The 57,671-nt window shown below is 71.6% G+C and carries 6 protein-coding genes and 1 pseudogene (1 of these 7 running past the window's edge); all 7 read left to right on the top strand.

Annotation, left to right across the window (positions count from 1 at the left end):
* Positions 1–364, top strand: a pseudogene (locus HUX53_RS06945) (hypothetical protein); the annotation flags it as partial.
* 226 nt (positions 365–590) lie between these two features.
* Positions 591–800, top strand: a complete 210-nt coding sequence (locus HUX53_RS06950) for an MbtH family protein (protein WP_176402335.1) — start codon at positions 591–593, stop codon at positions 798–800.
* A 104-nt stretch (positions 801–904) separates the two neighbouring features.
* Positions 905–3,601: an amino acid adenylation domain-containing protein gene (locus HUX53_RS06955; RefSeq protein WP_176402336.1), complete on the top strand. Its 2,697-nt coding sequence runs from the start codon at positions 905–907 to the stop codon at positions 3,599–3,601.
* Positions 3,602–16,861: a non-ribosomal peptide synthetase gene (locus HUX53_RS06960; protein WP_176402337.1), complete on the top strand. Its 13,260-nt coding sequence runs from the start codon at positions 3,602–3,604 to the stop codon at positions 16,859–16,861. It abuts the gene before it with no gap.
* Positions 16,858–35,850, top strand: a complete 18,993-nt coding sequence (locus tag HUX53_RS06965; RefSeq protein ID WP_176402338.1) for a non-ribosomal peptide synthase/polyketide synthase — start codon at positions 16,858–16,860, stop codon at positions 35,848–35,850. Before HUX53_RS06960 ends, HUX53_RS06965 begins: the two co-directional genes overlap by 4 nt.
* On the top strand, positions 35,851–37,689 hold the full coding sequence (locus HUX53_RS06970) for a condensation domain-containing protein (RefSeq protein ID WP_176402339.1): 1,839 nt from the start codon (positions 35,851–35,853) through the stop codon (positions 37,687–37,689).
* On the top strand, positions 37,662–57,671 hold the 5' portion of the coding sequence (locus HUX53_RS06975) for a non-ribosomal peptide synthetase (protein WP_176402340.1). 1,098 nt of this gene lie beyond the right edge of the window; 20,010 of the gene's 21,108 nt are visible here — the first part of the coding sequence; it begins with the start codon at positions 37,662–37,664; its stop codon lies beyond the right edge, outside the window. The genes HUX53_RS06970 and HUX53_RS06975 overlap by 28 nt, the downstream gene beginning before the upstream one ends.

Here is a 57,671-nt window from a genome sequence, read left to right on the forward strand (position 1 = left end):
GTCCGGGAGCGCGGCGGCCGGGACCGCGGCCGCGGCCGGGACCGCCGGGGTGACCGCCATGCGGCCCGAGCCGCCGCGGCCGGTGCTCCCCGATCTCCCCGACCTCCCGGGCATCTTCGCGCGGCTGCGCAAGGACCCATCGCTCCGCTTCACCGAGGCGGGCCGGACGCTGCTGCGGATGTTCGACGCGTGCCAGGCGGTCGTCCGGGAGGAAGAGGCGATCAAGAGCGGGCTGCCGCCGCACTGCCTGCCCTCGCTGGCCGAATTGAGCCACGCCTACGCGTCGGTGCTGCAGTCGTTCGCGGCGGAACTCCGCGGCCTCCAGCCGGTGCGGCCGGCCGAGGGCCGCGAGAACGTGGGCTGAAACGGACGCGGAACACGTCCGGATAACACGTATTTCCAAGGGTGCTCAACTGCCGCCCTGCCGCGGTTGAACACCCCCTTGAGCATGCCTGTTCAACCGCCTCTGTATCGGCTCGGTTGACCCTGGGGTCTACCGATCGTTAATCATTGTCTGCATGGGGCCGGAGCCATGGAAAAGTGGACCGGCCCGGCTGTTCGGTCTCGTTCGCTCCTGAAGGGACGGCGTTGTGACGAATCCTTTCGAAGACCCCGATGCCAGCTACCTGGTCCTCGTCAACGACGAGGGGCAGCATTCGCTCTGGCCGGTGTTCGCCGAGGTGCCCGACGGGTGGAAGTCGGTGTTCGGTGAGGCCGGCCGGCAGGACTGCCTGGACTACATAGAGAAGTCCTGGACGGACATGCGGCCCAGAAGCCTGATCGAGGCGATGGACAAGTAGGGTCCGCGTTCCGGCTGCGCCGCACTGATTCCCAGGATGTTGTGATCCCGTCCTGGGAATCATTATTCTCGGCCGGGCCGATAACACTTCTCGATGGGGCTGGAATGGCTGAATTGGATGGCGGACTTCGTGACCTGATGGCCGGTCAGCTCGGCATCTGGCAGGCCCAGCAATTCGCTCCGGAGAATTCCCTGTTCAACATCGCCGAGTATCTGGAGATACGCGGCGAGTTCGACGTCGGGCTGTTCACGGCGGCGCTGCGGCGGGCCCTGGACGAGACCGAGACGTTCCGGCTGCGCTTCCGCGTGGTGGACGGCGTGCCCAAGCAGTACGTCGTCCCGCCCTACGACTACGAGATCTCCGTCCTCGACGTCAGCGCCGAACCCGACCCGCTGGGCGCCGCGGAGGCGTGGATGCGGGACGACCTGCGCGCACCGGTCGCCGCCGTCGACGCCCAGCTGTTCGCCCAGGCCGTCTTCAAGATCGGCCCGGACCGGCACCTCTGGTACGAGCGCGGCTCCCACCTGATCATGGACGGCCGCGCCACACTGGCGTTCGTCACGCGCGTCGCCGACATCTACGTGCGGCTCCTCGCCGGCACGCCCGCAGAGGAGGGGGCGCTGGAGCCCCTCGCGCCGCTGCTGGCGGCGGAACGGGCGTACCGGGACTCGGCCGACCGCGAGGACGACGGGGCGTACTGGCGCGCCGCCCTCGCCGGCCTCCCCCCGGCCGGTGCGACGGCGGGTGCGGCGGCGGGTGTGGCGGGTGGGGGGAGTGCGCCGCGGCTGCCGTCCGCGCTGCTCCGGCACACCGAGCAGCTCGGAACCGGCCCGGCCGGCGAGGTGAAGGCCGCCGCGCGCCGGCTGCGGACCCATCTGCCCGGCCTGATGATCGCGGCGGCGGCCGTCTACCGGCACCGCGCCACCGGCGAACGCGACGTCGTCATCGGACTGCCCGTCAGCGGGCTTCCGGACCGCCGTAAAGTCTTCGCCCCGGGCATGACCTCGAACGTCCTGCCGATCCGGCTCCGGATCGACCCGGACACGACCGTCGCGGACCTCGTCCGCACCACGAACCAGACTCTCCGCGAGGCCCTCCGGCACCAGCGCTACCGCTACGAGGACACGCTCCGGGACCTGCGGCTCGTGCACGGCTCGTACCTGTGCGGCATCCACGTCAACGTCATGGCGTTCGGCTACCCGGAGATGTTCGGCGGCTGCACCGTCACCGGCACGAACCTGTCCACGGGCCCGATCGACAACGCCCGCATCGACGTCTACGACCGGCCCGGCGAAGCCGGCATCCAGCTCGTCACCGACGTCAACGGCGACACCAACGGGCCGGACGCCGCGCGGGAGATCCCCCGGCGCGTCCTGACGATCGTGGACCGGCTGGCGGCGGCCGACCCCGCCGACCCGGTCAGCCGGCTGGACCTCCTCAGCGACGCCGAACGCCGCGCCGTCCTGGCCGAGTGGACGGGCGGCCGGACCCGGGTGGCGGAGCGTTCGACGATCCCGGCGCTGTTCGAGGCGCAGGCGGCGCGCACGCCGGACGCCCCGGCGGTGACGTTCGAGGGCCGCACGCTCACCTACGCGGAACTGAACGCGCGGGCGAACCGGCTCGCGCGGCATCTGGTCGAGCAGGGCGCGGGACCAGAGCAGCGGGTGGCGCTGATGCTGCCGCGGTCGGCGGAGCTGGTGGTCGCGGTGCTGGCGGTGCTGAAGTCGGGCGCGGCCTACGTTCCGATCGACCCGGACTATCCGGACGACCGCGTCGCCTACCTGCTGGAGGACGCCGACCCGGTCCTGGTCATCGGCCCCGAGGAGGTCGCCGACACCGACACCGACACCGACACCGACACCGACACTGCCACCGGTCATGGCGACGGCGACCTGGGCGTGCCGGTGGCACCCGACCACGCCGCCTACGTGATCTACACGTCGGGTTCGACGGGCCGTCCCAAGGGCGTCGTGGTGCCGCACCAGAACGTGGTGCGGCTGCTGCGCGGCACCGAGGCGTGGTTCGGCTTCGGCCCCGACGACGTGTGGACGCTGTTCCACTCGTACGCGTTCGACTTCACGGTGTGGGAGCTGTGGGGCGCGCTGCTGTACGGCGGCCGCCTCGTCGTCGTCCCCTACCTGACGTCCCGGTCGCCGCGCGAGTTCGCCGCGCTGCTGGCGGCCGAGCGGGTGACGGTGCTGAACCAGACCCCGTCGGCGTTCTACCAGCTGCTGCCCGAGCGGCGGGACGACTGGGCGCTGCGGCAGGTGATCTTCGGCGGGGAGGCGCTCGACGCGCGGCGGCTGGCCGGCCGGCCCGCCACCGGGGGCGGCCCCCGGCTCGTGAACATGTACGGGATCACCGAGACCACGGTGCACGTGACGTACCACCCGCTGGACGCGGGGGAGGCGGGCGATGGGGCGAGCGCGATCGGCGAGGGCCTGCCCGATCTCCGCGTGTACGTCCTGGACGAGTGGCTGCGGCCGGTGCCGGCGGGCGTGGCCGGCGAGCTCTACGTCGCCGGCCCGGGCCTGGCGCGCGGCTACCTCGACCGGCCGGGACTGACCGGCGCGCGGTTCGTCGCGGACCGGTTCGGTCCGCCCGGTGAGCGGATGTACCGGACGGGCGACGTCGCCCGGTGGCGCGCCGGTGGCGGGCTGGAGTACCTGGGGCGGGCCGACGAGCAGGTCCAGCTGCGGGGGTTCCGGGTCGAGCCGGGCGAGGTGCGGGCGGTCGTGGCCCGGCATGAGGCGGTCGCCGACGCGGCCGTCCTCGTCCGCGACGGACGCCTCGTCGCCTAGGTGGTGCCGTCCGACCAGGAAGTGCCGGCGCTGCCCGCCGCCGTCCGCGAGTTCGCGGCCGGCCGCCTGCCCGCCCACATGGTGCCGTCGGCGGTCGTTCCGCTGCCGGCGCTGCCGCTGACGCCCAACGGCAAACTCGACCGCGCCGCACTGCCCGTCCCCGAGTACGGGGGCGGTGCGGGGCGCGCTCCCGGCACGGTGCAGGAGGAGCTGCTCTGCACCGCGTTCGCCGAGGTCCTCGGCGTCGAGCAGGTCGGTGCCGACGACGACTTCTTCGAGCTGGGCGGGCATTCCCTCCAGGCGACACGCCTCGCCGGCCGGATCAGGGCCCTGCTGGGCACGGACGTGCGCGTCGCGGACGTGTTCGAGGCACCCACCCCCGCCGCCCTCGCCGCCCGGATCGGGAGCGCGGCGACCACCCGGCCCGTGCTGGCCGCGCGGGAACGCCCGGAACGCGTCCCGCTCTCCTTCGCCCAGCGCCGCCTGTGGCTCATCGGCCGGATCGAGGGCCCTGGCCCGACCTACAACGCGCCGATCGTCCTGGGCCTGTCCGGCAGGCTCGACCGTGCCGCGCTGAAGGCCGCGCTGCGGGACGTCCTGGAACGGCACGAGTCCCTGCGCACCGTCCTCCCGGCCGAGGACGGCGAGCCCTACCAGCGGGTCATGGGCCTGGACGAGCTTGGTTGGGATCTGCCCGTCGTCGATGTGGTGAAGGCGCCGGACTCCTACGACCGCCTCCAGAACCTCAAGGACCTGTCGGCACCCGCGGTGCCGGAGGGCGACGGCCCGCCCGAACTCGCCGCCGCCGTCCTCCAGGCGGCCGGGCACGCGTTCGACCTGGCGGCGGAGGCCCCCGTCCGAGCGTGCCTGCTCGCCGTGGGGACCGACGAGCATGTGCTGGTGCTCGTGGTGCACCACATCGCGGGTGACGGCTGGTCGATGGGACCCCTGGCCCGGGACGTGTCGGCGGCATACGCGGCGCGCTGTGAAGGCCGGGCGCCGGAGTGGTCTCCGCTGCCGGTGCAGTACGCGGACTATGCGCTCTGGCAGCGCGACCTGCTCGGCGACGGGGACGCCCCGGACAGCGTGCTGTCGCGCCAGGTGGCCTACTGGCGCGACGCGCTCGCCGGCGCCCCGGAGGAGCTGGCACTGCCGTTCGACCGCCCCCGCCCGGCGGTGGCGAGCCACCGAGGCTCCTCGACGGGGATCGCGGTACCGGCGGGCGTGCACGCCCGGCTGCGGGAGGTGGCCCGCGCGGAGGGCGTCACCCCGTTCATGGTGCTGCAGGCGGCACTCGCGGTGACGCTGTCGCGAATGGGCGCCGGCACCGACGTCCCGATCGGCTCGGCCGTGGCGGGACGGCTCGACGAGGTCCTGGACGACCTGGTCGGCTGCTTCGTCAACACGCTGGTGATCCGCGGCGACCTGTCGGGCGACCCGACGTTCGCCGAACTGCTGGCGCGGGTGCGGGAGACGAGCCTCTCCGCGTACGCGCACCAGGACGTGCCGTTCGAACGGCTGGTGGAGGAGCTGGCCCCGGCCCGCTCGCTGGCCCGCCACCCGCTGTTCCAGGTCGTGCTGACCAAACTGGACATCGACCCGTCAGCCACGGCCCAAGGCGATTCCCGGCCGAGCCTGGACCTCCCGGGGGTGAGCGCGGACCTGCTGTCGACGGCCCGCCCGGCGGCGAAGTTCGACCTGGACGTGATGGTCGAGGAGTCCTTCGACGCCGACGGCGCCCCCTCCGGTGTGGGCGGTTCCGTGACCGTGGCGGCCGACCTGTTCGACGAGCGGACCGCCGAGCGGCTGGCCGCCGCGTTCGTGCGGGTGCTGTCGGCGGTGGTGGACGATCCTTCGCTGCGGGTGAGCGCGGTGGACGTGCTGGGCGAGTCTGAGCGCCGCAGGGTGCTGGTGGAGTGGAACGACACGCGGGCGGATGTGCCGCTGGTGTCGGTGCCGGAGATGTTCGCTGCTCAGGCTGCTCGTACGCCCGATGCGGTGGCGGTGGTCGCCGGTGGTGAGCGGCTGTCGTTTGCGGAGTTGGACGCGCGTGCGAATCGGCTGGCGAACTGGCTGCGTAGTCAGGGCGTTGGTGCCGAGTCGGTGGTGGGGGTCTGCCTGCCGCGCGGCGCCGAGATGATCGCGGCGATCGTGGGTGTGTGGAAGGCGGGCGCGGCTTACGTTCCCATCGATCCGGCTCAGCCTGCCGACCGGGTGGCGTTCGTGGTCGCTGACAGTGGCGCGGTTCTCACCCTGACCAGTGAAGAAGTTCTGGAGGATCTGCCCGCTGGGCGTCACCGGCTGGTGGCATTGGACGACCAGCTGATGGCGATGCAGTTGGACATGCAGCCTGAGACTGCGCCCGAGGTGGAGATCGCCCCAGGTCAGGCGGCGTATGTCATGTACACGTCGGGTTCGACGGGCCGCCCGAAGGGCGTCGCGGTCACCCACGCAGGCCTGGCCAACTACGTCGCTACGGTTCCAGATCGGGTGGGCTTCGGCTCGGCTGGTGGCCGGTTTGCGGTGTTGCAGGCGCAGGTGACCGACCTGGGCAACACGGTGGTGTTCGCCAGCCTGACCTGCGGCGGTGAGCTGCACGTCCTGGACGAGGACACCGTCACCGACGCGGTCGCCGTCCGCGCTTATCTGGCCGAGCACCAGATCGATTACCTCAAGGCTGTGCCCTCGCACATCGCCGCCCTGGGCGGTTTGGTTCCGAATCGGTCACTCGTCATTGGTGGCGAGGCGGCTTCTCCCGAGCTGGTGACCGAGCTGCTGGCGGCGGGCGAGCAGGAGGTGTTCAACCACTATGGGCCGACCGAGGCCACGATCGGCGTCGCGACCACACGCCTGACTCCGGAGTTGGTGGAGTCGGGGACGGTGCCGATCGGTGCGCCTGTCGCCAGCACCAGCCTGTACGTGCTGGACGATCACCTGCAGCCGGTGCCCGTGGGTGTGGCTGGTGAGTTGTACATCGCGGGCGCACAGTTGGCGCGGGGCTATGTGGGTCGGCCGGGTCTGACGGCTGAGCGGTTCGTGGCCTGTCCATTCGGCGGTGCGAGCGAGCGGATGTACCGCACCGGAGACCTGGCCAAGTGGACCCCGGACGGAAACCTGGTGTTCGCGGGCCGGGCGGATGAGCAGGTCAAGATTCGCGGGTTCCGGGTCGAGCCGGGCGAGATCGAAGCCACGCTGACCGTGCATCCGCAGGTTGAGCAAGTGGCTGTGGTCGCGCGTGAGGGGACGCCCGGCGATGTGCGTCTGGTCGCTTACGTCGTCCCTGCGGACGAAGTCGACCCCACCACCATCCGGGAGTTCGCTGCCGGGCGGTTGCCGGAGTACATGGTGCCTTCGGCCGTCGTCGTTCTCGACGCGCTGCCGCTGTCGTCCAACGGCAAGCTCGACCGCAAGGCCCTGCCCGCACCCGACTACACCACCGCGTCCGCCGGCACTGGGCGTGCGCCGGCGACCGTCCAGGAAGAGATCCTCTGCCAGGCATTCGCCGAGGTGCTCGGTCTGGACGCCGTCGGGGTCGAGGACGACTTCTTCATGCTCGGCGGACATTCGCTGCTGGCGACGCGCCTGGTGAGCCGGATCCGGGCGCTGCTCGGCGTCGAGGTCGAGATCCGGGCGCTGTTCGAGGCGCCCACGGTGGCGGGGCTGGCCGCGCGGATCGCCGACGCGGACCAGGCCCGCGTGGCGCTCGTCCCGGCCGAGCGTCCGGAGCGGGTGCCACTGTCGTACGCGCAGCGGCGGCTGTGGTTCCTGGGCCAGCTTGAGGGGCCGAGCGCCACCTACAACAGCCCCGTCGTGCTGCGGCTGACGGGGGAGCTGGATCGCGGGGCACTGGCCATGGTCCTCCGGGACGTCCTGGACCGGCACGAGGTGCTGCGAACCGTCTTCCCGGTAGCCGACGGCGAGCCCTACCAGCGCGTCGTCGATCTCGACGAACTCTCCTGGAACCTGACCGTCGCCGACGTCACGCCGGAGGAACTTCCGGACGCGGTGTCGGAGGCGAGCGGCCATGCCTTCGACTTCTCGATCGAGGCGCCCATCAAGGCGTGGCTGTTCGGTGCCGGACCGGACGAGCACGTGCTCGTGATCGTCGTCCACCACATCTCCGGAGACGGCTGGTCGATGGGGCCGCTGGCGAATGACGTCTCGCTGGCGTACGCGGCGCGTCGCGACGGCCGTCCACCAGAGTGGACGCCGCTGCCCGTCCAGTACGCCGACTATGCGCTCTGGCAGCGCGACCTGCTGGGTGACGAGGACGACCCGGCGAGCCGGGCGGCCCGGCAGCTGGACCACTGGCGCGGCGCGCTGACCGGGGCGCCGGAGGAGCTACCGCTGCCGTTCGACCGCCCACGTCCGGCGGTCGCGAGCCACCGGGGATACTCGGCGCCCTTCTCGGTACCGGCCGAGGTGCACGCGCGGCTCCGGGACATGGCACGTGCCGAGGGCGTGACGGTGTTCATGGTGCTGCAGGCTGCGCTCTCCGTGACGTTGTCGCGGATGGGTGCGGGCACCGACATCCCCATCGGCTCGGCCATCGCCGGGCGGATGGACGAGGCGCTGGACGACCTGGTCGGCTGTTTCGTCAACACGCTGGTGATCCGTGGCGACGTGTCCGGCGACCCGACGTTCGCCGAACTGCTGGCGCGCGTCCGGGAGACGAGCCTCTCCGCGTACGCGAACCAGGACGTCCCGTTCGAACGGCTGGTGGAGGAACTCGCCCCGGCTCGTTCGCTGGCCCGTCATCCGCTGTTCCAGGTCGTCCTGACCAAGCTGAACGCCTCACCCGAGCTGGAGAGTGCTCCCACGAGCATGGCCCTGCCGGGAATCGAGTCCGAGCCGATGTTCTTCGGCAAACCCGTGGTGAAGTTCGATCTGGACGTGCTCGTCGGGGAACTGTTCGGCGACGACGGCGATCCGGAAGGCATCAGCGGCCTCGTGACCGGAGCGCTTGACCTGTTCGAGCCAGCATCGGTCGAGCGGATGGCCGGCGCCCTCATCCGAACGCTCTCCACGGTGGCCGCCGACCCCTCGCTGAGGGTGAGCGCGGTGGACGTGCTGGGCGAGGCCGAGCGCCGCAACGTGCTCGTGGAGTGGAACGACACGCGGACGGATGTGCCGCAGGTGCCGGTTCCGGAGATGTTCGCTGCGCAGGCTGCTCGTACGCCCGATGCGGTGGCAGTGGTCGCCGGTGGTGAGCGGCTGTCGTATGCGGAGCTGGACGCGCGGGCGAATCGGCTGGCGCATTTTCTGCGGGCTCAGGGTGTGGGCGCGGAGTCGGTGGTGGGTGTGTGCCTGCCGCGTGGCGCCGAGATGATCAGCGCGATCGTGGGTGTGTGGAAGGCCGGCGCTGCTTACGTGCCGATCGATCCTGCGCAGCCTGCCGATCGGGTGGCGTTCGTGATGTCCGACAGCGGTGCGGTCCTGACCCTCACGAGCGAGGAGGTTCTGGAGGACCTTCCTGCGGGCCGTCATCGGCTGGTCGCGCTGGACGACGAGCTGATGGCGATGCAGCTGGACATGCAGCCCGACGCCGCACCCGATGTGGAGATCGCCCCAGGCCAAGTGGTGTACGTGATGTACACCTCGGGTTCGACGGGCCGTCCGAAGGGTGTCGCGGTCACGCACGCCGGCTTGGCGAACTACGTCGCCACTGTTCCGGGTCGGGTGGGCTTCGGCCGGGATGGTGGCCGGTTCGCGGTGTTGCAGGCGCAGGTGACCGACCTGGGCAACACGGTGGTGTTCGCCAGCCTGACGTCCGGCGGCGAACTGCATGTCCTGGACGAGGACACCGTCACCGACGCGGTCGCCGTCCGCGCTTATCTGGCCGAGCACCACATCGACTACCTCAAGGCCGTCCCCTCGCACATCGCCGCGCTGGGCGGCGTGGTCTCGAACCGAGCACTGGTGCTCGGCGGCGAGGCGGCTTCACCCGAGCTGGTCACTGACCTGCTGGCAGCGGGGGAGCAGGAGGTGTTCAACCACTACGGTCCGACCGAAGCCACGATCGGCGTCGCCACCACACGCCTGACCTCAGAGTTGGTGGCGTCGGGCACGGTGCCGATCGGTGCGCCCGTGGCGAACACCCGCCTGTATGTGCTGGATGCCGACCTTCAGCCGGTCCCGGTCGGCGTTGCGGGTGAGCTGTACATCGCCGGTGACCAGTTGGCACGCGGCTATGTGGGTCGACCGGGTCTGACCGCTGAGCGGTTCGTGGCCTGTCCCTACGGCGGTCCGGGGGAGCGGATGTACCGCACCGGGGACCTCGCCAAGTGGACATCGGACGGAAACCTGGTGTTCGCCGGCCGCGCCGACGAGCAGGTCAAGATCCGCGGATTCCGGGTGGAGCCGGGCGAGGTTGAAGCCACGCTGACCGCACATCCGCAGGTTGAGCAGGTCGCTGTGGTCGCCCGTGAGGAAACCCTGGTGGCGTACATCGTCGCTGCGTCCGAGGTCGATCCGGCCGCCATGCGGGAGTTCGCCGCCGGGCGTCTGCCGGACTACATGGTGCCTTCGGCCGTCGTCGTTCTCGACGCGTTGCCGCTTGCGTCCAACGGCAAGCTCGACCGCAAGGCCCTGCCCGCACCCGACTACAACGCGGTCGCCGGCACGGGCCGCGAGCCGGTCACTCTCCAGGAAGAGATCCTTTGCCAGGTGTTCGCCGAGGTGCTCGGCCTGGACGCTGTCGGGGTCGAGGACGACTTCTTCATGCTCGGCGGGCACTCGCTGCTGGCGACGCGCCTGGTCAGCCGGGTCCGAGCGGTGTTCGGTACCGAGGTTGAGATCCGGACCCTCTTCGAGACGCCCACGCCGGCGGGTCTGGCCGAGCGTCTGGCGGAGGGCGGCACCGCACGGCCCGCGCTGGCGCCCGTGGAACGTCCGGAGCAGGTGCCGTTGTCCTACGCGCAGCGGCGCCTGTGGTTCATCGGCCAACTGGAAGGGCCCAGCACCACCTACAACAGCCCTGTCGCGCTGCGGCTCACCGGTGACCTGAACCGGCGGGCGCTGGAGGACGCCCTGCTGGACGTCATCGCGCGCCACGAGGCTCTGCGGACGGTGTTCCCCATGGCCGACGGCGAGCCGTATCAGCATGTCCTCGCGATCGAGGACATCGGCTTCGAACTGCCGGTGACGCGGGTGACCGCAGACGGACTCCCGGATGCGGTGGCAGAGGCGAGCCGCTACGCCTTCGACTTCTCCACCGAAGTACCGCTCAAAGCACGGCTGTTCGCTTCCGGGCCGGACGAACACGTCCTCGTCCTGGTGCTGAACCACATCGTCGGTGACGGCTGGTCGATGAGCCTTCTGGCGCGCGACGTGTCGGAGGCGTACGCGGCGCGATGCCAGGGCCGGGCACCCGATTGGACGCCGCTGCCGGTGCAGTACGCCGACTATGCGCTCTGGCAACGCGACCTGCTGGGTGACGCTGCTGACCCCGAAAGCATGCTGTCACGCCAGATCACGCACTGGCGTGAAGCGCTGCGGGGATCGCCGGAAGAACTGCCGTTGCCGTTCGACCGTCCGCGTCCGGCGGTCGCGTCCCGCAAGGGCCACCAGGTCCCGCTGGAACTGCCCGCCGACGTGCACGCCCGGCTCCGGGAACTGGCGCGAACCGAGGGTGTCACGGCGTTCATGGTCATGCAGGCTGCGACGGCCGTCCTGCTCAACCGGCTCGGCGCGGGCACCGACGTCCCGATCGGGTCCGCGATCGCGGGCCGCATGGACGCCTCGCTGAGCGACCTGGTCGGCTGCTTCGTCAACACGCTGGTGATTCGCAGCGACCTGTCCGGTGACCCGACGTTCGCCGAGTTGCTGGGACGTGTGCGGGAGACGAGCCTGAGCGCGTTCGCGCATCAGGACGTGCCGTTCGAGCGGCTGGTGGAGGAACTCGCTCCGGTGCGTTCGCTGGCCCGGCAGCCGCTCTTCCAGGTCGTCCTGACGATGCACGACACCGCGGACGTGCTGCCTCAGCTGCCCGGCCTCACGTGCGAGCGCATGCCGACCGCGCGTCCGGCGGCGAAGTTCGACCTGGACGTGATGGTCGAGGAGTCCTTCGACGGCGACGGTGCTCCGCTGGGCCTGCACGGTTCGGTGACGGTGGCGGCCGACCTGTTCGACCAGCGGACGGCCGAGCGACTGGCCGCCGGCCTGGCCCGGGTGTTGTCGGCAGTGGTGGACGATCTATCGCTGCGAGTGAGCGCGGTGGACGCCGTCGATCCGGCCGAGCGCCGCAAGGTGCTGGTCGAGTGGAACGACACCCGGACGGACGTACCGCAGGTGCCGGTTCCGGAGCTGTTCGCTGCTCAGGCGGCGCGGACTCCGGATGCGGTGGCGATCGTGGCCGACGGTCGACGGATGACGTTCGCCGACTTGGACGCGCGGGCGAATCGGCTCGCTAACTGGTTGTGCAGCCAGGGCGTTGGTGTCGAGTCGGTCGTGGGCGTCTGTCTGCCGCGCGGTGCCGAGATGATCGCGGCGATCGTGGGTGTGTGGAAGGCGGGTGCGGCGTATGTGCCGATCGATCCGGCGCAGCCTGCTGATCGGGTGGCGTTCGTGGTGTCTGACAGCGGCGCAGTTCTGACCCTGACCTGCGAGGAGGTTCTAGAGGACCTGCCCGCAGGACGGCACCGGCTGGTGGCGTTGGACGACCAGCTGATGGCGATGCAGTTGGGCATGCAGCCTGAGACTGCGCCCGAGGTGGAGATCGCGTCGGGCCAGGTGGCGTATGTGATGTTCACGTCGGGTTCGACGGGCCGTCCGAAGGGTGTCGCGGTCACGCACGCCGGCTTGGCGAACTACGTGGCGAGTGTTCCGGGTCGGGTGGGGTTCGGCTCGGCTGGTGGACGGTTCGCGGTGTTGCAGGCGCAGGTGACCGACCTGGGCAACACGGTGGTGTTCGCCAGCCTGACCTGCGGCGGTGAGCTGCACGTCCTGGACGAGGACACCGTGACCGATGCGGTGGCCGTCCGCGCCTACCTGGCCGAGCACCAGATCGATTACCTCAAGGCCGTGCCCTCCCACATCGCCGCGCTGGGCGGTGTGGTTCCGAATCGGTCACTCGTCCTTGGTGGCGAGGCGGCTTCGCCCGAACTGGTCACTGACCTGCTGGCTGCGGGGGAGCAGGCCGTCTTCAACCACTACGGCCCGACCGAGGCCACGATCGGCGTCGCGACCACACGTTTGACTAGGGAACTGCTGGCGTCCGGTGTGGTGCCGATCGGTGCGCCGGTCGCCAACACTCGCCTGTACGTGCTGGATGCCGATCTGCAGCCGGTGCCGGTTGGCGTTGCCGGTGAGCTGTACATCGCGGGCGCTCAGCTGGCGCGCGGCTATGTGGGTCGCGCAGCTCTAACGGGGGAGCGGTTCGTGGCGTGCCCGTTCGGCGGTCCGGGTGCGCGGATGTACCGCACCGGTGACCTGGCCCGCTGGACTGCGGATGGGAACCTGGTGTTCGCGGGTCGGGCCGACGAGCAGGTGAAGGTCCGTGGGTTCCGGGTGGAGCCGGGCGAGGTCGAAGCCACACTGATCGCTCATCCGCAGGTTGAGCAGGCCGCTGTGGTCGCCCGTGAGGAAACCCTGGTGGCGTACATCGTCCCCGCATCCGAGGTCGATCCGACCGCCATCCGGGAGTTCGTTGCCGGGCGTTTGCCGGAGTACATGGTGCCGTCGGCCGTCATGGTTCTGGAGGCGTTGCCGCTGGCGTCCAACGGAAAGCTCGACCGCAAGGCCCTGCCCGCACCCGACTACACCACCGCATCGGCCGGCACTGGGCGTGCTCCGGCGACCGTCCAGGAAGAGATCCTCTGCCAGTCCTTCGCCGAAGTCCTCAACCTGGAGACCGTCGGTGTCGAAGACGACTTCTTCATGCTCGGCGGCCACTCCCTCCTAGCAGTCCGACTAGTGGAACTGCTGCGCCAACGCAGCGTCTCGGTCTCAGTCCGAGCGCTGTTCCAGACCCCAACACCCGCCGGTCTTGCTGCGACCCCCGGGCTTGACGAGGTGGCCGTCCCGCCCAACCGCGTCCCGGAAGGCGCCGATCACCTCAAGCCGGAGATGCTGACCCTGGTCGACCTGTCGGAAGACGAGATCGAACGACTCGTCTCAGCCGTCGACGGCGGCGCCGCCAACATCGCGGACGTGTACCCGCTGGCCCCCCTCCAGGAAGGCATCTTCTTCCACCACCTGATGGCGGCGCAGGACAGCGGCGACGCCTACGTCCTGCCGATCGCGCTCGGGTTCGACTCACGGGAACGCCTGGACGGCTTCCTCGCCGCCCTACAACGGGTGATCGACCGCCACGACATCTACCGCACCGCGATCCTGTCGGACGGGCTGCCGGAGCCCGTCCAGGTCGTGACGCGCCACGCGACCCTGCTGGTCCACGAGGTCCTCCTCGACACGGGCGGCACCGATCCGGTGCGGCAGTTGATCTCGGTGAGCGGGTCGCGGATGGATCTGCGGTGCGCCCCGCTCATGGACATGCACGTCGCGCCGGAGCCGGAGACCGGCCGCTGGCTCGGCCTGCTCCGCATCCACCAGATGGTCCGGGACCACACCACGCAGGAGACGCTGCTCAGAGAGCTGGGCGCCATCCTGGACGGCCGGGAGGACACTCTTCCCGCCCCCCTCCCATTCCGCGACTTCGTGGCGCAGGCGCGCCTCGGTGTGACGCGTGAGGAGCACGAGCGCCACTTCGCCGACCTCCTCGGCGACGTGGACGAGACCACCGCCCCGTACGGCCTCCTCGACGTCCACGGTGACGGCGGCGACGTCGAAAGGGCGCAGCTGGCCGTCGACGCCGAGGTCGGCGCCCGCGTACGGGAGATCGCCCGCGCGCTGGGAGTGAGCGCCGCGACGGTGTTCCACCTGGCCTGGGCCCGCGTCCTCGCCACGGTGAGCGGCCGGAACGACGTCGTCTTCGGGACGGTCCTGTTCGGCCGCATGAACGCCGGGGCTGGCGCCGACCGTGTCCAGGGACCGTTCATCAACACGCTTCCGGTCCGTGTACGCGTCGGCGAGGCCGAGGCCGGTGCGGCGCTCGAAGACCTCCGGCACCAGCTGGCGGAACTGCTCGTCCACGAGCACGCGCCGCTGGCCATCGCCCAGCGCGCCGCGCGCGTCCCGGGCGGCGGCCCGCTGTTCACCTCGCTCTTCAACTACCGCCACAACCAGGTCGCGGCCGGCGACGGCGGCGCGGCCCTCGACGGGGTGCGCCTGCTGCTGACCCGTGAACGCACCAACTATCCCCTCGTCGTCGCCGTGGACGATCTCGGGACCGCGTTCCGGCTGACCGTCGACGCGGTGACGTCCGTCGACGCGGACGCCGTCTGCCACCTGCTCCGCACCTGCGTCACAAACCTGGCGGCGGCGCTGGAAGAGGAGCCCACGGCCCGGCTCTCGATGATCGACGTCCTCGACGACACCGAACACGATCACCTCCTCCGGGAACGGAACGACACCGCCGTCCCCGTCGAGCCCGCCACGGCGGCGGCCATGGTCGGGGCCCAGGCCGCGCGGACCCCGGATGCGGTCGCGCTCGAATGCGGCGACGTCCAGATCTCCTACGCCGAACTGGACGCCCGCGCCGACCGGCTGGCGGACCGGCTGCGCGCTGCGGGGATCGGGGCGGAGTCGCTGGTCGGCGTGTGCCTCCCGCGCGGGATCGAGTCGATCGCGGCTCTGCTCGGTGTGTGGAAGGCGGGCGCGGCGTATCTGCCGATCGACCCGGGGCAGCCCGCCGGGCGGCTGGAGTTCATGCTGGCCGACAGCGGCGCGCGGACCGTCATCGCGCCCGGCGGCACGGCCGCGAGCTTCCCCGGCGTCCAGGTCCTGCCCCCGGACGGCACGCAGCCGGCGGTCGCCGCGCCGCCCCCTCCGGCGCCGCTCCCCGGACAGACCGCGTATGTGATCTACACGTCGGGTTCGACGGGACGGCCGAAGGGCGTGGCGGTGTCGCATGCCGGGCTGGCGAGCCTGGTGGCCGCCCAGGCGGAACGGTTCGCGGTCGACGGTTCCGCGCGCGTGCTGCAGTTCGCCTCGGCTACCTTCGACGCGGCCATCTCCGAAATCCTGGTGACGCTGGAGTCAGGGGCGCGTCTGGTCCTGGCCGACTCCGCGGAGCTGCTGCCGAGCGCGGGGCTGGCCGAGGTCGTGGCGCGGCATCGGATCACGCACGTCACGCTGCCCCCTGCCGTCCTGGCGGCGCTGGCCCCGGAGGACCTGCCTTCGCTGGTGTCGCTGACCTCGGCGGGGGAGGCGTTGAGCGCCGAGCAGGTGGCGCGCTGGGCGCCCGGCCGCCGGCTCGTCAACGCCTACGGCCCGACCGAGACGACGGTATGCGCCGCGATGTCGGCACCACTCAAGCCAGGGGACGAGCCGGACATCGGCGCCCCGATCACGAACACGCGGGTGTTCGTCCTGGACGAGTGGCTTCGCCCGGTCCCCGACGGCGTGACCGGTGAGCTGTACGTGGCGGGCCCCGGCCTGGCGCGCGGCTACCTCGGCCGGCCGGGCCTGACCGCCGAACGGTTCGTGGCGTGCCCGTTCGCAGCCGGCGGCGCGGGTGAGCGCATGTATCGCACCGGAGACCTGGCCCGCTGGACGGCGGACGGCCGCCTCGTCTACTCCGGCCGTACCGACGATCAGGTGAAGATTCGCGGTTTCCGGATCGAGCCGGGCGAGGTGCAGACCGTCCTGGCCGCCCACCCGCAGGTCGCCCAAGCAGCGGTCATCGTCCGCGAGGACGTCCCAGGCGACCGCCGACTCGTCGCCTACATCGTCCCGGACGGCGAAACACCCCCGCCCGCCCTCCGCGAGTTCACCGCGCAGCGGCTCCCGCACTACATGATCCCCGCGAACATGATCACCCTCGACGCGCTCCCGCTCACCGCCAACGGCAAACTCGACCGCGCCGCGCTCCCCGCACCGGGCGACGCGGGACTCGGCGGCCGGGGCCGGGCACCCGAGACCGAGCAGGAGAAGGCCCTCTGCGGCGCCTTCGCGCAGCTGCTCGGGCTCCCGTCCGTCAACGTGGACGACGACTTCTTCGTCCTGGGCGGGCATTCGCTGCTGGCGACCCGCCTGGTGAGCCGGGTCCGGACCGTGCTCGGCGCCGAGCTGCCGATGCGGCGGCTCTTCGCGACCCCGACGCCCGCCGCGCTGGCGTCCTGGCTCGCCGACCACGCGGAGGCGCCACGCAGACCCAGGCCCGCACTGCGCCCGATGCGCCGACAGGAGGAGCCCCGATGATCCCGCTCTCGTACGCCCAGCGCCGGCTGTGGTTCCTGGCGCAGCTGGAGGGGCCGGGCGCGTCCTACCACCTCCCCATGGTGCTGCGGCTGACCGGCGACCTGGACCGGCCCGCGCTCGAAGCCGCGCTGCGGGACGTCATCACGCGCCACGAGGTGCTGCGGACCACGTTCCCGGCGGTCGACGGCGAGCCGCACCAGCGGATCCTCCCGCCGGAAGAGGCCGGGTTCGAGCCGACCATCGTGAAGACGTCCGAGGCGGAACTGCCGGAGGCGCTCTCAGCCGCCGCCCGGCGGCCCTTCGACCTCGGCACGGACATCCCGCTGCGCGCGTGGCTGTTCGCGATCGGACCCCGCGAGCACGTCGTCCTGCTGGTGGTGCACCACATCGCGGGTGACGGCTGGTCGCTGAAGCCGCTCGCCCGTGACGTGGCGACGGCGTACGCGGCGCGCCGCGAAGGCCGTGCACCGGGATGGGAGCCGCTGCCGGTCCAATACGCCGACTACGCGCTGTGGCAGCGCGAGCTGCTGGGCGACGGGGACGACCCGGACAGTGTCCTGGCGCGGCAGGTGGCGTACTGGCGAGCGGCGCTGGACGGCGTTCCGGAAGATACGGCGCTGCCGTTCGACCGGCCGCGCCCGGCGGTGATGTCGGAGCGGGGGCATCGTGTCCCCCTGAACGTCCCGGCCGAAACGCACGCCCGCCTCCGGGAGGTGGCCCGCGAACACCGGGTCACGGTGTTCATGGTGCTGCAGGCGGCACTCGCCGTCACCCTGTCGCGCGCCGGCGCGGGCACCGACGTCCCCATCGGCACCGTCGTCGCCGGACGCCTGGACGAGGGCCTGGACGACCTGGTCGGGTTCTTCGTGAACACCCTGGTCATGCGCACCGACCTGGCCGGGGACCCCGCGTTCGCGGAACTTCTCGACCGGGTGCGGGAGATGGGGCTGGCGGCGTTCGAGCATCAGGACGTCCCGTTCGAGCGTCTGGTGGAGGAACTGGCCCCGGCCCGCTCGATGGCGCGGCATCCGCTGTTCCAGGTGATGCTGACGGTGCAGAACGCCGGCCCGGCCCGCCCCGGCCTGCCCGGCCTGGAGACCGAGGCGCTTCCGGCGCGGACGCTGCCGGAGTCGTCCACGACCCGGTTCGACCTCGACGTCACGCTGGAGGAGACGTTCGACGCCGCCGGTGCCCCCGCCGGGCTGGCCGGACGGCTCATCGCCGCCGCCGACGTCTTCGAGGCCGGTACCGCCACCCGGCTGGCCGGCTGGCTGGACCGGGTGCTCGGCACCGTGGCGGCGGCCCCCGACACCCCGCTCAGCGCGGTCGAGATCCTCGACGAGGCCGAGCGCGACCGGCTCGTCCACGACTGGAACGACACCGCGATCGATGTGCCGGACACGTCGGTCGTCGCGCTGTTCGAAGCCCAGGCGGAACGGACGCCGGACGCGGTCGCGGTCATCGACGGCGACGTCGAAGTCTCCTACGCCGACCTCGATGCGCGGGCGAACCGCCTGGCGGCGCGGCTCGCCGCCCGGGGCGCCAGCCCGGATGCCGTGGTCGCCGTCGCGCTGGGGCGCGGCGCCGAGCTGATGGCCGCCGTGCTCGCGGTGCTGAAGGCCGGGGCCGCCTACCTGGTGCTCGACCCGGCGCAGCCCGCCGGACGGCTGGCGTCCATCCTGGACGACGCGGAACCGTCCCTGCTCGTCACGACCGACGCCGGGCGGGCGTCGGTTCAGGCGTTCACCGGCCCGATCGTGAACATCGACTCGCGTGCCGTCCCAGCGGAGACCGGGCCACGACCGGAACCGGCGCGGGGCGCGCATCCCGCATACGTGGTCTACACGTCGGGATCGACCGGCCGGCCCAAGGGCGTGGTGGTCACCCATGCCGGTTTCGTGAACACGGTGACTGCGGGCCGCGCCCGTTTCGGCACCGGACCGGACTCACGGGTCGCGCAGTTCGCGTCGGCGACCTTCGACAACTTCTGCCTGGAGTGGTCGATCGCCCTGTGCTCGGGGGCCGCGCTGGTGGTCGTCCCGGAAGAGGCGAGGCTGGGCGACGGGCTGGCCGAATTCATCACCGGCCGGCGGATCACGCACGCGTCACTCCCGCCCGCCGTGCTGGCGGCGCTGCGGCCGGACACGGTCCCGGCGCACGTGGTCGTGGAGGTCGGCGGCGAGGCGTGCCCGCCGGAGCTGGCGGCTCGCTGGTCGCGCAACCGGGTGCTGTTCAACACCTACGGCCCCACCGAGACGACCGTGGACGCCACGTCATGGCGGGCCCGGCCCGACGCGCCCGACACCCCGATCGGTGCCCCGATCGCCAACACCCGCGCCTACGTCCTGGACGACCGGCTGCGTCCGGTGCCCGCGGGCGTGACCGGCGAACTCTACGTCGCGGGTGCCGGGCTGGCGCGCGGATACCTCGGCCGCCCCGCCCTGACCGCCGAACGTTTCACGGCCTGCCCCTTCGGCGGTGTGCCGGGCGAGCGCATGTACCGGACCGGGGACCGGGTCCGGTGGACGGCCGACGGCCTGCTGGTGTTCGCGGGCCGCACGGACGAGCAGCTCGCGATCCGCGGGTTCCGGATCGAACCGGGCGAGATCGAGGCGGCCCTCGCCGCCCACCCGCAGGTCGCCCAGGTCGCGGTCATCGCCCGCGAGGACGTGCCGGGGGAGAAACGCCTGGTCGCCTACGTCGTCGGCGACGCTGGCGAGGCCGAGCTGCGGCGGTTCGCCGGCGGCCGGCTCCCCGGCTACATGGTGCCCTCGGCGGTCGTCACCCTGCCCGCGCTGCCGCTCACGGTGAACGGCAAACTGGACCGCGCCGCGCTACCCGTCCCCGAACGCGAGGCGGACGAGGGACGCGGACCCGCCACGGTGCAGGAGGAGATCCTGTGCCAGGTGTTCGCCGAAGTCCTCGGCCTGGACGGCGTCGGCGTCGACGACGACTTCTTCTCACTCGGCGGGCATTCGCTGCTGGCGACCCGGCTGATCAGCAGGGTCCGCACGGTGCTGGGCGTCGAGATCCCCGTCCGGGTGCTGTTCGAGGCACCCACCGTGGCGGCGCTGTCCGCACGCCTGCCCGATGCGGGCACGGCCCGGACACCGCTCGTGCCGGGGGAGCGTCCCGATCGGGTGCCGCTGTCGTTCGCGCAGCGGCGACTGTGGTTCCTGACACAGCTGGAGCGGTCGGGCACGTACAACATCCCGAGCGTGCTGCGGCTCACCGGGACCCTGGAGCGGCCCGCGCTCGAAGCCGCACTGCGGGACGTGATCGGGCGGCACGAAGTGCTCCGGACCGTGTTCCCGACGGCCGACGGCGAGCCTTACCAGCACGTGGTGGACGTCGCCGACCTGTCCTGGGAGCTGACGTCCGCCGAAACCACTTCGGAGCGGCTGCCCGACGCGGTGGCCGAGGCGACCCGGTACGTCTTCGACCTGAGCACGGAGATCCCCCTGCGGGCATGGTCGTTCGCTGTCGCGCCGGATGAGCACGTGCTGGTGCTGGTCGTGCATCACATCGCCGGTGACGGCTGGTCGATGGGCCCGCTGGCGCGTGACGTGTCGGTGGCGTATGCGGCGAGGTGTGAGGGACGGGTGCCGGAGTGGTCCCCGTTGCCGGTGCAGTACGCGGACTATGCGCTCTGGCAGCGCGACCTGCTCGGTGAGGATGTGCTGGCGGGTCAGGTGGCGTATTGGCGTGAGGTGTTGGCGGGGGCGCCGGAGGAGTTGGCGTTGCCGTTCGACCGTCCGCGTCCGGTGGTGGCTTCGTCTCGTGGGCATCGGGTGCCGGTGGAGCTTTCGGCTGAGGTGCACGCCCGGTTGCGTGAGGTGGCGCGGGCCGAGGGTGTGACGGTGTTCATGGTGTTGCAGGCGGCGCTTGCGGTGGGCTTGTCGCGGTTCGGTGCGGGGGAGGACGTGCCGATCGGTTCGGCGGTTGCGGGCCGCCTGGATGAGGCGCTGGACGGTCTGGTCGGGTTCTTCGTCAACACGCTGGTGATCAGGACCGACCTGTCCGGGGACCCGAGCTTCGCTGAGCTGCTGGGGCGTGTCCGGGAGAGGAGTCTGCACGCGTTCGAGCATCAGGATGTGCCGTTCGAGCGGCTGGTGGAGGAGTTGGCCCCGGCCCGTTCGCTGGCGCGGCATCCGCTGTTCCAGGTGATGTTGACGTTGCAGAATGCCGGTCCCGCTGAGCTGGTCCTGCCTGGCCTGGAGTCGTCGGGGCTTTCTGCGGGTGAGCCGGTGGCCAAGTTCGATCTGGATGTCACGGTCGCGGAGGTCTTCGACGCCGATGGTGCTCCGGCCGGGGTGCGCGGGTCGATGATCGCGGCAGCCGATGTGTTCGATGAGGGCACTGCCGAGCGGATTGCGCGTGGCTGGATGCGAGGACTATCGGCGCTGTCGGCCGCCCCTGACGCGCCGGTGAGCACAGCCGACCTGCTGGGTCCGGCAGAGCGCCACATGATGCTGGTCGACTGGAACGACACTGCCGTGCAGGTGCCGGAGCGGTCCGTGCCGGAAATGTTCGAGGCGCAGGTCGCGCGCACACCGGATGCGGTGGCGGTCGTGGACGGCGGCGTCGAGATGTTCTATGCCGACCTGAACGCGCGCGCCGCGCGGCTCGCACGGTATCTCCTCGCCCAGGGCGCAGGCCCGGAAACTGTGGTCGCGGTCGGTATGGAGCGGGGCGCCGAGCTGATGGTCGCGATGCTCGGAGTCCTGAAGGCGGGGAGCGCCTACGTCCTGCTCGATGCCGAGCACCCCGCCGAACGCCTCGCCTACATGCTGGAGAACGCGGGCGTGCGGTCCGTGGTCACCACGGCCGCGTGGGACGGGACGCTGCCGGACGACGTGGCCCGCATCGTGGTGGACGACCCGGCGACCGTCCAGGCGCTGGAGGGCTTGACCGAGAGTGGACCCATCGCCCCACCGGCGGTGGCGTCGCCCGCCTATGTGATCTACACGTCCGGCTCGACCGGGCGGCCGAAGGGCGTGCTGGTCTCGCACACGGGAGTGGCGAGCCTGGTGGCGGGCCAGGTGTCGCACCTGAGGGTAGGTCCGGGGGCGCGGGTCGGCCAGTTCGCGTCGGCGGGGTTCGACACCTTCGGCTGGGAATGGATGTCGGCCCTGCTGACCGGTGCCGCGCTGGTCGTCATCCCGCACGAGGAACGGCTCGGCGCCGCGCTTCCAGCACTCCTGGCGCGGGAGCGGGTGACGCATGTGACGCTGCCGCCGGCCGTGCTGGCGACCCTGGAGGAAGGGGCGATCAGCCGGGACGTCGTGCTGTCCGTGGCCGGTGAGGCATCCCCGCCCGACCTGATCGACCGGTGGGCGCGGGACCGGCGGATGTTCAACTCCTATGGCCCGGCGGAGACCACGGTGGACGCCACACTGTGGCACTGCGACCCGGACGCGGGCGACGTGGCGATCGGTCGTCCGGGGGCCGACACGCGGGTGTTCGTGCTGGACGGCCGGCTGGAGCCGGTCCCGGTCGGGGTGGCCGGCGAACTGTACGTGGCCGGCCCCGGCCTGGCGCGGGGGTATGTGAACCGGCCTGGACTGACCGCCGAGCGGTTCGTGCCGTGCCCGTTCGGCGGCCCTGGTGAGCGGATGTACCGGACGGGCGATCTTGCCCGCTGGACGGCCGGCGGGGACCTGGTGTTCACCGGCCGTGCCGACGACCAGGTGAAGATCCGGGGATTCCGGATCGAGCCCGGTGAAGTGCGCGCGGTGCTGACCGCCCATCCCGGGGTGGCCCAGGCCGTGGTGGTCGCCCGCCAGGACGCCCCCGGCGAGACACGTCTCGTCGCCTACATCGTCCCCGCCCTCGATTCGGATCCCGCGAAACTGCCGGCCGAACTCAGGGAATTCGCGGGGAGCCGGCTCCCCGGCTACATGGTCCCCTCGGCGGTCGTGACACTGGAGGCGCTGCCGCTCACGGTGAACGGGAAGCTGGACCGCAAGGCGCTACCCGCCCCCGAGTACCAGGTCGCCGAGAGCCGTCAGCCCGCCACGGTGCGGGAGGAGATCCTCTGCCAGGTGTTCGCCGATGTGCTCGCCCTGGAGAAGGTCGGGGTGGACGACGACTTCTTCGCGCTCGGCGGTCATTCGCTGCTGGCGACGCGCCTGGTGAGCCGGATCCGTTCGGTGCTGAATGTAGAGATTCCGGTTCGGGCGGTGTTCGAGACCCCCACGGTTGCCGGGCTCGCGGCGCGTCTCTCCGAAGCGGCTCAGGGCCGCTCGGCACCGGCACCGGTGACGCCCCGCCCGGAGCGGGTGCCGCTGTCGTTCGCACAGCGGCGGCTGTGGTTCCTGGCGCAGCTGGAGAGGTCGGACACCTACAACATCGCGATGGCGCTGCGCTTGACCGGCGACCTGGACAGGGGCGCGCTGGAAGGGGCCTTCCGGGACGTTCTGGGACGGCACGAGGTGCTGCGGACGGTGTTCCCGATGGCCGATGGCGAGCCCTTCCAGCAGGTCGTAGACCTCGAAGACCTCGCATGGGACCTCACGGTCACCGAGGTCACGGCGGAAGGGTTGCCGGCGGCGGTGGCCGGGGCGAGCGGTCATGTCTTCGACCTGGCAGCGGAGTTGCCGATCAAGGTCGAACTGTTCGCCGTCCGACCGGACGAGCATGTGCTGGTGCTGGTGGTGCATCACATCGCCGGTGACGGCTGGTCGATCGCCCCGCTCGCGCGTGACGTGTCGGAGGCGTATGCCGCCCGCCGCGAAGGTCGAGTGCCGGAGTGGACGCCGCTGCCGGTGCAGTACGCCGACTATGCGCTCTGGCAGCGCGACCTGCTCGGTGACGATGTGCTGGCGGGTCAGGTGGCGTATTGGCGTGGAGCTCTTGCCGGGGCGCCGGAGGAGTTGGCGTTGCCGTTCGACCGTCCGCGTCCGGTGGTGGCTTCGTCTCGTGGGCATCGGGTGCCGGTGGAGCTTCCAGCGGACCTGCACGCACGGTTGCGTGAGGTGGCGCGGGCCGAGGGTGTGACGGTGTTCATGGTGTTGCAGGCGGCGCTTGCGGTGGGCTTGTCGCGGTTCGGTGCGGGGGAGGACGTGCCGATCGGTTCGGCGGTTGCGGGCCGCCTGGATGAGGCGCTGGACGGTCTGGTCGGGTTCTTCGTCAACACGCTGGTGATCAGGACCGACCTGTCCGGGGACCCGAGCTTCGCTGAGCTGCTGGGGCGTGTCCGGGAGAGGAGTCTGCACGCGTTCGAGCATCAGGATGTGCCGTTCGAGCGGCTGGTGGAGGAGTTGGCGCCGACCCGCTCCCTGGCGCGGCATCCGCTGTTCCAGGTGATGTTGACGTTGCAGAATGCCGGTCCCGCTGAGCTGGTCCTGCCTGGCCTGGAGTCGTCGGGGCTTTCTGCGGGTGAGCCGGTGGCCAAGTTCGATCTGGATGTCACGGTCGCGGAGGTCTTCGACGCCGATGGTGCTCCGGCCGGGGTGCGCGGGTCGATGATCGCGGCAGCCGATGTGTTCGATGAGGGCACTGCCGAGCGGATTGCGCGTGGCTGGATGCGAGGACTGTCGGCGTTGTCCGCCGCCCCTGACGCGCCGGTGAGCGCAGCCGACGTGCTGGACTCGGCAGAACGCAACAAGGTCCTGGTCGAGTGGAACGACACCGAAGCGGACGTGCCGCAGGCCTCGGTGGTGGGGCAGTTCGAGGCTCACGCGGCCCGGACACCGGACGCGGTCGCCGTGATCGCCGATGGCGTCGAGGTCTCCTACGGGGAGTTGAACGCGCGCGCCGATCGGCTGGCGCACTTCCTTCACGCCCAAGACGTCCGGGCGGAGTCGGTGGTCGGCCTGTGCCTGCCGCGCGGGATCGAGATGGTCGCGGCGATCCTGGCCGTCTGGAAGGCGGGGGCCGCGTATGTGCCGCTCGATCCTGCGCTTCCGGACGAGCGGTTGCGCTTCATGCTGGCCGACAGCGGTGCCCGGCTGGTGGTGGGACACGCCGGGCTGTCCGAGGCCCAGGTCGTGACGCAGGACGACCCGCGGTTGGCGGAGATGCCCGGTGGCGGATTGTACGCGCGGGTGACACCCGCCCAGACCGCATATGTGATCTACACGTCGGGTTCAACGGGACGTCCCAAGGGTGTCGCGGCCACGCACGGCGGACTGGTGAACCTGACCGTCGGCCTGGGCCCGGCGCTGGGCGTGGGGCCCGGCGTGCGGGTATTGCAGTTCGCCTCCTTCAGCTTCGACGCGTCGGTGCTGGACGTCGCGGTGACCTTGGCGGCCGGCGCCACCCTGGTGGTCGCCTCGGCGGAGGAACGCGCCGACACCTCGCTGCTGGTGAGGCTGATCGAAGAGACGGGCATCGGCGCGGCGAGCGTGGTCCCGTCACTGCTGGAGGTGCTGGACCCCGCCGACCTCGCCGGAGTGTCCCGGATCGTGGTGGGCGCGGAACCCGTCAGCCGGGCGCTGGTCCAGGCGTGGGCGCCGGATCGGCATCTGGTCACCACCTACGGCCCGACCGAGGCGACGGTCATCGTGACGGCCCGTCACCTGGACGGCTCCGAGACGACCGTGCCGATCGGTAAGCCGACGCCCAACACGCGGATGTTCGTCCTCGACGACCGCCTCCGGCCGGTGCCGCTGGGCGTGGCCGGTGAGCTCTACATCGCCGGTGCCCAGTTGGCCCGCGGTTACGTCCGCCGCCCCGGCCTGACCGCCGAAAGGTTCGTGGCGTGCCCGTTCGGGGGTGCCGGTGAGCGCATGTATCGGACGGGTGACCTGTCGCGCTGGACGCCCGAGGGGGATCTGGTCTTCGCGGGCCGCGCCGATGATCAGGTGAAGATCCGCGGGTTCCGGGTGGAGCCTGGCGAGGTGCAGGCGGTGCTGGCCGCCGACCCGCAGGTGGCGCAGGTGGCGGTGGTCGCGCGTGAGGACGTTCCGGGTGACCGGCGTCTGGTGGCATATGTCGTGCCGGCCGGGGTTGGCCCGGATGTTGAGCGGTTGCGTGAGGTGGCGGCCGAGCGGCTGCCGCAGTACATGGTGCCGTCGGCGTTCGTCGTCCTGGATGCGTTGCCGTTGAACAACAGTGGCAAGCTCGACCGTGCCGCGCTGCCTGCCCCGGACTACGTGGTGGGCGCTGGCCGGGCGCCGTCGAGCGTGCGTGAGGAGGTGGTGTGCGGGGCGTTCGCCGAGGTCCTCGGCCTGGGAACGGTCGGTGTCGAGGACGACTTCTTCCGGCTGGGCGGCCATTCGCTGTTGGCGGTGCGGCTGGTGGAGTTGCTGCGTCGCCGTGGTGTGTCGGTGTCGGTGCGGGCGTTGTTCCAGACGCCCACTCCGGCGGGTCTGGCAGCGGTGGCAGGCAGCCCGGCCGAGTTGGTCCTTCCGCCGAACCGGATTCCGGAGGGCTCCGACCGCATCACTCCGGAGATGTTGCCCCTCGTCGACCTGTCGGAGGCGGAGGTCGAGCGGGTCGTCGCTGCGATCGACGGCGGCGCGGCCAATATCGCGGACGTGTATCCGCTGGCGCCGCTCCAGGAGGGTCTGTTCTTCCACCACCTGATGGCTGAGGGTGGTCAGGACGCCTATGTGGTCTCGCAGGTCCTGCGGTTCGATTCCCGTGACCGGTTGGACGGGTTCTTGGCGGCGTTGCAGCGCATCATCGACCGGCATGACATCTACCGCACCGCGATCGTCTGGGAAGGGTTGAGCGAACCGGTCCAGGTCGTCACACGTCAGGCCGTACTCCCAGTCCAGGAGGTCATGCTCGACCCGGACGTCCCCGACCCGGTGGAGCGGTTGCTGGCCGTGGCGGGGACGCGAATGGACGTTGGACGCGCCCCGCTGATCGACGTTCACCATTGCACTGACCAGAGCGGTTCGCTCGCGCTGCTGCGCATGCATCACCTGGTGCAGGACCACACAACGCGGGACGTCCTCATCGAGGAGCTGGCCGCGATCTTGGCCGGCGACGAGGACTCACTACCAACCCCGCTGCCGTTCCGTGATTTCGTGGCGCAGTCCCGTCTGGGTGTCTCCCGCATCGAGCACGAGGACTACTTCACCGCCCTGCTAGGGGACGTGGAGGAGACCACGGCGCCTTACGGGCTGCTGGAGGTGCGCGGTGACGGCAGCGGGGTGCATCGCGCGCATCTGCCGGTCGATGACGATATCGCCGGTCAGGTGCGGGAGGCGGCGCGGACGCTGGGCGTGAGTGCGGCCACGATCTTCCACCTGGCTTGGGCGCGCGTCTTGGCCACGTTGAGCGGACGCGACGATGTCGTGTTCGGGACGGTGTTGTTCGGCCGGATGAACGCCGGCGCCGGAGCCGACCGCGTCCCGGGCTTGTTCATCAACACCCTCCCGGTCCGTGTCCGTACCGCCCACACCCCCATCGCCCGGGCACTGACCGCAGTCCGCGACCAACTCGCCGAACTCCTCGTCCACGAACACGCACCCCTGACCCTGGCGCAGCAAGCCGCCGGAGTCCCGTCCGGCAGCCCACTGTTCACCTCCATCCTCAACTACCGGCACGCCGGCGTTCAGAGGACGGCGCCGGACCCCGGAACCGGAACCGCGCTGCAGGGCGCCAGGACGATATTCGCCAGGGAGACCACCAGTTACCCGGTCGCCGTCTCGGTGGAGGACCTGGGGAGCGGATTCGGGCTGACCGTCGACGCGGTGAGCGACATCGACGGTTCGGCCGTGTGCCGGATGCTGCACACGTGCCTCGGCAACCTGGTGTCGGCGCTGGAGGACGACCCGGACCTGCGGATGAGCCTGGTCGACGTCCTCGACAAGGCCGAATGGGACCGGCTCATCCAGGGCGTGAACGACACCGCCGCCGACGTGCCGCCGCTGACGCCCGCCGCCATGATCGAGGTTCAGGCCGCCCGGACACCGGACGAGCCCGCCGTGCTGTCCGCCGGATCGGCGCTGTCCTACGCCGAGTTGAACGAGCGGGCGAACCGGCTCGCGCGGCTGCTGGCCGCCCACGGGGTGGGACCCGAACAGCTCGTCGGCCTGGCACTGCCTCGGTCCGGCGACCTGGTCGTGGCCGTCCTCGGCGTCCTCAAGGCGGGCGCCGCCTACATGCCCGTCGACACCGACCAGCCCGCCGACCGCCTCGCGTTCCTGCTCGCGGACGCGGCCCCCGCCCTCCTGATCACCGATGAGGCCCGGCCGTCCCTGACCGGCGTCCCGCACCTCCTCCTCGGGGACCCCTCCACCGCGGATCGCCTCGCCGAACTCCCCGGCCACGACCTCACCGACACCGACCGCACCGGCACCGTCCACGCGGACCACCCGGCCTACCTCATCTACACGTCCGGGTCGACGGGGCGCCCCAAGGGCGTGCTGGTCTCGCAGCGCAGCGCCGCCGCCTACCTGGGGTGGTGCGGCGACGAGTACCCGGGGCTGCGCGGGGTGGCGGCCCTGCACTCGCCGGTGACGTTCGACCTGACGGTGACGTCGCTGCTCGGCCCGCTGACGGTCGGCGGCAGCGTCCGCGTCGTCGGAATGACCGAGGCCGCGGACGTCCGCGACGCGCTCTCCGGCGAACACGCCTGCACGTTCCTGAAGGTCACCCCGAGCCACCTGGCGGCCGTGTCCGACCTCGCCCGGGGCATGTCGGGCGACCTGGTGCTGGGCGGCGAGGCGCTGCCCGCCGGCCTGGTCGAGCGGTGGCGCCACGGCAACCCCGCCGCCACGGTGGTGAACGAGTACGGGCCCACCGAGGCGACGGTCGGGTGCGTGACGCACTCCATCACCCCGGCGTCCGGGATCACCGCCGCGGACGTGAACGGCGCCGGAGTGGCGATCGGACGGCCGGCGCCGAACACCCGGGTGTTCGTGCTGGACGCCGGTCTCGCGCCCGTCCCCACCGGAGTGGCCGGCGAACTATATGTCGCTGGCGCGCAACTGGCACGCGGCTACCTGGGCCGTCCCGCGCTGACTGCCGAACGGTTCGTCGCGTGCCCCTTCAACGGTGCCGGTGAGCGGATGTACCGGACCGGCGACGTGGTGCGGTGGCGCCGGGACGGCGAACTGGAGTACGTGGGCCGGGCCGACGACCAGGTGAAGATCCGCGGGTTCCGCATCGAGCCGGGCGAGATCGAGGCCGTGCTGACCGCCCACCCGCGGATCGCCCAAGCCGCGGTGATCGCCCGCGCCGACGCGCCAGGCGACACGCGCCTCGCCGCCTATATCGTCCCCGGACCGGACGTCCCACCGGACGGCCTCGCCGACGAGGTGCGCGCGTTCGCGGCGGAACGGCTTCCCGGCCACATGGTGCCCCCCGCGATCGTGCCCCTGCTCGCCCTGCCGCTGACGCCCAACGGGAAACTGGACCGCGCCGCGCTGCCCGAACCCGACCGCGTCACCGGCACCGGCCGGGGGCCGCTCACCCCGCAGGACGAGATCTTGTGCCAGCTCTTCGCGGGCGTGCTGGGCCTGCCGTCCGTCGGGATCGACGACGACTTCTTCGCCCTCGGCGGGCATTCGCTGCTCGCGATGCGCCTGGTCAGCCGGGTCCGTACCGTCCTCGGCGCCGAGGTGCCGCTCCGGGCGCTCTTCGAGGCCCCGACGGTGGCGGGGCTGTCGGCGCATCTAGCCGACGCGGACCACGCGCGTGCGGCGCTCGAACCGGGAGCGCGCCCGGACCGGGTGCCGTTGTCGTTCGCGCAGCGTCGGCTGTGGTTCCTGGCCCAGCTCGAAGGGCCGAGCGCGACCTACAACAGCCCGGTCGTGCTGCGGCTGTCCGGCGACCTGAACCTGCGAGCGCTCGAGGACGCGCTGCGGGACGTGCTGGAGCGCCACGAGGTGCTGCGGACGGTCTTCCCGGTCGCCGACGGCGAGCCCTACCAGCGGATCCTCCCGCTGGAGGAGACCGGGTTCGCGCTGCCGGTGACCAAGGTGACCGCCCGTGAACTGCCCGGCGCCGTGGCGGACGCCGCCCGCCACACCTTCGACTTCGCCGTCGAAGTGCCGGTCAGGGCGTGGCTGTTCGAAACGGGTCCGGACGAGCATGTGCTGGCGCTCGTCGTCCACCACATCGCGAGCGACGGCTGGTCGAGCGGCCCGCTCGAACGCGACCTGGCCTCCGCCTACATGGCACGCCGCGACGGCCGGGCACCGGAATGGACGCCGCTGCCGGTGCAGTACGCCGACTACGCGCTCTGGCAGCGTGAGCTACTGGGAGACGACGACGATCCGGGCAGCGTCCTGTCCCGGCAGGTGGCGTACTGGCGCGATGAACTGGCCGGGGCGCCGGAAGAGCTGGCGTTGCCCGCCGACCGTCCTCGCCCCGCCGTGGCCTCGCACCAGGGACACCAGGTGCCGGTCGAACTGCCCGCCGGCGTGCACGCCCGGCTCCGGGAGGTGGCGCGCGCCGAGGGCGTGACGGTGTTCATGGTCCTGCAGGCCGGACTGGCGACGCTGCTGTCGCGGCTCGGCGCGGGCAAGGATGTCCCGATCGGCTCGGCCGTGGCGGGCCGAAACGACGAGGCGCTGGACGACCTGATCGGCTGCTTCGTCAACACCCTGGTGATCCGCGGCGACCTGTCCGGCGACCCCACGTTCACCGAACTGCTGGGCCGCGTCCGGGACACGAGCCTGCGCGCGTTCGCCCACCAGGACGTGCCGTTCGAGCGGCTCGTGGAGGAACTGGCCCCGGCCCGTTCGCTGGGCCGCCAGCCGCTGTTCCAGGTCATCCTGACCATGCAGGACGCCGTGGGAGCCGGCGAAGCCGCCCCGGAGGTGTCCGGCATCCGGGCGAGCACGTCCTCGATGGGCAGGGCCGGAGCCAAGTTCGACCTGTCGGTGCTCGTGGGGGAGAGGTTCGACGCCGAAGGCGCACCCGCCGGCATCGGCGGCATGATCACCGGCGCGGTCGACCTGTTCGAACGCGCATCGGTCGAGCGGATGGCCGCTTCGTTCGTGCGGGTGCTGCGCGCTCTGGTGGACGACCCGTCGCTGCGGGTGAACGCGGTGGATGTCCTGGGCGAGGCCGAGCGCCGCAGGGTGCTGGTGGAGTGGAACGACACTGCGGCCGAGGTGCCGGGGGCGCTGGTTCCGGAGATGTTCGCTGCGCAGGCTGTTCGTACGCCCGATGCGGTGGCGGTGGTCGCCGGTGGTGAGCGGCTGTCGTTTGCGGAGTTGGACGCGCGGGCGAATCGGCTGGCGCATTTTCTGCGGGCTCAGGGTGTGGCCGCGGAGTCGGTGGTGGGCGTGTGCCTGCCGCGTGGCGCCGAGATGATCAGCGCGATCGTGGGTGTGTGGAAGGCTGGCGCGGCTTACGTGCCGATCGATCCGGCGCAGCCTGCCGATCGGGTGGCGTTCGTGCTGTCCGACAGCGGCGCGGTCCTGACCCTCACGAGCGAGGAGGTTCTGGAGGACCTTCCTGCGGGCCGTCATCGGCTGGTCGCGCTGGACGACGAGCTGATGGCGATGCAACTGGACATGCAGGCCGAGACCGCGCCCGAGGTGGAGATAGCTCCAGGCCAGGCGGCGTATGTGATGTTCACGTCGGGTTCGACGGGTCGTCCGAAGGGTGTTGCGGTAACGCATGCCGGCTTGGCGAACTATGTGGCGAGTGTTCCGGGTCGGGTGGGGTTCGGCTCGGATGGTGGGCGGTTCGCGGTGTTGCAGGCGCAGGTGACCGACCTGGGCAACACCGTGGTGTTCGCCAGCCTGACGTCCGGTGGTGAACTGCATGTCCTGGACGAGGACACCGTGACCGATGCGGTGGCCGTTCGCGCTTATCTGGCCGAGCACCAGATCGATTACCTCAAGGCTGTGCCCTCGCACATCGCCGCGCTGGGCGGTGTGGTGCCGAGCCGAGCACTGGTGCTCGGCGGCGAGGCGGCCTCTCCGGAGCTGGTGACTGACCTGCTGGCTGCGGGCGAGCAGGATGTCTTCAATCACTACGGCCCGACCGAGGCCACGATCGGCGTCGCGACCACACGCCTGACCCGCGAGCTGGTGGAGTCGGGGAGCGTGCCGATCGGTGCGCCCGTGGCCAATACCCGCCTGTATGTGCTGGACGATCACCTGCAGCCCGTGCCGGTCGGAGTTGCTGGTGAGCTGTACATTGCCGGTGACCAGTTGGCACGCGGCTATGTGGGTCGACCAGGTCTGACCGCTGAGCGGTTCGTGGCCTGCCCCTTCGGCGGCGCGAGCGAGCGGATGTACCGCACCGGAGACCTGGCGCGCTGGACCCCGGACGGAAACCTGGTGTTCGCCGGCCGCGCCGACCAGCAGGTCAAGATCCGCGGATTCCGGGTGGAGCCGGGCGAGGTTGAGGCGGTGCTGACCGCGCATCCGCAGGTTGAGCAGGCCGCTGTGGTCGCCCGTGAGGAAACCCTGGTGGCGTACATCGTCGCTGCGTCCGAGGTCGATCCGGCCGCCATCCGGGAGTTCGCCGCCGGGAGGTTGCCGGACTACATGGTGCCTTCGGCCGTCGTCGTGATGGAGGCGCTGCCGCTGGCGTCCAACGGCAAGCTCGACCGCAAGGTCCTGCCCGCACCCGACTACACCTCCGCATCGACCGGTAGCGGGCGTGCTCCGGCGACCGTCCAGGAAGAGATCCTCTGCCAGTCCTTCGCCGAAGTCCTCAACCTGGAAACCGTGGGCGTCGAGGACGACTTCTTCATGCTCGGCGGCCACTCCCTCCTAGCAGTCCGACTCGTGGAACTGCTGCGCCAACGCGGCGTCTCAGTCTCGGTCCGGGCGCTGTTCGAGAAGCCGACTCCGGCGGGGCTGGCGACGGAATCGGGCCGGGCCGGGGTGGAGGTCCCGCCGAACCGGATTCCCGAAGGCGCCGATCACATCACGCCGGAGATGCTCACGCTGGTCGACCTGTCGTCCGAGCAGGTCGAGCGGGTCGTCGCCGCGACCGAGGGCGGCGCGGCGAACATCGCGGACGTGTATCCGCTGGCGCCGCTCCAGGAGGGCATCTTCTTCCATCACCTGCTGCAGGCGGACGGCGGCGTGGACGTGTACGCCTCGCCGAGAGTCCTCCGGTTCGATTCGCGGGAGCGCCTGGACGCGTTCCTCACCGCCCTGCAACGGGTGATCGACCGCCACGACATCTACCGCACGGCGATCGTGTGGGACGGGCTGCCCGAGCCCGTCCAGGTCGTGGCGCGCCGCGCGACGCTGCCGGTCGAGGAGGTCACACTCGACGCGATCGGCGGCGGCGCTCCGGGGATGGACGTGGGGCGAGCCCCGCTGATCGACGTCCACACCGCCCCGGAGCCGGGCACCGGCGAGTGGCAGGCGCTGCTTCGCATCCATCACCTCGTGCTGGACGACACGACACACGACGTCCTGCTGAACGAGCTGGACGCGATCCTGTCCGGCCGGGAGGACACCCTGCCGGAGCCGCTGCCGTTCCGCGATTTCGTGGCGGAGGCGCGCCTCGGTGTGACGCGCGAGGAGCACGAGCGCTACTTCGCCGACCTCCTCGGTGACGTGGACGAGACCACAGCCCCCTACGGGCTCCTCGACGTCCACGGCGACGGAACCGGTGTCGAGCGGGCGCAGCTGCCGGTGGACGACGAGATCGGGGATCGGGTGCGCGAGGTCGCGCGTTCGCTGGGCGTCAGTGCCGCCACGGTCTTCCACCTGGCGTGGGCGCGTGTCCTCGCGACCCTGAGCGGACGCGACGACGTCGTGTTCGGCACGGTCCTGTTCGGCCGCATGAACGCCGGCGCGGGAGCCGACCGCGTGCCAGGCCTGTTCATCAACACGCTGCCCGTCCGCGTGCGGGTCGGACCGCGCGGTGTGCGCGACGCGCTGAAGGATCTGAGCGGCCGGCTGGCCGAGCTGCTCGTCCATGAGCACGCGCCGCTCGCCTTGGCGCAGCAGGCCGCCGGCGTCCATGGCGGCAGCCCGCTGTTCACCTCGCTCCTCAACTACCGGCACCGCCGCCGTTCCCACGCTGCCCCTGACGGGGACGGCGGAGCCGGGCTCAAGGGCATCAGCACGGTGATGACCCGGAGCCAGGGGAGCACGAACTATCCGGTGGCCGTCGCCGTGGACGACGTGGAGACGGGCTTCGCGCTGACCGTCCACGCGGTCGGCCCGGCCGACGCGATGGCGGTCTGCAGGCTCTTGCACACCTGCCTCGGCGACCTCGTCACCGCGTTGGAGCAGGACCCGGACGGCCCGCTGTCCGAGATCGAGCTCTTCGACAAGGCCGAACGCGATCGGCTGGTGCAGAGCCGGAACGACACCGCACTGGACGTGCCGCAGGAGTCCGCGCCACGGATGTTCGAGGCGCAGGCCGCACGCACACCCGATGCGGTCGCGCTGGCATACGCCGGCGAACTCGTCACCTACGCCGAGCTGGACGCGCGGGCTGACCTGCTGGCACGGCACCTCCTCGACCTCGGGGTGGGCGCCGAATCGGTCGTGGGCGTCCGCCTGCCGCGCGGCATCGACATGATCACGACGGTGCTCGCCGTGTGGAAGGCGGGCGCGGCGTATCTGCCGCTCGACCCCGCCTATCCGGCCGGCCGGCTGGACTACATGCTCGCCGACAGCGGCGCGCGACTGGTGATCGTACGCGGCGGCACGGCACCGGAGACGTCCGCGATTCCGCTGCTGAACCTGGACGACCTCCAAGCGGCCCCCACGCCGGACCGGTCACCGCGGATCGATGTATCCCCGACGCAACTGGCCTACGTCATCTACACGTCGGGTTCCACCGGACGGCCGAAGGGCGTGGCGGTGTCGCATGCCGGGCTGGCGAGCCTGGTGGCCGCCCAGGCGGAACGGTTCGCCCTCGACGGAGGCAGCCGGATGCTGCAGTTCGCGTCGATGAGCTTCGACGCGTCCGTGACCGAGGTGCTGGTGACGCTGGCGTCCGGGGCGCGGCTGGTCCTGGCCGACTCCTCGGAACTGCTGCCGGGCGCGGGACTGGCCGAGGTCGTGGCACGGCACGGCGTGACGCACGCGAAGCTGCCGCCCGCCGTGCTGGCGATGCTCGAACCACCGGACCTGGCACCGGTGACATCACTGATGTCGGCGGGGGAGGCGCTGAGCGCCGAGCAGGTGGCGCGCTGGGCGCCCGGCCGCCGTTTCGTGAATGTATACGGCCCGACCGAGACGACGGTGTGCGCCGCGATGTCGGCCCCACTGAATCCAGGGGACGAGCCGGACATCGGTGGCCCGATCGCCAACACGCGGGTGTTCGTCCTGGATGAGCGGCTGCGCCCGGTGCCCGATGGCGTGACCGGTGAGCTTTACGTGGCGGGCCCCGGCTTGGCGCGCGGCTACCTCGGCCGGCCGGGCCTGACCGCCGAACGGTTCGTGGCGTGCCCGTTCGCAGCCGGCGGCGCGGGTGAGCGCATGTATCGCACCGGAGACCTGGCCCGCTGGACGGCGGACGGCCGTCTCGTCTACGCGGGCCGTACCGACGATCAGGTGAAGATCCGCGGTTTCCGGATCGAGCCGGGCGAAGTGCAGGCCGTCCTGGCCGCCCACCCGCTGGTCGCCCAAGCAGCGGTCATCGTCCGCGAGGACGTCCCAGGCGACCACCGCCTCGTCGCCTACATCGTCCCGGACGGCGAGACGCTCCCGCCCGGCCTCCGCGAGTTCACCGCGCAGCGGCTGCCGCACTACATGGTGCCCGCAGCCGTGATCGTCCTGGCCGCGCTCCCGCTCACCGCGAACGGCAAGCTCGACCGCGCCGTGCTCCCCGCACCGGATGGCGCCGCACCGGGGAGCGGCCGACCGCCGTCCGGGCGCAGGGAGGAGGTCCTGTGCCGGGCCTTCGCCGAGCTGCTCGGCCGACCGGGCGTCGGCGCCGACGACGACTTCTTCGAACTCGGCGGGCATTCGCTGCTCGCCGTCCGGCTCGCCGGCGAGGTCCGGGCGGAGCTGGGCGCGGAGCTGCCCGTCCGCGCGGTCTTCACCACCCCCACACCGGCCGGGCTCGCCGCCTGGCTCGCAGAACACGGTAGTGCCCGAAAGCCCAGGCCCGCGCTGCGGTCCATGCGCAGGCAGGAGGAGTCCTAGATGATCCCGCTCTCGTTCGCCCAGCGCCGGCTGTGGTTCATGGCGCAGCTGGAGGGCCCGAGCACCACCTACAACAATCCCGTCGTCCTGCGGCTCACGGGGGCGCTGGACCGGGAGGCGCTCGCGGCGGCGTTCCGGGACGTCCTCGAACGGCATGAGGTCCTGCGCACGGTCTTCCCCGAGCACGGCGGCGAACCGTACCAGCGGGTCCTGCCCGCCGACGGGACGGGCTTCGAGCTGACCGTCGCCGACGTCGCGCCAGAGGAGCGGCGGGCGGCCGTGGCGCGGGTGTTGCGGCACACGTTCGACCTGTCCGCCGGGATCCCGGTGAAGGCGTGGCTGTTCGCGGAGGGCCGCGACGAGCACGTCCTCGTCGTCCTGGTGCATCACATCGCTTGGGACGGCTGGTCCGCCGGCCCGCTGGCGCGCGACCTTTCGGCGGCCTACGGGGCGCGCTGCGCGGGCCGGGCACCGGAGTGGGAGCCGCTGCCCGTCCAGTACGCCGACTACACGCTGTGGCAGCGGGAACTGCTCGGCGACGAGGACGACCCCGACGGCGTGCTCGCGCAACAGCTTGAGTACTGGCGCACGGCGCTGGCGGGGGTACCGGAGGAACTGGGGCTGCCGTTCGACCGGCCGCGTCCGGCGGCGCCGTCCTATCGCGGGCACCAGGTCGAGTTGGACGTCCCCGCCGATGTCCACGCGAGGCTCGCCGGGGTCGCCCGCGAGCGGCGCATGAGCCTGTTCATGGTGCTGCAGGCCGCGTTCGCGGTGACACTGTCGCGGCTGGGCGCGGGCACCGACGTCCCGATCGGCTCGGCGGTCGCCGGACGCACTGACCGGGACCTGCGCGGCCTCGTCGGGCTGTTCGTGAACACGCTGGTGATCCGCGGCGACCTGTCCGGCGACCCGACGTTCGCGGACGTGCTGGACCGGGTCCGGGAGGCGAACCTCGACGCGTTCGAGCACCAGGACCTCCCGTTCGAACGGCTCGTGGAGGAAGTAGCCCCGGTCCGTTCGCTGGCCCGGCACCCGCTCTTCCAGGTGATGCTGACGCTGCAGAACACCGGGCAGGCCGAGCTGACGCTGGACGGGCTGACCGTGTCCGGCGCGTCCGGCGGGGAACCCACGGCGAAGTTCGACCTGGACGTCAGCGCCGCCGAGGTCTTCGACCCCGCGGGTGCCCCGGCGGGCCTGCGCGGCGCGCTGACGGCCGCCGCCGACCTGTTCGACGCGCCGACCGCCGCCCGGATCGCGGACACCTGGACGCGGGTGCTGGCGCAGGTGGCCGACACCCCGCACGCGCGCGTGCGCGACCTGGAGATCCTCGACCCGGCCGAACGGCACCGGCTGCTGGCCGAGTGGAACGACACCGCGCTGGACGTGCCGCGCGAGCCGGTCGTGCGGCGGTTCGAGGCGCTGGCCGCCCGGACACCCGACGCGGTGGCGCTGATCGCCGGCGACGATGAGGTGACCTACGGGGAACTGGAAGCGCGCGCGAACCGCCTCGCCGGCCTCCTGCGCGCCGAGGGCGCCGCCGCCGAGTCCGTCGTCGGCCTGTGCCTGCCGCGCGGCGCCGAGATGGTCGCCGCGATCGTCGCCGTGTGGAAGACCGGGGCGGCGTACGTGCCGCTGGACCAGGCGCACCCGGCCGAACGCCTGGAGTACATGCTCGCCGACAGCGGCGCCCGGATCGTGGTCGGCCGCGGCGACGCGGCGTTCGCGCTGGCCGGAGTGCGGGTGCTCGATCTGGGAGACCCGCAGGTCATGGAGCGGCTGGCCGCGCTGCCGGCGACGCGCTGGGGGCGGCCGTGCGGCCCGACCAGGGCGCCTACGTGATCTACACGTCCGGTTCGACGGGACGCCCGAAGGGGGTGACGTCCACGCACGGCGGCCTGGTCAACCTGATCGCGGCGCTGGGCCCGCGCCTCGGCGCCGGGCCCGGGGTGCGGCTGCTGCAGTTCGCCTCGTTCAACTTCGACGCCTCGGTGCTGGACGTGGCCGTGGCGCTGTCGTCCGGCGCCGCCCTGGTGATCGCGTCGGCGGAGGAACGGGCCGACACCGCGCTGCTGGCCGACCTGATCCGCCGGACCGGGATCGAGGCGGCCAGCGTGGTGCCGTCGCTCCTCGCCGTGCTGGACCCGGACGACCTGCCCGGCGTGCGGCGGATGGTGGTCGGTTCGGAACCGATCAGCCTCCCGCTGGTGCGGGCGTGGGCGCGGGGCCGGTCGCTGGTGAACGCCTACGGGCCGACCGAGGCGACCGTCATCGTGACGACCGCCCCCGTCGACGGGACGGAACCCGCCGTGCCGATGGGCGGGCCGGGCCCCAACACCCGCGTGTTCGTTCTCGATGAGGCGTTGCGGCCCGTCCCGGTCGGCGTGGCGGGTGAGCTCTACATCGCCGGTGACCAGCTGGCACGCGGCTACGTCGGGCGGGCGGCGCTGACCGGTGAGCGGTTCGTCGCGTGCCCGTTCGGCGGCGCCGGCGAACGGATGTACCGCACGGGTGACCTCGTCCGGTGGACGGCCGGTGGGGATCTGGTGTTCGCGGGCCGCGCCGACGACCAGGTGAAGATCCGCGGGTTCCGGGTGGAGCCGGGGGAAGTGCGGGCCGTCCTCGCCTCCCACTCGCGCGTCGCGCAGGCCGCCGTCATCGTCCGCGAGGACGTGCCGGGGGAGAAACGCCTGGTCGCCTATGTCGTCGGCGACGCGGGCGAGGCCGAGCTGCGGCGGTTCGCCGGCGACCGGCTACCCGGCTACATGGTGCCCTCGGCCTTCGTGTCCTTGGACGCCCTGCCGCTGAACGCCAACGACAAACTCGACCGCGAGGCCCTGCCCGCCCCCGAGCAGAAGACGGGTGCGGGACGCGTCCCCGTCTCCGTGCGGGAGGAGATCCTCTGCCAGCTGTTCGCGGACGTCCTCAACCTGCCGTCCGCCGGGGTGGACGACGACTTCTTCGCGCTCGGCGGCCATTCGCTGCTGGCGACGCGCCTGGTGAGCCGGGTCCGCTCGGTGCTGGGGGTGGAGGTTCCGCTGCGGGCGCTGTTCGAGGCGCCGACCGTGGCCGGTCTCGCGGCGCGCCTCACGGAGGCGGACGCGGCGCGGACGGCACTGACCCCGGCGACGTCCCGCCCGGAGCGGGTACCGCTGTCGTATGCGCAGCGGCGGCTGTGGTTCCTGGCGCAGCTGGAGAGGTCGGACGCCTACAACATCGCGCTGGCGCTGCGTCTGAACGGTGATCTGGACCAGGGTGCCCTGGCGGCGGCGTTCCGGGACGTTCTAGGGCGGCACGAGGTGCTGCGGACGGTGTTCCCGATGGCGGATGGCGAGCCATTCCAGCAGCTCATCGACCTTGAAGACCTCGCATGGAACCTCACGGTCACCGATGTCACGGCGGAAGGGTTGCCGGCGGTCGTGGCCGGGGCGAGCGGTCATGTCTTCGACTTGGCGGCGGAGTTGCCGATCAAGGTCGAGCTGTTTGCCGTCGGACCGGACGAGCATGTGCTGGTGCTGGTCGTGCACCACATCGCAAGTGACGGCTGGTCGATCGGCCCGCTCGCGCGTGACGTGTCGGTGGCGTACGCCGCCCGCTGCGAGGGTCAGGCGCCGGAGTGGTCTCCGCTGCCCGTTCAGTACGCGGACTATGCGCTGTGGCAGCGCGACCTACTGGGCGATGAGGACGAGCCCGGCAGCCTGCTGGCCCGTCAGGTGGCGTACTGGCGTGAAACCCTGACCGGGGCGCCGGAAGAGCTGGCGCTGCCGTTCGACCGGCCGCGTCCGGCGGTGGCCTCGTCCCGGGGACACCGGGTGCCGCTGGAACTTCCAGCGGACCTGCACGCACGGTTGCGTGAGATCGCGCGGGCCGAGGGCGTGACGGTGTTCATGGCCCTGCAGGCGGCGCTCGCGGTGAGTCTGTCGCGGCTCGGCGCCGGCGCGGACGTCCCGATCGGCTCGGCGGTCGCGGGCCGCTTGGACGAGGCGCTCGACGGCCTGATCGGGTTCTTCGTCAACACACTGGTGATCAGGACCGACCTGACCGGCGACCCGACGTTCACCGAGCTGCTCGACCGCGTCCGCGAGACGACCCTGCACGCGTTCGAGCACCAGGACGTCCCATTCGAGCGGCTCGTGGAGGAACTGGCACCGGCCCGGTCCCTGGCGCGCCACCCGTTGTTCCAGGTGATGCTGACGCTGCAGAACGCCGGTCCCGCCGAACTGGCCATGCCGGGGCTCGACGCCGCCGGCATGTCCGCCGGGACGCCGACGTCGAAGTTCGATCTCGATGTCACCGCCACGGAGGTCTTCGACGCCGACGGCGTCCCGGCCGGGGTGCGCGGGTCGGTGATCGCGGCGGCCGACGTGTTCGACGCGCGGACCGCCGAGCGGATCGCCGGCATCTGGACGCGGACACTGTCAGCCCTGGCCGCCGACCCGTCCGCCCGCGTCGGTTCACTCGACGTCCTGGACCCGGCAGAGCGCCGCAAGATCCTGGTCGAGTGGAACGACACCGAGGCGGACGTGCCGCAGACGCCGGTGGTGGGCCAGCTCGAGGCCCAAGCGGATCGGACACCAAACGCGGTCGCGGTCATCGCCGACGGCGTCGAGATCACGTACGCGGACCTGGACGCGCGCGCGAACCGCCTCGCCGGGGCACTGGCCGCCCACGGCGCCGGCCCCGGGTCGGTGGTCGCGATCGCGATGGACCGGGGCGTCAGCCTGATGGTCGCCGTGCTGGGCGTGCTGAAGGCCGGCGGCGCATATCTGGCGCTCGACCTCGCACAGCCGGTGGAACGGCTCGCGTTCGTCCTGGACGACGCGAACCCCCGTCTCCTGATCACGAACACGGCCGGGGCGGACTCCGTCAGCGGATTCGCCGTTCCGGTGCTGAACATCGACTCGGCCTCCCTCCCCGCCGAGACGGGCTCCCGGCCGGAGCCGGTGCGGGGCGAGCACCCGGCGTATGTGGTCTACACGTCCGGGTCGACGGGCCGGCCCAAGGGCGTCGTGCTCCCGCACGCCGGTTTCGCGAACACGGTGGCGGCGGGCCGCGCCCGCTTCGAGACCGGACCCGGATCCCGGGTCGCGCAGTTCGCGTCGGCGGGCTTCGACGTCTTCTGCCTGGAGTGGGCGGTCGCGCTGACCTCGGGAGCCGCGCTCGTCACGGTCCCGGACGAGGCCCGGCTGGGCGAAGGACTGGCTGAGTTCATCGCCGGCCGGGACATCACACATGCGTCGTTGCCGCCCGCGCTGCTGGCGGCGCTCCGGGAGGACGAGATTCCCGAGCGGGTCGTCCTGGAGGTCGGCGGCGAGGCGTGCCCGCCGGAAGTGGCCGCTCGCTGGTCGCGTGGCCGAGTCCTGTTCAACACCTACGGCCCGACCGAGACGACCGTGGACGCCACGTTCTGGCGGGCCAGGCCCGATGCGCCGGACGTGCCGATCGGCGCCCCGATCGCCAACACCCGCACCTACGTGCTGGACGACCACCTGCGCCCGGTACCAGTGGGGGTGACCGGAGAACTGTATGTGGCCGGGGCCGGGCTGGCGCGCGGATACCTGAACCGTCCCGCCCAGACCGCCGAAAGGTTCGTGGCGTGCCCCTTTGGGGGTGCCGGTGAGCGCATGTATCGGACGGGTGACCTGGCGCGCTGGACGCCCGAGGGCGAGCTGATCTTCGCGGGTCGTGCCGACGATCAGGTGAAGATCCGCGGCTTCCGCATCGAACCGGGAGAGATCGAGACGGTGCTGGCCACCGCCCCCCAAGTCGCGCAGGTAGCAGTGGTCGCGCGAGACCAACATCTGGTCGCGTATGTCGTGCCGGCTGGGGATGACCCGGACGTTGAGCGGTTGCGTGAGGTGGCGGCCGAGCGGCTGCCGCAGTACATGGTGCCGTCGGCGTTCGTCGTCCTGGATGCGTTGCCGTTGAACAACAGTGGCAAGCTCGACCGTGCCGCCCTGCCTGCCCCGGACTACGTGGTGGGCGCTGGCCGGGCGCCCTCCAGCGTGCGTGAGGAGGTGGTGTGCGGGGCGTTCGCCGAGGTCCTCGGCCTGGAAACGGTCGGTGTCGAGGACGACTTCTTCCGGCTCGGCGGCCATTCGCTGCTGGCGGTGCGGATGGTGGAGTTGCTGCGTCGCCGTGGTGTGTCGGTGTCGGTGCGGGCGTTGTTCCAGACGCCCACTCCGGCGGGTCTGGCAGCGGTGGCGGGCGGCCCGGCCGAGGTCATCGTCCCGCCCAACGGCATCCCGGCGGACGCGGCCGAGATCACCCCGGAGATGCTTCCCCTCGTCGACCTGTCGGAGACGGAGGTCGAGCAGATCGTCGTGGCCGTCGACGGCGGCGCGGCCAACGTCGCGGACGTGTATCCGCTGGCGCCGCTCCAGGAGGGTCTGTTCTTCCATCATCTGATGGCTGAGGGCGGTCAGGACGCCTATGTGGTCTCGCAGGTCCTGCGGTTCGATTCCCGTGACCGGCTGGACGGGTTCCTGGCGGCGTTGCAGCGCATCATCGACCGGCACGACATCTACCGCACCGCGATCGTCTGGGAAGGGTTGAGCGAACCCGTCCAGGTCGTCACACGCCGGGCCGCGCTCCCAGTGGCGCAAGTCGAACAACTGGACGACGTGACGGGTTCGCCCATGGACCTGGGACGGGCCCCGCTGCTCGACGTCCATTACGCCGCCGAGCCGGGCTCCGGCCAATGGCTCGCGCTGCTGCGCATCCATCACTTGGTGCAGGACCACACGACCCAGGACGTCCTCATCGAGGAGTTGGCCGCGATCTTGGCCGGCGACGAGGATTCACTTCCAATCCCGCTGCCGTTCCGCGCTTTCGTGGCGCAGTCCCGCCTGGGTGTCTCCCGCATCGAGCACGAGGACTACTTCACGACCCTGCTGGGGGATGTGGAGGAGACCACGGCGCCCTACGGGCTGCTGGAGGTGCGCGGCGACGGCAGCGGAGTGCAGCGCGCGCACCTACCGGTCGATGAGGACATCGCCGGTCAGGTGCGGGAGGCGGCGCGGACGCTGGGCGTGAGCGCGGCCACCATCTTCCACCTGGCCTGGGCCCGCGTCCTGGCCACGCTGAGCGGACGCGACGATGTCGTGTTCGGGACGGTGCTGTTCGGCCGGATGAACGCCGGCGCCGGAGCCGACCGCGTCCCGGGCTTGTTCATCAACACCCTCCCGGTCCGCGTCCGCACCGCCCACACCCCCGTCGCCCGGGCACTGACCGCAGTCCGCGACCAGCTCGCCGAACTCCTCGTCCACGAACACGCACCACTGACCCTGGCGCAACAAGCCGCCGGAGTCCCCTCCGGCAGCCCACTGTTCACCTCCATCCTCAACTACCGGCACAGCCAGGCACCGGCCGCGTCGGCGCAGGCGGCGACCAAGCAGGACATCACCGGCATCAGCACCGTGTCGGCGAGTGAGGCCACCAACTATCCGGTGGCCGTGGCGGTCGAGGACCGGGGCACCGGTTTCGGCCTCACCGTGGACGCGGTCGCCCCCGCCGACGCGGCGGCGCTGTGCCGGCTGGTGCACACGTGCGTCGGCAATCTGGTGTCCGCCCTGGACACCGCCCCGGACGCGTCCTTGCAGACGGTGGAGGTCCTCGACGGCGCCGAACTCGACCGGGTCGTCCGCGGCTGGAACGACACGGCGGGACGGGTGCCGGACGGGTTCGTCCCCGACCTGTTCGCGGCCCAGGCTGCGCGCACCCCCGACGCGATCGCGGTCATCGCCGACGGCGCGCGGCTGTCCTACGCCGAGCTGGACGCACGCGCGAACCGGCTGGCGAACGTGCTGCGGGAGCGCGGCGCGGGCGCGGAGTCGGTGGTGGGCGTGTGCCTGCCGCGCGGCATCGACATGATCACCGCGATCCTCGGAGTGTGGAAGGCGGGCGCCGCGTACGTGCCGCTCGATCCGGAGTATCCGGCGGAACGCCTGGAGTTCATGCTGGCCGACAGCGGCGCCGGCCTCGTCATCACCCGTGGCGACACGGCGGCCGGCCACGCGGGCGTCCTGGCCCTGGACATGGACGACCCGCGGCTCGCCTACGCCGCCGAGACGGCACCGGACGTCCGGTTCGCACCCGAGCAAGCCGCCTACGTGATCTACACGTCGGGTTCGACGGGCCGCCCGAAGGGTGTCGCGGCGACCCACGGCGGCCTGGTCAACCTCGCGACCACGCTCGGCCCGGTGCTTGGCGCCGGACCCGGGGCGCGGGTGCTGCAGTTCGCCTCCTTCGGCTTCGACGCCTCCGTGCTGGACGTCGCGACGACACTCGTCGCGGGCGGCACGCTGGTGGTGGCGTCGGCGGCCGAACGCGCAGACGCCTCCCTGCTGACCAGCATGATGGACGAGACGGGCGTCACGGCGACGAGCGTGGTGCCGTCCCTGCTGGCCGCGCTCGACCCCGCCGAACTGCCCGGCCTGGCGACCGTCCTGGTCGGCGCGGAGCCGATCGACCGTGCGCAGGCGCGGGCATGGGCGCGCGGCCGCACCCTCGTCAACACCTACGGCCCCACCGAGGCCACCGTGATGGTGACGACCGGCCGCGTGGACGGCTCCGAGCCGGCCGTGCCGATGGGGGCGCCCATCCGCAACACGTCCCTGTACGTGCTGGACGGCGGACTGCGTCCCGTCCCGGCGGGAGTGGCCGGCGAACTGTACATCGCCGGCGAACAGGTGGCCCGCGGCTACCTGAACCGCCCGGCCCTGACCGCGGAACGGTTCGTGGCGTCCCCGTTCGCCGGCGCCGGCAGGCGGATGTATCGCACTGGAGACCTGGCGCGCTGGACGCCCGACGGGCAACTCGTGTTCGCGGGCCGCGCCGACCAGCAGGTGAAGATCCGCGGATTCCGGGTGGAGCCGGGCGAGGTGCAGACGGTGCTGGCCGCGCACCCGGGCGTCGCCCAGTCGGCCGTCCTCGCGCGCGAGGACGTCCCGGGAGACAGGCGCCTCGTCGCCTACGTGGTCCCCGCCGACCCCGACGGGAACCCGGAGCTGCCGGCCGAACTGCGCGAATTCGCCACCGGCCGCCTGCCGCACTACATGGTTCCGTCGGCGTTCGTCACCTTGGCGGCGCTGCCGCTCAACGCCAACGGCAAACTCGACCGCGCCGCCCTGCCCGCCCCCGGCCGCACGGCCGGTGCCGGGCGCGGACCGGTCACCGCCCAGGAGGAGATCCTCTGCCGGTCCTTCGCCGAAGTGCTCGGCCTGGAATCGGTCGGGGTGGACGACGACTTCTTCGCACTCGGCGGGCACTCGCTGCTCGCCATGCGCCTCGTGAGCCGGATCCGCGCGGCCATGGGCGTCGAGATGCCGCTCCGGGCACTGTTCGAGGCCCCGACCGTGGCGGCCCTGGCGACGAGACTGGCCGGGACGGGTGCGGCCCGTCCCGAACTGGTCCCGGCGGTGCGCCCGCCGCACGTCCCGCTGTCGTTCGCGCAGCGGCGCCTGTGGTTCATCGGACAGCTGGAAGGACCGAGCGCCACCTACAACAGCCCGATCGTGGTGCGGCTCACCGGCGAACTGGACCGGACCGCCCTCGAAGCCGCCTTCCGGGACGTGCTGGAGCGCCACGAGGTCCTCCGCACGGTGTTCCCGGTAGCGGACGGCGAGCCCTACCAGCACGCGATGGATCTCGCTGACCTGCCATGGGAGGTGACGGCCGCCGACGTCACCCTGGAGGCCCTGCCGGACGCGGTCGCCGAAGCGAGCCGCTACGCCTTCGACTTCGCGATCGAACCGCCGATCAAGGCGTGGCTCTTCGCCGCCGCGCCGGACGAGCACGTCCTCGTCCTGGTCGTCCACCACATTGCGAGCGACGCATGGTCGATGGAGCCCCTGGCCCGCGACGTATCGGCGGCCTACGCGGCGCGCTGTGCAGGCCGGGCGCCGGAGTGGGCACCGCTGCCGGTGCAGTACGCCGACTACGCGCTCTGGCAGCGCGACCTCCTCGGCGACGAAAATAACGCGGACAGCGTGCTGGCACGCCAGGTGACGTACTGGCGCGACCGACTCGCGGGCGCCCCGGAAGAACTGGCGCTTCCCTTCACCCGCCCGCGCCCGGACGTCGCCTCACACCGGGGACACCGGACACCGCTGCGGCTTCCGGCCGACGTCCACGAGCGGCTCCGGGACGTCGCGCGCGCCGAAGGCGTGACGGTGTTCATGCTGCTGCAGGCCGCGCTCGCGGTGACCCTGTCCGGGTTCGGCGCGGGCCGCGACATCCCGATCGGCTCGTCGGTCGCCGGACGCCTGGACGAGGCACTCGACGACCTCGTCGGATTCTTCGTCAACACGCTGGTGATCCGCAGCGACCTGTCCGGTGACCCGACGTTCGCCGAGTTGCTGGGACGTGTGCGGGAGACGAGCCTGGAGGCGTTCGCGCATCAGGACGTGCCGTTCGAGCGGCTGGTGGAGGAACTCGCTCCGGTGCGTTCGCTGGCCCGGCAGCCGCTCTTCCAGGTGATGCTGGTCCTGCAGAACAACGCGCAGGCCACACTCGACCTCCCCGCACTCCGCGCGGGCGCGACACCGACCGGCGCGACGCCGCCGGGAGCCGCGGCGGCCAGGTTCGACCTGGACGTCAACGTCACGGAATTCTTCGACCCCGAGGACCGGCCGGCGGGCGTCCACGGCTCGCTGATCGCCGCCACCGACGTGTTCAACGCCGCGACGGCCGAACGGCTCGCGGACGCTTTCATCCGCGTGCTGTCGGTGCTGGCGGACGATCCGTCGCTGCGAGTGAGCGCGGTGGACGTGCTCGGCGAGGCCGAGCGCCGCAAGGTGCTGGTGGAGTGGAACGACACTGCGGCTGAGGTGCCGGTGTTGTCGGTGCCGGAGATGTTCGCGGCGCAGGCTGCTCGTACACCCGATGCGGTGGCGGTGATCTCCGGTGACGAACGGCTCTCGTATGCGGAGCTGGACGCGCGTGCGAATCGACTCGCGAACTGGCTGCGCAGCCAGGGCGTTGGTGCTGAGTCGGTGGTGGGCGTCTGCCTGCCGCGCGGGATCGAGATGATCACCGCGATTGTCGGGGTGTGGAAGGCGGGCGCGGCGTATGTGCCGATCGATCCCGCTCAGCCTGCTGATCGGGTGGCGTTCGTGGTGTCTGACAGCGGCGCGGTCCTGACCCTGACCAGCGAGGAGGTTCTGGAGGATCTTCCTGCGGGCCGTCACCGCTGGGTGGCGCTGGACGACCAGCTGATGGCGATGCAGTTGCAGATGCAGCCCGAATCGGCACCTGAGTTGAGCCTGACACCCGAGCAGACGGCGTATGTGATGTACACGTCGGGTTCGACGGGCCGTCCGAAGGGTGTCGCGGTCACGCACGCCGGCCTGACCAATTACGTGGCGAGTGTTCCGGGCCGGGTGGGATTCGGCTCGGCTGGTGGCCGGTTCGCGGTGTTGCAGGCGCAGGTGACCGACCTGGGCAACACCGTGGTGTTCGCCAGCCTGACCTGCGGCGGTGAGCTGCACGTCCTGGACGAGGACACCGTGACCGATGCGGTGGCCGTCCGCGCTTATCTGGCCGAGCACCAGATCGATTACCTCAAGGCCGTGCCCTCGCACATCGCGGCGCTGGGTGGTGTGGTTCCGAGCCGGGCGCTCGTCCTTGGTGGCGAGGCCGCCTCGCCTGAACTGGTCATTCAACTACTCGCAGCAGGTGAGCAGGACGTCTTCAATCACTACGGCCCGACCGAGGCCACGATCGGTGTCGCCACGGTTCGGCTGACTCCAGAGCTGGTGGAGTCGGGGAGCGTGCCGATCGGCGCGCCCGTCGCCAACACCCGCCTGTACGTGCTGGATGCCGACCTTCAGCCGGTCCCAGTCGGAGTTGCCGGTGAGCTGTACATCGCGGGCGCACAGCTGGCGCGCGGCTATGTGGGCCGATCGGGTCTGACGGCCGAGCGGTTCGTGGCGTGTCCGTTCGGCGGTCCGGGGGAGCGGATGTATCGCACCGGGGACTTGGCCCGCTGGACTCCGGACGGGAACCTGGTGTTCGCGGGCCGCGCCGACGAGCAGGTGAAGGTCCGTGGGTTCCGGGTGGAGCCGGGCGAGGTCGAAGCCACGCTGACCGCACATCCGCAGGTTGAGCAGGCCGCTGTGGTCGCCCGTGAGGAAACCCTGGTGGCCTACATCGTCTCCGCATCCGAGATCGATCCGGCCACTATCCGGGAGTTCGCTGCCGGGCGGTTGCCGGAGTACATGGTGCCTTCGGCCGTCGTCGTGCTAGAGGCGTTGCCGCTGGCGTCCAACGGCAAGCTCGACCGCAAGGTCCTGCCCGCACCCGACTACACCTCCGCGTCGACCGGCACTGGGCGTGCTCCGGCGACCGTCCAGGAAGAGATCCTCTGCCAGTCCTTCGCCGAAGTCCTCAACCTGGAGACCGTCGGTGTCGAGGACGACTTCTTCATGCTCGGCGGCCACTCCCTCCTAGCAGTCCGACTCGTGGAACTGCTGCGCCAACGCGGCGTCTCCGTCTCAGTCCGGGCGCTGTTCCAGACGCCGAGCCCCGCCGCCCTCGCGGAGGTCGCCTCGGAGCCGGAAGACCTGGACGTCCCCCCGAACCTGATTCCGGAGGACGCCGACCACATCACGCCGGAGATGCTGCCGCTGGTCGACCTGTCAGCCGAGGAGGTCCAGCGGGTCGTCTCCGCGGTGGCGGGCGGCGCGGCGAACATCGCGGACGTGTATCCGCTGGCGCCGCTCCAGGAGGGCCTGTTCTTCCACTACCTGATGGCTGAGGGCGGCCACGACGCCTACGTGGTGCCGCGCGTGCTGCGGTTCGAGTCCCGGGAGCGCCTCGACGCCTGCCTCAACGCCCTGCAGCGGCTCATCGACCGCCACGACATCTACCGCACCGCGATCGTGTGGGAGGGGCTGCCCGAGCCCGTCCAGGTGGTGGCCCGCCGGGCGGTGCTGCCCGTGACGGAGATCGATGTGGCGGCGGACGGGCCGGACGCGGCGGAGCAGCTGCTCGCGGCCGGTGGCTCGGCCATGGACCTGACCCGCGCCCCGCTGATCGACATGCACACGGCGGCCGAGCCGGGCACCGGCCAGTGGCTCGGCCTGCTGCGGATCCACCACCCCGCGCAGGACCACACCAGCCAGGACGTGTTCCTGGGCGAGTTCGGCGTGATCCTGGCGGGACGCGAGGACACGCTGCCGGAGCCGCTGCCGTTCCGGAACTTCGTCGCGCAGGCGCGCCTCGGGGTGCCGAGGGAGGAGCACGAGCGCTACTTCGCCGGCCTGCTCGGCGACGTGGACGAGACCACGGCCCCCTACGGCCTCGTCGACGTCCACGGCGACGGGCGCGGCATCGAGCGGACGCGGCTGCCCGTCGACGACGACCTGAACCGGCGGATGCGGGACGTCATGCGCACCCGCGGCGTGAGCGCCGCCAACGTCTTCCATTTGGCGTGGGCGCGCGTCCTCGCGACCCTGAGCGGACGCGACGACGTCGTGTTCGGGACGGTCCTGGCCGGCCGGATGAACTCTGGCGCGGGCGCCGACCGCGTCCCGGGCCTGTTCGTCAACACGCTGCCCGTCCGGGTCCGCATCGGCGCGGCGAGCGTCGGCGAGGCGCTGACCGGCATGCGGCACCAGCTGACGGAACTCCTCGTCCACGAGCACGCGCCGCTGTCCCTGGCGCAGCAGGCCAGCGGGATCGCGGCGGGCAGCCCGCTGTTCACCTCGCTCTTCAACTACCGTCCCAACCAGTCGTCTGCCGCCCCCGACCCCGCCGGCCGGGCGGGGATCTCCGGGGTCCGCATGCTGTCGCTGCGGGAGACGACGAACTTTCCGGTGGTGGCGGCCGTCGAGGACGGCGGCGCCACCGTCGTGCTGGGCGTCGACGCGGTGGATCCGATCGACGGGGCGGCGCTGTGCCGGCTGCTGCACACCTGCCTCGGCAACCTCGTCACCGCGCTGGAAGAGGACCCGGACCTTCCGCTGCGCATGATCGAAGTCCTGGACAAGGCGGAACGCGACCGCCTCGTCCACGCGCGGAACGACACCTCGGCGGACGTCCCCGCGGCGACGCTCCCGCAGCTGATCGAGGCGCAGGCGGCCCGCACCCCCGGCCGGACGGCGGTCATGGCGGAAGACGCCGCGCTGACCTACACCGAACTGAACGAGCGCGCGAACCGGCTGGCGCGGCTGCTGGTCGCGGAGGGCGCCGGCCCGGAGCGGGTCGTCGGCGTGGCGCTGCCCCGCTCGGCCGACCTGGTCGTCGCGATCCTCGGCGTGCTGAAGGCGGGCGCCGCCTACCTGCCGGTGGACGGCGACCTGCCCGCCGACCGCATCGCGTTCCTGCTGGACGACGCGGCCCCGGCCCTCGTGATCACCGACGCTGCCGGCGCCGACGGGGAGGCGCCGGTGCCGTGCGTCCGGCTGGGCGAGCCCGCCACGGAGGCGCGGCTGGCCGGATTCCCTGCCACCGACCTCACCGACTCCGACCGGACCACCCCGCTCCACCCGAACGACCCGGCTTACGTGATCTACACGTCGGGCTCCACCGGACGGCCGAAGGGCGTCGTGGTCCCGCATTCGGGGATCGTGAACCGGCTCGCGGGCATGCAGTCCCGGTTCGCCCTCGGCACGGACGACCGCGTCCTGCAGAAGACGCCCTTCGGGTTCGACGTGTCGGTGTGGGAATTCCTGTGGCCGCTGTCCAACGGCGCCGTCCTCGTGATGGCGCGGCCCGGCGGGCACCGCGACCCGGCCTACGTGGCGGGCCTGATCCAGGAGCGCGGGGTGTCGACGGTCCACTTCGTGCCGTCGATGCTGGAGGCATTCCTGGCCGAGCCCGCCGCGGTGGGATGCGCGAGCCTGCGGCGCGTGATCTGCTCGGGCGAGGCGCTGCCGCCCTCCGCGGTCGCGCGGTTCTTCGAGCTGTTCCACGGCGTGGAACTGCACAACCTGTACGGGCCGACCGAGGCGTCGATCGACGTGACGGCCTGGGAGTGCGCACCCGCCGACGGGGACGGGCCCGTGCCCATCGGCGAGCCGGTCCCGAACACGCGCGTGTTCGTCCTGGACGGCGGGCTGGAGCCGGTCCCGGAGGGCGTGCCCGGCGAGCTGTACCTCGCCGGAGCGCAGCTGGCGCGCGGCTATCTGGGCCGTCCCGGACTGACCGCGGAACGGTTCGTCGCGTGCCCCTTCGACGGCGCCGGCGAGCGGATGTACCGGACCGGCGACGTGGTGCGGTGGCGCGCCGGCGGAAGCCTGGAGTTCCTCGGCCGCGCCGACGACCAGGTGAAGATCCGCGGGTTCCGGATCGAGCCGGGCGAGATCGAGGCGGCGCTGGCCGCGCACCCGGCCGTCACCCAGGCCGCGGTGATCGTCCGCGCGGACGGTCCGGGCGGCAGGCGCCTCATCGCCTACGCCGTCACCGGCCAGGCTTCGCCGGCCGAACTGCGCGACTTCGTCGCCGACCGGCTGCCGCCCTACATGGTGCCGTCGGCGATCGTGCCGCTGGACGCGCTGCCGCTCAACGCCAACGGCAAGCTCGACCGCAAGGCCCTGCCCGCCCCCGACCTCGCGGCCTCCGCCGGCACCGGCCGCGGACCCGCGTCCGTGCGGGAGGAGATCCTCTGCCAGGTGTTCGCGGAGACGCTGGGGCTGCCCGCGGTCGGGGTCGAGGACGACTTCTTCGCCCTCGGCGGGCATTCGCTGCTCGCGATGCGCCTGGTCAGCCGGGCGCGCACCGTCCTGGACGCCGAGGTGCCGCTCCGCGCCCTGTTCGAGGCGCCAACGGTCGCGGGCCTCGCCGCCCGGCTCGGCGGGCCGGACACCGCACGGCCACGGCTCGCGCAAGCGGTCCGTCCCGACCGGGTGCCGTTGTCGTTCGCGCAGCGGCGGCTGTGGTTCCTGGCGCAGCTCGAAGGGCCGAGCGCGACATACAACAGCCCGGTCGTCGTGCGCCTGTCCGGCGACCTGGACCAGGAGGCGCTGGAGACCGCGTTCCGTGACGTACTGGAACGGCACGAAGTGCTCCGCACCGTGTTCCCCGTCGCGGACGGCGAGCCGTACCAGCGGATCCTCTCCGTGGACGAGACCGGATTCGCGCTGCCGGTGACGCGGGTGACCGCCGACGGACTCCCGGACGCGGTGGCCGACGCGAGCCGGTACGCGTTCGACTTCGCGGCCGAGCCGCCGGCCAAGGCATGGCTGTTCGGTGTCGGCCCGGACGAGCACGTCCTCGTGCTCGTGGTCCACCACATCGCCAGCGACGGCTGGTCGATGGGCCCCCTCACCCGGGACGTGTCGGACGCCTACGCTGCACGTCGCGAAGGCCGCGCGCCGGAGTGGACGCCGCTGCCGGTGCAGTACGCCGACTACGCACTGTGGCAGCGCGACCTGCTCGGCGACGGGGAAGACCCCGAGAGTCTCCTTTCGCGGCAGGTGGCGTACTGGCGCGACGAACTGGCCGGCGCCCCGGAAGAGCTGGCGCTTCCGTTCGACCACCCGCGCCCGGCGGTCGCCTCACACCGGGGCCATGAAATCGACGTGGACATCCCGGCCGAGGTGCACGCCCGGCTCCGGGACGTGGCACGCGCCGAGGGCGTGACGGTGTTCATGATCCTGCAGGCCGGGCTGGCAACGCTGCTGTCGCGGCTCGGCGCAGGCAAGGACGTCCCGATCGGCTCGGCCGTGGCGGGCCGCATGGACGAGGTCCTGGACGACCTCGTCGGCTGCTTCGTCAACACACTGGTGATCCGCAGCGACCTGACCGGTGACCCGACCTTCGCCGAACTACTGGCGCGCGTCAGGGAACGCGGCCTGCGCGCATACGCCCACCAGGACGTGCCGTTCGAGCGGCTGGTCGAGGAACTGGCCCCGGCCCGCTCGCTGGGCCGTCAGCCGCTGTTCCAGGTCATCCTGACCATGCAGGACGCCGCAGGAGCGTCCGCCCCGGCCGCGCCCGGAACCGGCGGCGGGTCCGGGGTCCGGGCGAGCAGGCTGGCGATGGGCACCGCCAGGGCCAAGTTCGACCTGTCGGTCCTGGTGGGGGAGAGGTTCGACGCCGAAGGCGCACCCGCCGGCATCGGCGGCCTGATCGCTGGCGCGGTCGACCTCTTCGACCAGCCCACCGTGGAACGGCTGGCCTCCACTTTCGTCCGCGTACTGTCCGCTCTGGTGGACGATCCGTCGCTGCGGGTGAGCGCGGTGGATGTCCTGGGCGAGGCCGAGCGCCGCAGGGTGCTGGTGGAGTGGAACGACACTGCGGCCGAGGTGCCGGGGGCGCTGGTTCCGGAGATGTTCGCTGCTCAGGCGGTGCGGACTCCGGAGGCGGTGGCGGTGGTCGCCGGTGATGAGCGGCTGTCGTATGCGGAACTGGACGCGCGTGCGAATCGGCTCGCGAACTGGCTGCGCAGTCAGGGCGTTGGTGCCGAGTCGGTGGTGGGCGTCTGCCTGCCGCGCGGCGCCGAGATGATCAGCGCGATCGTGGGTGTGTGGAAGGCCGGTGCGGCGTATGTGCCGATCGACCCGGCGCAGCCTGCCGATCGGGTGGCGTTCGTGGTGTCTGACAGCGGTGCCGTCCTGACCCTGACCAGCGAGGAGGTTCTGGAGGACCTGCCCGCAGGACGGCAGCGGCTGGTCGCGCTGGACGACCAGCTGATGGCGATGCAGCTGGGCATGCAGCCCGACACCGCGCCCGAGGTGGAAATTGTCCCAAGCCAGGCGGCGTATGTGATGTACACGTCGGGTTCGACGGGCCGCCCGAAGGGCGTCGCGGTCACCCACGCAGGCCTGGCCAACTACATCGTGACCGTTCCAGATCGGGTGGGGTTCGGCTGGGATGGTGGCCGGTTCGCGGTGTTGCAGGCGCAGGTGACCGACCTGGGCAACACCGTGGTGTTCGCCAGCCTGACGTCCGGTGGTGAACTGCATGTCCTGGACGAGGACACCGTGACCAATGCGGTGGCCGTCCGCGCTTATCTGGCCGAGCACCAGATCGATTACCTCAAGGCCGTGCCCTCGCACATCGCCGCGCTGGGCGGTGTAGTCCCGGCCCGGGCGCTCGTCCTTGGTGGCGAGGCCGCTGCTCCGGAGCTGGTGACCGACTTGCTGGTGGCAGGGGAGCAGGAGGTCTTCAACCACTATGGGCCGACCGAGGCGACGATCGGTGTCGCCACGGTTCGGCTCACTCCGGAGTTGGTGGAGTCGGGGACGGTGCCGATCGGTGCGCCTGTCGCCAACACAGGCCTGTATGTTCTGGACGACTATCTGCAGCCGGTGCCGGTTGGGGTTGCGGGCGAGCTGTATATCGCGGGCGCACAGCTGGCGCGCGGCTATGTGGGTCGCGCAGCTCTAACGGGGGAGCGGTTCGTGGCGTGCCCGTTCAGCGATACGGGTGCGCGGATGTACCGCACCGGGGACCTGGCCAAGTGGACCCCGGACGGAAACCTGGTGTTCGGCGGCCGGGCCGACGAGCAGGTCAAGGTCCGCGGGTTCCGGGTGGAGCCGGGCGAGGTCGAAGCCACACTGATCGCTCACCCGCAGGTTGAGCAGGCCGCTGTGGTCGCCCGTGAGGAAACCCTGGTGGCTTACATCGTCCCCGCATCCGAGGTCGATCCGACCGCCATCCGGGAGTTCGCCGCCGGGAGGTTGCCGGACTACATGGTGCCTTCGGCCATCGCCGTGCTCGACGCGCTGCCGCTGGCGTCCAACGGCAAACTCGACCGCAAGGCCCTGCCCGCGCCCGACTACACCGCTGCGTCCGTCGGTAGCGGGCGTGCTCCGGCGACCGTCCAGGAAGAGATCCTCTGCCAGTCCTTCGCCGAAGTTCTCAACCTGGACACCGTCGGCGTCGAAGACGACTTCTTCATGCTCGGCGGCCACTCCCTCCTAGCAGTCCGACTAGTGGAACTGCTGCGCCAACGCGGCGTCTCAGTCTCGGTCCGCGCGCTGTTCGAGACGCCGACTCCTGCCGGTCTCGCGATGGCGGTGGGACCGGTCGAGGTGGAGGTGCCACCCAACCGCATCCCCGAAGACGCCGACCACATCACGCCAGAGATGCTCACGCTCGTCGACCTGTCGGTAGAGGAGATCGAACGACTGGTCTCAGCGGTCGACGGCGGCGCCACCAACATCGCGGACGTGTACCCGCTGGCCCCCCTCCAGGAGGGCATCTTCTTCCACCACCTCCTGCAGGCCGACAGCGACGCGGACGTCTACCACCGGCCCCGCGTCATCGGTTTCGATTCGCGGGAGCGCCTGGACGCGTTCCTCGCCGCCCTGCAACGGCTGATCGACCGGCACGACGTCTATCGGACGGCGATCGTGTGGGAGGGCCTGCCCGAGCCAGTCCAGGTGGTGACCCGCCGGGCGACACTGCCCGTGACGGAACTCGAAACGGCGCCGGACGGTCCGGACGTGGTGGAGCAGCTCCTGGCCGTCCGCTCGTCCGGGATGGAGCCCGGCCGCGCCCCGCTGCTCGACGTGCACACGGCCGCCGACCCGGGCACCGGACGGTGGCTGGCGCTGCTGCGGATCCACCACCTCATCCACGACCACACCACCCAGGACGTCCTGATCGAGGAACTGGGCGTGATCCTGGACGGCCGGGAGGACACCCTCCCCGAGCCCCTCCCGTTCCGCGACTTCGTGGCCCAGGCGCGCCTCGGGATGACGAGCGAAGAGCACGAGCGCCACTTCGCCGACCTCCTCAGTGACGTGGACGAGACCACCGCCCCCTACGGCCTCCTCGACGTCCACGGCGACGGCGGCGACATCACCCGCTCGCACATGTCCGTCGATGCGGACATCGCCCGCCAGGTGCGAGAGGCGGCGCGGGCCTCCGGGGTGAGCCCGGCCACCGTCTTCCACCTGGCATGGGCTCGGGTGCTGGCCACCCTGAGCGGACGCGACGACGTCGTCTTCGGGACGGTCCTGTTCGGCCGGATGAACGCCGGCGCGGGAGCCGACCGTGTGCCGGGCCTTTACATGAACACGCTGCCCGTCCGGGTGCGTGTCGGCGAAACCGGCGCCGGGCCCGCCCTGGACGACCTGCGCCGCCAGCTCGCGGCGCTCCTCGTCCACGAGCACGCGCCGCTCTCGCTCGCGCAGCAGGCCAGCGGCGTCCCCGGCGGCAGCCCGCTGTTCACCTCGATCCTGAACTACCGGCACAACCGGCGCCCGGACGCGGCGGAGCCCGCACGGCGTGACGGCGACGGGCTCAGCGGTGTCCGGATGGTGTTCACCCGGGAGCCCACCAACTACCCCGTCGCCGTCCTGATCGAAGACACGGGAACCGAGTTCGGGCTGATCGTGGACGCCGTGCCGTCCGTCGACGGCGACGCGGCGTGCAGGCTGCTGCACACCTGCCTCGGCAACCTCGTGACCGCGCTGGCCGAGGAACCGGCGGAACGGCTGGCGGCCGTCGGCGTCCTGCCGGGTACCGAACGGCAACGCCTCGTCCAAGACTGGAACGACACCGCCGTACCGGTGCCCGCGCAATCCATTCCGGAACTGTTCGGGGCCCAGGTCGCGCGCACACCCGACTCAGTAGCGATCGTGGACGGCGACGCCGAACTGACCTACACCGAACTGGACGAGCGCGCCGCCCGGCTCGCGCGCTACCTCGCCGCCCAGGGCGCAGGCCCGGAGACCGTGGTCGCGGTCGGCCTGGAGCGCGGCGCCGACCTGATGGCCGCGCTGCTCGCCGTGCTGAAGACGGGAGCCGCCTACCTGCTCCTCGACGCCGAACACCCCGCCGAACGCATCGCCTACATGCTGCACGACGCGGGCGTGCGTTCCGTGGTGACCACCACGGCATGGGAGGGAACACTCCCAGACGACGTCACCCGCGTGCCCGTGGACGCCCCAGAGACCGCCCAGACACTGGAGACCTCGCCCGAGGTGACCTCTCCGGCATACGTGATCTACACATCGGGTTCGACAGGACGGCCCAAGGGCGTGCTCGTCTCGCACACAGGCGTGAGGAGCCTCATCGAAGGGCACGTCCGGCACCTGGGCGTCGGCCCGCAGTCACGCGTCGGCCAGTTCGCGTCGGCGGCGTTCGACACCTTCGGCTGGGAATGGATGATGGCGCTGCTGACCGGTGCCGCGCTGGTCGTCATCCCGCGCGACGACCGCCTCGGCACCGCGCTGCCCGCCTTCCTCACCCGGGAACGGGTCACCCACGTGACGCTGCCGCCGGCCGTCCTGGCGACCCTGGACGAAGGATCGATCGACCAGGAGACCGTGCTGGTCGTCGCCGGTGAGGCATCCTCACCCGACGTGATCCACCGCTGGGCGCGGGACCGCCGGATGTTCAACTCCTACGGCCCGGCGGAAACAACCGTCGACGCCACCCTCTGGCGCTGCGACCCCGACGCCGCCGACGTGCCGATTGGTAGCCCGGTCGCCAACACCCGAGTATTCGCGCTGGACGACAGGCTGCAACCAGTCCCCGCCGGAGTGGTCGGCGAGCTCTACGTGGCAGGCCCCGGCCTGGCGCGCGGATACGTGAACCGCCCGACCCTGACGGCCGAACGGTTCGTCCCGTGCCCGTTCGGCGGCCCCGGCGAACGGATGTACCGCACAGGCGACCTCGTCCGGTGGACGGCCGACGGGAACATGGTGTTCGCGGGCCGCGCCGACGACCAGGTGAAGATCCGCGGCCAGCGGATCGAACTCGGCGAGGTCGAGACCGTCCTGACCGCACATCACACCGTGTCCCACGCGGCAGTGATCCTCCGCGAGGACACCCCCGGCGACAAACGCCTGGTCGCCTACGCCGTCCCCGCCGCAGCCGATCTCGACACCGACGCGCTCCGGACGGCGGCGGCCGCACGGCTGCCC

The organism is Actinomadura sp. BRA 177, assembly GCF_013372625.1.
GTDB lineage: Bacteria > Actinomycetota > Actinomycetes > Streptosporangiales > Streptosporangiaceae > Spirillospora.

Coding starts and splice junctions, on each gene's coding strand:
- HUX53_RS06955 (WP_176402336.1), top strand. CDS start 905: ATGGCTGAATTGGATGGCGGACTTCGTGACCTGATGGCCGGTCAGCTC.
- HUX53_RS06965 (WP_176402338.1), top strand. CDS start 16,858: ATGATCCCGCTCTCGTACGCCCAGCGCCGGCTGTGGTTCCTGGCGCAG.
- HUX53_RS06970 (WP_176402339.1), top strand. CDS start 35,851: ATGATCCCGCTCTCGTTCGCCCAGCGCCGGCTGTGGTTCATGGCGCAG.